The sequence below is a fragment of the Paucibacter sp. TC2R-5 genome, assembly GCF_025717605.1.
In the GTDB taxonomy this organism is placed as follows: domain Bacteria; phylum Pseudomonadota; class Gammaproteobacteria; order Burkholderiales; family Burkholderiaceae_C; genus Paucibacter_A; species Paucibacter_A albus.
Map to the genome: position 1 here is coordinate 115343 of NZ_JAJIRQ010000005.1, position 57671 is coordinate 173013.

Below are 57671 nucleotides of genomic sequence, written 5' to 3' on the forward strand. Positions count from 1 at the left end.
TCGAGCATGCGCTTTGGCAGCAAGGCGGCGGGGTGCTTGAATTGCGCCGGCTTGGCAGTCTCTCCGCCACCAAGGCCAGCGACCCGCGTTGGCAAGAGCTGGTCGGTGAATACCAGCTGATGCCGCAATTCAGCTTGCGGGTGTTTGAAGACGCTGGTCAGCTGAAGGTGCAGGCGACGGGCCAGCCGGCCATTGCGGCCGAGCTGAGCGGCCCGGACCGCATCGAGATCAAGGCGGTGGGGGCGATTGTCGAGTTCAAGCGCGATGGCCAGGGGCAGCTGCGCAGTGCCGTGCTCTTGCAGGGCGGGCAAAAGATCGAAGGTCTGCGCAAATGAACTCAGCGTAGCCAAGCCACGATCTGCGGCGCTTGCAGCGCCCCCGACAGGCGCTGCAACTCCTTGCCCTGCTGCAACTGCAACAAGGTCGGGATGCTGCGGATGCCGAAGCGCTGTGACAGCTGCGGGCTTTCGTCACTGTTCACCTTGACCAGCAAGACCTGACCCTTGAGTTGCTGGGCGGCGATGGCGAACTGCGGCGCCATCTGGCGGCATGGGCCGCACCAGGGCGCCCAGAAGTCGACCAGGACGGGCAACTCGCTGCCAGCCACCACCGCGTCGAAGTTGGCATCGTTGAGCTCGACCACCTCGCCGCTGAGCAGCGCTTGGCCGCATTTGCCGCAGACCGGGTCTTGGGTCGCGCGCTCATTCGGCACGCGGTTCTTGGTCAGGCAGTGGGGGCAGGTGATCAGCATGGCAAAAAGCTCCTTATGGTCGTGACTTGAGGCCAAGGCTGCAATTCTTCAAGGTGCAGCCGCCAGCGTCGCCTGCAGTTGCGCACCCACCTCCTGCATGAAGGCGCGCACCCGCGCGGTCTGGCGCAGGTCCGGATGTGTCAAAAGCCAGACCGGCGTGCTGACGTCGCTGAGCACCTCGGATACCGGCACTAAGTCGGGTTCATGGCCTTCGATCAAGGTGGGCAGCAGCGCCAAGGCCAAGCCGGTGCGCGCCATTGCCACCGCCGGGTGCAGCAGATCCAGGCGCACGGCGATGCTGGTTTGCGGCACATGGTCGAGCATCCAGCGGTCAAAAAAACGCGAACGGCGTTCGCGGTCGAACCCTATCCAGGGATAGTTGGCGCAGAGTTCACGCACCGGCAGGATGTGTTGCGGCAGGCCCGCCTGGCCGCGTTTGGCATAGACGCGCATGCGCACATCGCCCAGGCGCCGCCCGACCAGATGCTCGGGCACGACCCGGTTCATGCGCAGCGCCACATCGGCGTCGCGTTTGGACATATCGACCAGGCTGGAGTTCTCGTTCACCTCGACCTCGATGCCCGGATGGCTGCGCCGGAACGCCGCCAGCGCCTCGGGCAGCAGGTAAAGCATCGCCACAAAAGCGGTGCTCAGGCGCAGCGTGCCTTGCAGCTCGAGGTCGCGGCCGACGATGCGGCGCTGCATCTCGGCAATCGCCGGCCGCATCTCGCGCGCCTGCGCTGCCATCAACTCGCCCGCCTCGGTCGGCCGATAGCCGCTGCGCAGACGCTCGAACAGGCGCGCGCCCAGTCTGTCCTCCAGGGCGTCCAGGCGCCGCAGCACGGTGGTATGGCGCACCCCCATCAGCTTGGCGGCGCCGTTCAGCGAGCCGGCCTCGGCAATCGCCAGCGCGTAGCGCAAATCATCCCAATTCAGCCCGACTTCCAGTTGCCCCATTGTGCATATTTGCAAACTTCAAGTGCAGTTTGCGTAGTTGTTTGTGCGTTGGCGCAAACATAACATCTGTTCCATCGAAAGCCAAGCCTCAATCCGCAAACAAACCCAGCGAGCAAGCCAGCATGAACAACAGCCTCAACTACGCCCTATATCGCGACGCCGCCCAAGTGCTGCCCGGGCCGGCTCCTAGCCCGTCTTTCTTCAGCTCCCCGCGCCTTTGGCTGGATCGCTTGTTTGACAACTGGGCTGCGCGCGTCGAGGCACGCTGGCAGAGCACAGATGTGCGCAGCCGCTATTACTGACAACCCAAGCTAGAACCATAAGCAGGAGAACACCACCATGCCTTATCTGCACCTCAGCCTATGCCCCGCGCCCGGCGCTGACCCCAGCCTGCGCGACTTGGCCGCCACCTTGACCGACTTGACCGCCGAGCATCTGGCCAAAGACCCTGCTTTGACCGCTGTGCGTATCGAACTGGTGCCGGCCACGCATTGGTTCATTGGCGCGCGGTCGCTGGCCGCCGACACGCAGGCCAGCTATCAGCTGCAGATTCAGGTCACGGCCGGCACCAATACCGCCGCCCAGATCAGTGCCTACCTGGCCGCCGTCCATGCGGCGATGGGCGTCGCGCTGGGGCGCCTGCATCCGACCAGCTATTGCGTGGTGCAACAAGTGCCCGCCGATGCCTGGGGTTACGGTGGGCAGAGCCAAGCCGCACGACGGCTCAGCATCGAGCCGGCCCAGCTCTGAGCGCGGCCGATCATGCGTCCCTGATGCTTTCCTGATGCCCACAATGCTAAGGTGGGCGCATGGATCACAAGAGCGCGGCGCGAGTCGCTTTCAAACGTACTTGGCTTGAGCCGCTGCCGGCCGTTCTGAGCTGGGCCGTGGCTTGGTGGCTGCTGTTTTGGCTGGATGGGCGGGTCAATCTGGCCAATCAGGCGCTGTTGCTGGTCTTGGCGGCGGCGGTAGCCAGCTTGTGGCTGCCACTGGTGGCGGCACTGCTGCTGAGCCTGGTGTCGGTGTTGCTGTTTAACTGGCATTTCGTCAGCCCGCGCGGCAGCCTCAGCGTCGAGGGCAATCAGCACCTGCTGCTGCTGGGCGCGATGCTGGGGCTCAGCTGCATCACCGCCTTGTTAATCGCCAGCCAACGCCGCCAGGCGGGGCTGGCGCGGCGCCAAGCAGGCCAAGCCGAGCAACTGCGCAGCTTCAACGACAGCCTGCGCGAGGCTCGCGACTGGGCGAGCTTGGGCGCTTTGCTGCAGGCCGAGTTGCAGGCGCAGCTGGGCAGGCCGACGCATTTGATGCTCTTGCGTCAAGAGCAGGCGCTGCCGCAGCAAAATTTGCCCGAATCGGTGCAATGGTTGGCGGCCTCTGGCCCGAGCAGCGCTGCCGACCCGAGCGCTGAATTGAGCGCCGATCAGCGCGCCGGCCTTTGGCAATGCCTGCGCCAAGCCCAAGCGTTCGGGCCCGGCACCGCTCGGTTTGAAGGTCAGCCGGATTGGTATTTGCCGATTCGCGGGCGCGGCGCCGCCCTCGGTGCTGCGCTCTTGCGACCCAGCCGCGCGCAAGCGCTGGACGCGGGTTTGTTGACCCATTTGCAACTGCTATGCACGCAGATGGGCTTGGCTTTGGAGCGACTGACGACCGAGCATTTGGCGCAGATGGCGCGTGATGAGGCCGCGAGCCAAGCCAACCGCAACGCCTTGCTGGCGGCGATCTCGCATGACTTTCGCACGCCCTTGGCTTGCATCATGGGCGCGGCCTCCTCGCTGCAGGATCAGGACGCGCGCCTGAGCCCGGCGCAACGCACGCGGCTGCTGGCCACGATCCTGGATGAGACGGAAGCATTGGCCGATATGACGGCCAACAGCCTGCAGCTGGCTCGCCTTGACGCACCCGGCATGTTGCTGCGCCTGGACTGGGAGTCGGCCGAGGAGATCGTCGGCGCGGTGCTGCGCCGCGCCCGCCAGCGGCGTGCCACCTTAGTTTCGAATAGTGACGGTGAGACAGCGCTTGAGCTGCAAGCGCGGCTTGAGCCGGCGCTGCCACTGCTGCGCTGCGACGCGCTGCTGTTGACCCAACTGCTGGGCAATCTGGTCGACAACGCGCAGAAATATGCGCCCGCTTCCCATATAGAAATCGCGGCCCGCACGGCGCAGGAGGGTGGCCAACGCTTTGTCGTGCTGGCGGTTCGTGATCGCGGCCCCGGGGTGCCGCTGGCTTGGCGCGAGCGCATTTTTGAGGCCTTTCAGCGCGGTGCCGAGCAGCAGCATGCGGCCGGCCCCGACGCCAAGGCCAGGCGCGGCGCCGGCGTCGGCTTGGCCGCCTGCCGAGCAATCGCCCAGGCGCATGGTGGCCAGATGCGCTACCGCTCGCGTGGTCATGGTGGCGCCAGTTTCGAGTGTTGGCTGCCTCTCGTCGCATCACCCCAGGCCGAGGAAATTCCCGCATGAGCTTGCTGAGAATCTTGTTGCTGGAGGATGACCGCGAGTTGCGCGCGACCTTGGCCAATGCCCTGCGGGTAGAGGGTTATGAGTTGCTCTGCGCTGCCAGCCTGGCCGAGGCGCGGGCCTTGCTGATCCACGCCGAAGCGCCCGATCTGGTACTGCTGGATCTGGGTTTGCCCGACGGTGACGGCGCCGAACTGCTGGCGCAGCTGAGGCAGGGCAAGAACACGCCGGTGCTGATCATCTCGGCGCGCGAACAAGATGCGCACAAGGTGAGCCTGCTCGATGCCGGCGCCGATGACTATCTGGTTAAACCCTTCAGCATCAGCGAGCTATTGGCGCGCATGCGGGTGGCACTGCGCCACCGCGGCGTCCACACGCGGCCGGCGCAGACGCTTTACGAGCAGCAAGGCCTGCGGGTGGATCTGGCCGCGCACAGCGTCAGTTTGAATGGCGCCGAAGTCCACCTGACGCCGACCGAGTTCAAGCTGCTGGGGCGGCTGGTGCGCAATGCCGGCCAGGTGTTGACGCACCGCACCTTGCTGGCCGATGTGTGGGGGCCAGAGTTTGTGGAACACACGCATTACCTGCGGCTCTATATGGGGCAGCTGCGCGCCAAGCTCGAAAACACGCCGGCCGATCCGCAGCGCTTGTTGACGGAGCCGGGGGTCGGCTATCGGCTGGAGAGTGGCAGCTGAGCCTGTGTCCGCGTGTCATGTTGCGGTGCAGCATCCTCGCGTTTGGCGCGTTGCTGTGGGGTTAAGCCCAGCGATGGGGCGAAATGCCCAGGAAAACCCTTGTTTTGACCTGGCACGAGCTTTGCAATCACTGAGCTTGCCGGGGCGACTGGCCTCGGAACAACCTAAGGAGTAAACACCATGACCACCTTGACCACTTTGAAGAATGCGCGCTCGTTCAAGCTACTGGCCGCATTTCTTGCTTCGCTGGCCTTGTCTGCGCATGCTGGTGTGCCCGCGATGCCCGGCACCGCTGCCGAACGCAGCTTGCTGCGCGAAGCGACCGGCTATTACGAGCTTGAGGACGGGCGCACGCTCAAAGTCGATATCGGTGCGCACCGCGTTGCGGTGGCCCTCGACGGGCAGCCGCTTGAACAATGGCGTGCCGAGAATGCGGACATGCTCTTGAGCTCCGACGGCCATCGCCGTGTGCGGCTGTTCCGCGATGCCGCAGGCTCGGTCTACCGGGTCGCCTACGAAATGGATAGCTTGCGCTGAATCGCAAGCGCCGCCCCATACGGCATCAGACCTTGTTGAAGCTTGAGCCGCAAGCGGAGCAAGACTGTTCAGCATCAAGTTCCACTTGCGCTGGGCAAGCCCTGGCGCCATGGTTTTCGCCATGGCGCCAGGGCCTCCCGCTGCACCTTTCGCTTGATTGATCACACCTGCCATTGGTCGGCGCGGGCGCTGCCGCCCATGGTCGGGTCGCTGACCGACGGTGCACCCGTTTCCACCCGACCGGCAAAGCGGCGGCTGAAGTCGGCCTGGTCCTTCACCTTGGCGCTGAAGTCGTACCAGCGGTAGCTTTGTGCCAGCGGCAAGCGCAGATTGGTCTCGCCGCGTGCGAGCACCGTGTACTCGCTGACCGTGGCCGCGCTGTAGCGGTTGGCGGCCAGCTGAAACACGCAAGGCGCGTTGCCACTGTTGAGCAACTTCACGAGCAGGTCGCCGCTGACGCTGTCGCAGCTGATCTGCACTTCCGGGTTGGCTTGGGTCGCCGCCTTCAGGCGCCCGGCATTGCCGGTCAGATGACGGTGAAAACCGTTAGGCCCCAGTATCCACAGGTCATACGCACCGTTGGCATCGGCCGCCCAGCTGCCATTGAGCTGCTTGCCGGCTTCGACGGTGTAGCGGCGTGGGATTTCGGCCAGGCGCAGGCGGTCATAGACATGGAACACGGCGGCCGCTTTGCCGGTGTTCTGGAAGCTGACCTTGACGGCAGAGGACGTGACGAGTGCGGTGGCCGCCAGTTCGTAAGGCAATGCCGCCGAGGGGCGCACACCGCTGTCTTGCACCGGCAAGCTGAGTGTGCTCGGCAAGGTCGGGCGCGGCTTGGTCGGGTTGTTCAAAGCCCGGGTCTTGTCGGCCAGCGCCTTGGTGTCGGGCAACTGCGCCATGAAGGCCGTGCTGTTGTTCGGGTTTGCGAAGTTGAAGGCGCTGGTCAGATCGCCGCACACCGCCCGGCGCCAGGCCGAGATATTCGGTTCCATAACGCCAAAGCGCTGTTCCATGAAGCGCAGCACCGAGGTGTGGTCGAACACCTGCGAGTTGACCCAGCCGCCCTTGCTGAACGGCGACACCACATACATCGGCACCCGTGCGCCCAGGCCGTAAGGCCAGTGCAGCGTGCTGGGAGCTGGGCTGTTAGGGTTCTCGACCTCGTGATATTCGCCGGAGGTGGCCACCGTCGAGGCGCCCGCGTAGACGCGTTTGGCCGGATCGGCGTCCCATTGAACCAGCGAAGGCGCAGCCGGCGGCGGCATATGGTCGAAGAAGCCATCGTTCTCGTCGAAGTTGATGAACAGCACCGTGCTTGCCCAGACCTCCGGATTGGCCGTCAGCGCTTCCAGTACCTTGGCCGTGTATTCAGCCCCTTGGGCCGGGCTGGACGGGCCTGGGTGCTCGGAGCCAGCCTCGGTGGCCACGATCCAGGATACCTGGGGCAACGTGCCATTGACGACGTCCTGGCGCAGCAGGTCCAGGTCGCGTGTCGTGATGCCGCGCGCCTTCAGCTCGGCCGAGGCACCGGGGCGGTTGAACCAGCCGTCGCGGAAGGACTTGAAACCGACCAACGAGTTGTCGGTGAAGTTGTCGTCCATATTTTCGTAGACCTGCCAGGAGATGCCGGCCGCCTGCAGGCGCTCCGGGTAAGTCGTCCAGGTGTAGTCGGGCAGGTTGTCGAACCAGTCATTGCGGTTGCTGACCGCCGGGCCCCCGTTGCGGCCCAGCGGGTCGTTGGTGCCGGTGAAGAGGAAGAGTCGGTTCGGGTTGGTCGAGCCGGCCAGCGAGCAGTGATAGGCGTCGCAGACCGTGAAGGCATTGGCGAGCGCAAACTGGAAGGGGATGTCTTCCTTGGCGAAGTAGCCCATCGAATGGTTGTGCTTGGTCAGGGTCCAGTAGTTCATGCGGCCCTGGTCCCAATGCAGATCACCCCAGCCATGCGGCGTGCCGTCAACCCGCATCAGGTTGAAGTTCAGCTTGGTGTTGAGCCGGAACGGCGCCACGGTCTTGGGTTGTGTGCGGCCCGGCACGGCAGGGTTGCTCACGCTGCTGCTCGGCTCGGTCGGCTGCACCCAGATGTTCTTGCGCACGATGGTGCCAGGGCGGTCAACCACCGGCAGCGGCAGCGGGTCGCCAAAGCCACGCACGCCATGCAGCGTGCCGAAGTAATGATCAAAGGAGCGGTTCTCCTGCGTCAGGATCACCACATGTTTGACGTCCTGGATGGTGCCAGTGACAACCTTGGCTTGCGCGGCCAGCGCGCGTTGGATCACCGCCGGGAAGGCAGTGAGGGCGGCGCCGGTGGCGGCCGATTGGAGGAATCTGCGACGAGAGGCTTGAGTCATGATGGGCTGCCAGTCAATGGTGAAGAGTGAGCTAATGCGTGGTTTCAGCGTGCGCGGCGGCGGGCTACAGCGCCCACGGCAAACAGGCCCGCCAGCATCAGCGCGTAGCTTTGTGGTTCAGGCACGGCTGGCGTGGTCAGGCTGAAGTGCAGGTTGTCGGCGTAGGCGCCGCTGGAGTTGCCGTCTGGCCCCTCCATCGACAGGTCGAAACGGATCGCGCGCGTCTGCTCGGGCACATAGCCGTTGGTGTGGAAGGCAGCGAGCACGGTGTAATAGTCGCGCAGGTCGACGTAGTTTGGGCCCAGTTCGGTGTGATTGATTTCGATGCCGGAGGCGTCCAAAAAAGACACATACAACAAGGTGTTGTCTTCCTGGTTGCCCACGCCACCAAGATAGGCGTCGAGCTTGAACGCTACGCGGCCACCGTCAATGTCGGCGGCCTTGTCGCTCACGTCGACTTGTTGCCAGCCGGCAGAAAGGGCGCTGCTGCTGCCGGCAAAGTGCATTGCGCCATGGGCCGTATCCGGATACAGGAACAAAGGGTCTGCATAGGCCACGGTTTGAAACATCGAGATGTTGTCAATCGCGTTCCAAGCGCTTGTGCCTGATTCGGCATCACTGCTGGCAATCAGGTTGGCTTCATAGGCCGTAGCGTGAGCGCCAACTGGCGCGAACGCTGTCAGCAGAGTCAGGGATGCAAGAAGGGCGCTTAGTTTCATGATGACCTTGGGCTAAAGGGTTGAGCAGGAGGGCGGCGTTTCTTGCTGTATGTTCTTCCCGCCATATGACGCCCGTCATCGCTTGCCAAGATGCTGTTCGGCTCATCCGCTGCGATACGCCTCCATCTCGTTACTTTTTGTCCTGGCGTTCGTGGCGGCCCTTAATTGCCTTTTTGTGCCTTTTCAGCGCCACTCTTGCGCCATTGATGTGCCACTTATGCCTTCCTTATGCAGGAGGTTTCACAGTGGGGCCATCAATCCCGCCACTACCGCTCGAGACCATGTCCTCAGCCCGTTCTGCCTTGCCAGATTTACCCAATTTACCCAGTTCCGGCCATCCGCAGCGCCAGGCGCTGCCGGCGCTAACGCTGGGCGCCATCGGTGTCGTCTATGGCGACATCGGCACCAGCCCGCTCTACACCGTCAAGGAAATCTTCTTGCCCGCCACCGGCGTGGCGCTGAATCCAGCCAATCTGATCGGCGCGGTGTCGGTGATCATCTGGGCGCTGATGCTGGTCGTGACGCTCAAATACGTGATCCTGATCCTGCGCGCCGACAACCGCGGCGAGGGCGGCGGCCTGGCCTTGACGGCGCTGGCCGCCAAGGCGGTGGGCACGGGCAAGCCACGGCTGCACAAGGGCTTGCTCTTGCTGGGCGTGTTCGGCGCCACGCTGTTTTATGGCGACAGCATCATCACCCCGGCCATCACCGTGATGGGGGCTGTTGAGGGCTTGGAGGTCATCACCCCGGCCTTCAAACCCTATGTGCTGCCTATTGCACTGGGCGTGCTGCTGGCGCTGTTCATGGTGCAACGCTGGGGCACCCACGCGATGGGCAAGGTGTTCGGCCCGGTGATCACGCTGTGGTTTGTGTTGCTGGCCGTCATCGGCGTGATCCATATTCAGACCCAACCGCAGGTGCTGGCCGCCTTGAACCCGCTGCATGCCTGGGAATTCTTGATCGCGCGCGGCTGGTATGTGTTTGCCGCCGTGGGAGCCATCGTGCTGGCGCTGACCGGCGCGGAAGCGCTGTATGCCGATATGGGCCATTTCGGCGCCAAGCCGATCCGGCTGGCCTGGACGACGCTGGTGTTCCCGGCTCTGGCGCTGAACTATATGGGGCAAGGCGCGCTGCTGATCGGCGACCCGAGCGCGATCGAAAACCCGTTCTACCGCCTCTTCCCCGAGAGCTTGATGCTGCCGGTGGTGGTGCTGGCCGCGCTGGCCGCGGTGATCGCATCACAGGCGGTGATCTCGGGCGCCTATTCGATGACCAAGCAGGCGATACAGCTGGGCTTCTTACCGCGCATGACGGTGCGCTACACCTCGGCCAGCGAGGTCGGCCAGATCTACATTCCGGTCGTCAACTGGGCCTTGTTGCTTGGCGTGGTGGCTGCCGTGCTGCTGTTCGGCAGCAGTTCGGCCTTGGCCGGCGCCTACGGCATTGCGGTGACGATGACGATGTTGATCACCACCCTGCTGACCTTTTTCGTGGTGCGGCACGGCTGGCGCTTGCCGGCACCGGTGGCCATTTCGGCCACGCTGTTCTTCCTGGCCGTGGATTTGCTGCTGGTAGCCGGCTGCGCGATCAAGTTTGTCGACGGCGGTTGGTTCCCCTTGGCCTTTGCGCTGGGCTTGTTTCTGGTCATGAGCACCTGGTCGCGCGGCCGGGCCTTGCTGATGGGCAGCATCCGGCGCGACGGCTTGGAGCTGCAACCCTTCCTCGAAAACCTGAGCGGCGCTGAGACCCACCGCGTCATGCGCACCGCCGTTTATGCCGTGGCCAACCCCGACACCGTACCGCAGGCCTTGCTGCACAACCTCAAGCACAACCAGGTGCTGCATGAGACGAATGTGATCATGACCGTGGTGTTTCACGACCGGCCCTGGGTGCCCGAGGACGAGCGCATCGTGCTGCAGGAGTTGGCACCGAGTTTTTGGCGCGTGAGCCTGCATTTCGGTTTCATGGATCAGCCCGATGTGCCCAAGGCCCTGGCTCTGTGCGCGGACAAAGGCCTGCACATCTCCGCTTTCGAAACGAGTTACTTCCTCAGCCGCGAAACCGTGGTGCCGACCCCCGGTGAGGGCATGGTGCAATGGCGAGAGCGCCTGTTTGCCGCCATGAGTCGCAACGCCGGCGGCGTGGCCGAGTTCTTCTGCCTGCCGGACAACGCGGTGGTGGAACTGGGCACGCGGGTGCAGATCTGAGATCAAACCGGAGCAATGCAATGACCGAAGAAATCGACCCCCAAAAGCTAGATATCTGGTTTCCGGCCAAACGGTATGGCTGGGGCTGGGGCTTGCCCGTGCGCTGGCAGGGCTGGCTGGTACTCAGCGCTTACGCGATCTTGATGGTGTGGGCTGCATTCCTGCTATCGCCCGAGCAGCAGCCCCTCAGCTATTCGGTCAGCGTTGCGGTCTTGACGGCTTTGCTGCTGTTGATTTGCTGGTGCAAGGGCGAGCGGCCACGCTGGCGCTGGGGAGACGAAAAACCGTCCTGAGGGCAGCATGACGGCCCGCGCGCAACTGGTTCAGAGCACTCGCGTCATGCCCGGCAGCGCCCGCAGCTGCCGACCCAGCCAGAACGATGCGGCGACGGCCAGGCAGCCCACTACGAGGAACTTCAACCCCGGTGCCGCCTGCCAGCTGCGCAGCGCCAGTGACACCGCCACCAGCACCGGCGCATGCAGGATGAAGGCCGCATAGGCCGCCTCGCTCCAGCGCTGCCAGCTTGGGCTGGGCCGATTGAAGCGCAGGCGGAACTGCCACAGCAATAGCGCAATGATGCCCCAGGCGACCAGCGGTTCCCAGAAGGCATAGGCTGCGGCCGGCCAGGACCAGCCACCATTGAAATTGACCGACTTGCCCTCGAACGCGCCGAATAGCGCCGCCACCAAGGGCAAGGCCGGGATTGCCAGCAGCGTGATGAAGAACCAGGGCAGTGCGTGTTGACGCTCGATGCGCTCCAGCCAGCGATGCCGCGCCGCCGCGCAACCGAGCGCGAACAGCATGATGTAGGAGGAAAAATAGCCGAGTTGCAGCGCCCACACATTGCGGCCGGTGGGCACCCACTGCCGTATCAGCATCGCGCCGGCACCGACCAGCAAGGCCGCAGCGAGCCAGTGCGCATGGCCCGGTACGGGCTGTACCGCATTTGCGTGCTTGCCGCCCAATGCGCGCCAGGCCGCATAGGCCAGGGCGAAGAGCAGCAAGGCCCAGGCAAACCACAGCGGCCCGGCGACAAAAGTGAAGCGCTCAAGCCGCCACAGCCAGCCGGACCAGAAGTCATGGCCCTTGCTGATGTCGGCCATGGCGTCGGTCATCGGCCCCAGCAGCAGGCCGAAGACCAGCAAAGGCAGGCCCAGGCGGATGAAGCGTTCCGAGAGATAGCGTTTGGCCCCTTTGCGCTCGAAGCCGGCCGGCGTGAAATAGCCGGCGATCAAGAAGAACATGCCCATGAAAAAGGCCTGGTTGATGCTGCACAACATCGTCAGCGTGATGCTGCTGCTGACATTCGGGTTCTCAGGGAACTCGCGGTAGAACCAGCCGCCACTGCCGCCATAGGTGATGGCGCAGTGATGAAAGATGACCAGGGCCGTCAAGACGACGCGCAGTCGGTCGAGGAAGTAAGTTCGGGGCGTGTTCTTGCTCATAGGGCTTTGCTATTGCTGCTCAGTTGCGCCAGCACTGCGGCGCGGTATTGGCGGCTGCAGGGCGCGCTGGCGCCGCCGCGCAAGGCCAGCTCGGAATTACCCAGCGCCAGCACCTGCGCGGTGGCCACGGCCGCGCTGCGGTGCGTGCGCATAAAGCCCGCGCCCAGATCGACCAGCAGGCCCGCCAAGCTGCGGCGCAGCAGGGGTGTGCGGCCATCGAGCAGGTGCAGCAGCACATAGTTGTCGGCCGCTTCCAGCCACAGGATCTCAGCAACCGCCACCACATGTGTGCGGCCGCGATCCGGGATCAGCAACTGTGCCGGCGGTGCTTGCTCGGCCCGCGTCGGGCTGATGCGCGTGCGCAGCCGATCACGCAAACGATCAAGCGCGCGCGCCAAACGCTCGGCTTCCACCGGTTTGAGCAAATAGTCCACCGCATCGCTGTCAAAGGCCTCGAGCGCGTAGCGGTCAAAGGCTGTGGCGAACACGACGGCCGGTGCCGGGTCGGGCAGCGAGGCCGCCACGTCCAAACCACTGATGCCGGGCATTTGAATGTCGAGGAAAATCACATCGGGCGCGAGGGCAGCCACCTGTGCCAGCGCCTGCTCGCCGTCCTTGGCTATGCCGGCGATCTCGATGCCGGGCATGGCCGAGAGCAGGCGCTGCAGGCGCGCACGGGCCTGCGGCTCGTCGTCAACGATCAGCACACGCATGGCAACACGATCACCGCTTCGACACCGGCACCTTCGCCGCGCGAGCGCAGCGTCAGCGAGGCCTCGCTGCCGAAGCGCGTGGCCAGGCGTTCACGCAAATTGCTCAGGCCGGCGCCGAACACCGGCTGCTGTTGCGGCAGGAGCCGACCCACATCGTCCTGGACCGACAGCCGCATGCAGTGCTTGCCTTCGCGTTGCGCGCGCACCGTGATCTGCGCCTGGCCCAGATGCTTCTCCACCCCATGCCGGAAGGCGTTCTCCAGCAGCGGCTGCAACAACAGGGTCGGCACCTTGAAGGCGCACAGGCTCGCGTCAATCTCGAACCTTGTGCTGACGCGATCGGCAAAGCGCTCATCCATGATGGCCGCATAGCCTTCCAGCAAACGCAGCTCCTCGCCTAACGTGCTCTCTGGCCGGCGTGTCAGGTCGGTGGCGGCCCGCAGCAAGGCGGCCAGTCGGCTCAAGAGCGTGTCGGCTAACTGGGGATTCGAGTGGATGATCTCGCTGATCGTGCTCAAGGCGTTGAACAGAAAGTGTGGCTCTATCTGCTGCGCCAGCTGCAGCAACTGAGCTTGGCGGGCCAGGGCCTGCGAACGCTCGGCACGCAGCTGTGCGTCCACCATCGCCACATAGGAGCGTATGCCAAAAAAGATCGCGATGAACAGCAGGTAGTAGGCGCTGAACTTGAGGCTTTCATACAGAAACAGCTCGCCCCAGGCTTGGTGTTCGTAGCGTTCGCCCAGCAAGGCATAAACGCCGTGCCTGAGCATGAACACCAGCGCCACAAAGACGACGGCCACCAGTGGCAACCAGCGCAGCTGCGAAGCGAACCAGCGCCATGGATGGGCCAGCAGTGCATCGTGGCGCGCTACGAAGCGCGCCTGCAGCAGGATCAGCAGGGTGCTGACGAGGCAAGACGTGCCCTGCCAGACCAGTGGCCGCCAGATGCCGCTATGGCCGTTGCGCCAATAGTCCTGCACCTCCACGCTGGCCATCAGCACCCATAGCAGGGCCCAGGCCAGCGCAAAGGCGAAGCGCGGTACGGGCAGCAGAGCGCGCAGATCGGCGGCGACAGGGTCGGCCGAGTTGGCTGCAGTGCGGGCGGGCTGGAGGACCTTCATCAATGTCGCGCTGGCTCGGCGCTGGCTGTTTGCATGGAGCCCGAAGACTAGCGCAGTGCGGCCGCTTTTTACCGCTGCCCATTGCGATTTGGGGCGAGTGGTGAGCCGGCTGGGGCGAGTGACGCAAAAGACCGGCGCGCGACTGGGGCTCAGGCAATAGCGATGAGTAATCAGTAGAAAAAGGCCCATAAGTTTCTCAACTTATGGGCCTCATATTCTCAGCTTATGCCTTCACCGACAAAAAAAATTGTAGGCGTCAGCATAATCTGACACGGCCGACGACCCACATCAAGTACTTAGCGTCGTTGATGCATCAAAACTTGGCACCCTTTTTCCCAACAATTGGCAGACTCTACGCATGTCGGCTTAGGCATAAGCTGAGACAAGCGAACCCATAACCTGAGAAGTTCTTCCTCGGTGCCTGGAACGTTTGTACTGAAGCGAAGCCGGTCTACCCAAGTCGCCCATCACGACGGTTTGATTCGAGCGGCCGGGCCAATTAAGTGGCATGGATTTTATCCGGAACGGCGACAGGCTGATGGAGCTTCATGAGGCGAGCCTGAGTTTCGGCGATGCGCAACACCGTGCCGGTTGCGTAGAACGCCGCGCCGGCAGTCGTGACCCCTCTGATGGGTCAGGGGCACGATGCCCGAATCAGCGGCCACGTTGGACCTGAATACTTAGCTGCTTGCGCTGAGCGCCCGAACGTGCTAAACCCACAAAACAAGGTAGGCACATGACTAGATCAATCCGCCATCACGTTGATGCCACTCGTAGCCCTGAAGAGGGTACTTTGTCGAGCGAGCTCGAAAAACGCATCTTTGAGTTGCAGTTGAAGTTGCTTGAGCGTCGGCTGGCGCCTTCATGGTTGGTTTCTGCGCTTCACTTTGGCCCCGCCGCCGAAGCTTCGCCGAGAGATTTCGCAGCAGCTACTTTCGCTGACATGACTGACTCATCCGAGGATACGCTGCTGGCAAACCTTGAACAGCTTGTCCCTCCACGAGCTGATTTCGGACCCTTCCGAGGTCGAAGAGAGTAACTGAAGCTTTGTAGCCGCCCTAACAAGCAGCTTGGTGCCCGGAGCGGTCATCGCCAAGGTGGGATTTGGCACTAGTAATGATTAAACGGCCCCACTAGCGGGGACTTAAGGCGCGAGTAGGCTCCGGAAAAAATAGGCATCTGTTCGACTACGGTGCATACTTCTCAATTTCTTTGGCTGCTGCCTCTGGCGTTCCCTCTACTTCAAACGCGGATCCATTCATATAGACAATTTTTGCAGTGCGCCCGACACCGCTTTCTAAAGTCTCAATATAGGCAACAAGATCTGGTCGGATGAAATAGTATTGGTCGTGCACTGCGCTGTTGAAGTACTGTCGTTTCATTTTCAGAAGTTTCATTTCAACCACCTCCGGTGTTAGTGAACTACATTTACTTGGGCTACAGTTTTTTATCAGACGGCATATTCAATCTCAAGTCGCAACACGCATTCAGCCCTCCAACTTGTCTGCAGCGGCGCATCAACTAAGTTGACACAGCCTAGACCAAAAGCAAAACAGCATGGCCCCTTTGTGAGGTGCCTAACGTAGTGCCCTCTCGACGACAACGCACCACGAACAGCTGGTCGGCGGAATCGGCCTCCTAGTAGATTCACTCAAGCGTAAGTGCGCCAAAGCTGGATGCTATCTACTAGGCCGTCATATTCCCCCCCCTATTGATAGGGGTGAGAGGTGAAAAGTACGCCTTCAAGCCCGCGGTATTTGACGGGATCCGATCTCAGCCCCCAAATTGAAGGCCAATTGGTTAGTCCTTGTGAACGGCAGCTTTGGGCATATTCTGCCGCCGAAGCGCGGCTGGACTTCATCTGCCTGCCAATGATGCCAATCGCATCCGCCTATGAGTTGTTCAATGACCGATACGGAATGCAGCGGTCATTGGGCTACCGAAACTGAGCGGCTGCTGCCAGCCGTCCTGCGACGGGCGATCTTTCTCGATGGGCGACAGCAATGGGCACATTGCCGCAGCTCAATTTCGAGATCCCGAAGGAGCGGAGCAGCCGAAAACGGCCAACTTGGCAACTTACCCGTGCCGCAAGTGCAAAGGGTAGGCATCCAGCACTCAATTCACAGAGAGAGTCATTTAAGCTCTCCATCGCCTGCAATGGCTTGCTGATGCGCCTTTGTAAGCACTTACCAACCAATTTTCTACAATGCTCTACAATCGGCTACAAAGAGCTCCGATTCTCATGATTTGGCTCTCAGTGCAGCTCGGACTATTTCCGCGAGCGCTTGTTTATTCGGTCTGCAAGCTTTGACATGATCCAATCGAGTTCGGCTGGCGTTACGTCCCAGCCTTTTCTTGTGATGCTCTCGCGCACACTCAGCAAAAGAGTTTCGACCGACAAGTTTGGTTGTTCTGTTTGTTTTCTACTGCAATACTTGTAAAGTTGATCAACCAAGTCGAGACAGTTATCGAATCGTTCTGCAATTTCCTCATCTGTCAAGCCTGATATGTATTTCCCATCGACCCGCCTGACCAGGATTTTGGCTTGAACGCCGCTGACTGAGCCAGGTGGCTGCTCCCTTGGGAAATCATCGGGAATAAAATTAGATTTAGTGGTCATTTGATATTCTCTCCAAATGGGAAAACAGTAAATTGGCCGGCTTTGTTCTCAGCGTCTAAACCAATATGATTGGCCGCAACGCAAGCTGAATCGAGAGAGCTTCTCCCGTTGGAAATATTCAAACCTGCTCTTGGCTGAGGCAGTCAGCAGCCGTGGCGGGGTTCCGCCCCAAAAGTATTTGGAATACGTCATCGAGTGGAACAAGCATCCCTCGTCGGGTGCCCTCCGTTGTCGTATGCCAACCCACGGGCTCAATGCCGAGCCGTTGAAGAACGGGCAGCAATGACGCTGGCTTCGACTTGAGTTGCTTGGCAAGTGTCGAGAGCGGCATGTAGCGGGAAGAAAAGGCCACCACCGCGCTCATGGGCACAGTTCGGGCTTGCTGTCCGCGCAATTTCACGGCGTTGGACTTAATGAAACCCGCGTCAATCCAGTACGAAACGGAATCGTATTTCCAGCCTGTGATTTGCTGCAGTTGAAGCAGAGTCAAAGCACTATCCAGGGTTACCGACCCCAAAGAGGTGGTGACTTCACTCTTGTCGAATAGCAAGCCGCCAATTCCTGTCGAACCATCTGCCCCTACCGGTTGCACATCGCCCGAGGCGATCCGTCGATAGAGTGCAAGCAAGGCAGAAACGTCACTGCTACGTCGGCCGATGATGTCACGCAGTGCCATGGTGTCCTCACACGGGCGACGATGAATACTGCTTACTAGCTTTGCAATGAGCGAGGAGACGCTGGTGGCACTGAAGGCGCCCGGCCTGAGCACGTTGCCTCGCCAATTCGGCTCCGTTTCAATCGCACCTGCTTTGACCAGAGCGTTCAGAACTGCTTCTGGGACATTCAGCATTTCCAGGACTGCCTGCATGTGCAGCCATTTGGTTCGCTCAGTTTCGATCCGTGCAACTTCGTCGACTGTGAACTGAATGTTTGTATAGAGCGCGCTGATGTAGTCAATTCGCGCCGAAACGTCTCCCCGATGCACTGCGGCCTTCAAGTTGCTCCGCGAGACTTGCAAACGCTGACTCGCCTCGTTGAGCGAGATGAACGTTCTCGACCGTCCCGGCGAAAGCCGCAGCGCCCCGTCTCCTCGCATCTTGCCGTCGAACTGCTCAGCGATTGCATCAGAGACGACATTCCAAATGGAGTCGAAACGCCCGTCATCACAATGCCGCGCAAGTCCACGGTACCAAGGTCCCAATCGGCCGACCAAGGTGGACTGATTCTGTGGCCCTTCTTTGAGCCTCATCTGGACGTGGCCGCGCATGCCTTCTGGCCAATTTGAAAAGATCACTTCCAGCGGTTGAATGCTTTCAATGAATGCTGCTATCGACTTGGGCTTGCCGACTTTCGAAGTCCTCAGCTTTCGATGCGGATCCGCACGGGAGGCAAGCAGCAGAAGGACGCTTGGCAATTGGTCGCACTCGTCAGTCGACGCAAGCCGGGGCATCCCTTGGCGTTCGGTCATGTCATGCTGGATGCTCGCGGAGATCCACAGTTCGAGATCGGTCGGCTTCTGTGCACTCATTTCAGCTAGACGCATGCCGCACTCGCAGCTGTCAAACTGATTGCGTTCTGAGCGCAGTGGCGCCGAGCAGTGAGTGCATTGGTCTACCAGTCGCAGCTGATGCCTGGGGCATGCCGAGACAAAGGAATGGCTCCAGGCGAGACGGCCATAGAGCGACTCCTTGACGCAAGAGGGGCAAATCGCGTCGGTGCGGTTGCGAAGGTACTCCGGGGAATGCAGTCCCACACCGTTTTGACCGGTGGGCATCACGGTCTCAAGCCACGTGGGTTCAAGGCCAAGCGCTTCGCAAAGGTACTTCTTGTTGAGCCACAAACTCTGGCGTGAAACGGAAGTGTCAGCCATCCGAACAAGGTCATGCCAATTGCCAACGCGATTCCGTTCCGCCAGCCGCATCAAGTAGCTGACCACGAACTCGTCTTCCATGGGCGGGAAAAGATCAACCAGTTCACTCACCAAGCAGCCCTCCAAGCATGTGCCATCTCAAAGTCCGCTTTGCGCTCCTGAATGCGTTTCTCGGTGACGGTTGGAGCGCTGATCTTGTAGACATCGAGCTCCGCTCTGTACTGAATGAGTAAGTCATGATCGTCCACGAGCAGCTCTTCAAATGCGGGCTGATATTCAGCGGACAGAGATTGCTTTCGGTCACCTGCACGATTGAGCCTCTTCAAGGCGACATCGATATCTGCCATTGAAATCAGGCCGGGGCTCTTCACAAGAGCCGCCACGAATCGAAAGAACTTCACCAGCACCCCAATCGTGCCGGCCGAGATCGCGTAGAGCTGTCGAACCAAGGTCGCCAAGGGCACCGGAAAGCTGCACCCGTAGTGCTCGAACTTGGTTACATAAGCTTTGCAGACCCCTGCGAACTGGGCTCGATCAGGCGGGAGAGCCCATTGGTAGGGCAGAAAGTAGAACGGTGCTCCCGACCTCAAACATAGTTGCTCGTTGGACTCCAGCAGTCGTACGAGACGAGGTAGCCCAACGAGAATGACGGTGACGTTGGCTTGTGACTCCATCAGGTCTTTGAACCAGTCCGATGCTTGGCGAGGAGGAACCTTGCTACCGACGTCGACAAGATGGCTACATTCCTCAAAGACCACCGCTCGCACACCTGCTAGTTCCAACTGTTCATACATTCGCGTGTTTAGCTCTTCTTGGCGAGAGGCCCGACGAGGGCGAGGAACCTTCAGCGCGCGCAAGACGTGCAAGGGCAAGTCTTTGGGCGAAACACCGGACTTGATCGGCACAAAGAGAACCGGGCAGACAAGGCGCCCATCGACTCGCAGTGGCGGGTACTTTTCTTTCAACATTCGGATGATCTCGGACTTGCCCGCGCGTGATGGCCCCACCAAGACCTCGACAGTCTTTTCAAAGCCGTCCAATGAATCTTTGATAGCGCGGTCAATATGCTGCAAGGCCATGAGCTGAGCGCCATGGTTCACAACCAAGCTTTCTACGTCTTTGCGCAGTTGAGACAGATTTGTAGTCACAGGTAACTCGTTAAATAGGTGTTCTATGGGTGAATGCCACAGCTAAATCCGGGATGCTGTCCTCGGTGATGTGGTGGTCGGGTGTCGGCTGTTCTGGCTCGGCCACTGCCAACGTCTTGGGTAGAGGGTCGTTGCGAGCCTTCGTGCTTGCCTTATGCGCCTTGCTATGTTTCGAGACCTCCTTCGACTTTTCTTTGCGGGATTTCGTCGTCCCGGCCATCGATGCTGTGGCAATGTCCGAGTCAAATTGGTCCGCCGCAGCGTGACCTTGAGTAGAAAGAAGCTTCTGCTCTTTTCTCCGTTGCTTGGCCTCTTTGAACGAGTAGGCAGGTGTCGTCTCACGAACCTCCGCGTTAATGAGCTTGACCTGCGTAACCCCGTCTTTTTTGAGCACCAATATGTACCTGTAGTCGCCCGGGTTCCACAGCACCGGGACTCGTTGGTCAGGGCCGTACTCTTGGATGACCTCCCTCAGTCCATCACCCTTGAAGTCGAATCCTTCCAACGGCACGCCAGTCTTTGCAGACACGCGTGGTGAACGCCTTAGAAATCGAACATTGGCCCATGCCTGCGGACTTGGCGGCAGAGGCAGCGGCTGCTCGGAGCTCAAGTTCTTCCATCTTTGGCACGGGGTGATGCCTTGGTCTTCGCGCAACTCATAGTCGGCGGTGACAAAGCGTTCCAACTCTTGATGGATCCATTTTTCGAACATGAACCGCACAACCCACCGCTCCACTTCTTCCATAGACATGAGCGGATCGGCACAAGCAACGTCAGCCGGCCTGGCGCCGTCCACGCCATTGAATCGTGTGCTCCCGGGCAAAATCTCAAGCGCCTCCTTGATCGACCGATTGAACCTTTCAACGAAGGGCTTGTAATTGGGGCTATGGATGGGGCAGCGTTCCACGTCGATGCAGACACGTGTCAGCATGTCGATTCGTTCGCTCACGTTCTCTGACCCGTTGTCCGTCACGAGCAGCAATGGCGTACCGAATGGGTCGATATCGCTGTTTATTCGCAGCCGCTGAAAATGCTCGGCCTTCGACCGAACTACTCGCTCGACGCAAGTAAGGGTGGTCTCAACATCTGGAGCTCCAACCATCAAGACCCAGCCGACGATTACTGAACTGGAGCAGTCGATGGCAATCATCAACCGCAGATCGGTTGAGATACCCCACGGCGTCTTGCAGGCAAGAGGCAGATGGACTGTGTCCATTTCAATGCGCGACAGGAGTGCGCCGGGGCGAATCCGATTGGCCGCAACCGCCTTAATCGCTTTGGCGAAGCGTGGGTCGAGCCGCTTGTAATCGAGGTCGCTCGAAACACGGGCCAGAAGAATCGAACGAACCGCCTTGATGCCGATCTTGCTTTTGGGGTTCGCAGCGTTGAAGAACCCAACCGGCGCCGTCGTGTTGAGATTGCTTGTGAGGGACTTCAGCGTGAAGCGAGAGAAGTCCTGGTAGTACAGGCGCTTGGCTCTGTTGACGACAAACTCGACAACCGCCTCTGAATACCGAGGTTGCCTGTTTCCCTTCAGATGATCAAGTCGACTCAAACTCTGGCCGTCACGCCGCTTGCCGAGCAATCGATAGACACTTCGAACCGATGGAATCTTGTGCACCCGGTTCTGGTGGACGATGGGGCCCTCGGCTCTGATTTGCTCGACGGCTTGCGAGATTGTTAGCCCCCTGGAGCAGAGATCATTGACTCGCTTGATGAGTTTCTTTCGAATGATTTCCACTGCGGCCGCTACGCTTCCCTCCTCGTTCTGCTTGTTTGGAACGAATCGCGAATCTGCGCCTTCAACCAGCCGAAGGCCTTGATCAATATCGACCGCCAATTCGCTGAAACGCATGAAGCGCACGGACCCGCCGGCTGAGGTGTCACCCACGGGCGAAACCGTAAAGCCCTGTTCCTTGGGCAAGATATCGAGCACGACCAAGCGCTCGTTGGCCCCAACGATGACGTCATGAACGTTTAGGAACATAGTTGTGAAATCCAAGAACGCTTAGATGATCCAAGCTGCCGTGGGCAGCGTAGACAGGCATGCGGCGAGATATTCGTTGGCTGAGGTCCGCCCCAATAACGCCATGAACAAACAGAAGCGGCGCGATATTGATAGGCAGGCTTGCCGCATCCAGTAGTTCACCGAGCCCGATATCGGCTTGCTCTGCAAGTGATGTCAGCCGATCCAGTACTGCGGGGGATGGCAGTTCATCCTGGCGACTCTTTGCCAATCGCAGCAACGGAGCGTTGTTGATGAGTCCGTGGCCAGGGTCCGATGGCAACACGATTCGGGCAAAGCTCATGCCGCGCTCCGACAAGAGCTTGGAAACAAGCTGCAGTTTTGCCGTGTAAGCCTGGTCTCCAGGGAACTTGTCGCTCTTGGCCTCAAGAATCAACACCCGCGCCACGTGGATGACGGCTTGGAAGTCCGGCGTGTACAGCCATTCGCCAGCGACGACACCCAGCTTTTTGCGGAATTCCGCGACCTGCTCCTGAGTGGTCAGCAACTGACCGCCGCGTAAATCCAACTTAAACGGCTGGCAACTCAGAGCAGCGACCATCGGGTCCAAATCAGCCCAGATGGCAACGACTCGCTCGACCGGATCCTCGACCGCAGGGGTGCCGCCAGATTTTTCCGAACGCGTGAATATCGCGCGGCGACCGCTCACTCTTCCGAGCGGTCGAACGCCTTGTTGAACTTGTTTTGACGGTCCACGTTTTGACATGGGCCGAACGATATTCACCAACGAGAAATCCGTCCAATCGCCTGTAAAATTTTCTTACACCCCCAAAAACGCAGGCTCATTTCTTGCTTTGATTCATTCAACTTAGTCTTACTTGCAGCCTAAAATTGACAAAACAGCACAAGTGATGGGAACGTGCTTTTTTGATCTTGGCGTTGGCAGCCTCCCGGCGACGCCAATTTCTGTAAGACTTTCTGACAGCAATGAGTTCTCATGCCCAACTTGGACCCGAAAGTGGGGGTGAACTAGAAGTTCGGCGGAGACCCAAGTCCAGGTTCAGTTCGAAATCCGCGCCGAAATAGCCTCGCCGGCCATCCAAATCAAACTTGCCGAACCAGGCATTTGGACGCCTCAGCAAGTGAGTTGAGGCAAGGTCAATCCAGCACGCAAAGCGCAGGAACGTTCATAGAACGGTAGACGAAATAGCTGAGTGATTGCACACCTCAATTGGCCGCGCAAAGTGTGGACAATCCGGGTAGGGAGATCACGTCGGCATGAATAAAAAACTGCTGTCCGAACGAGACATTTGCACCAAGTTCATCGCACCCGCCGTCGTCTCGGCAGGCTGGGATATCCAGCGCCAGGTGCGTGAGGAGGTGAGTTTCACCAAAGGCCGTGTCATCGTGCGCGGCAAGCTGCACACCCGCGGTAAGTCGCGGCGTGCCGACTTCATCCTTTATCACCAGCCCAATCTGCCGCTGGCCGTGATCGAGGCCAAGGACAACACCCACACCGTGGGCGACGGGATGCAGCAAGCCTTGGACTACGCCGAGGCGTTGGATGTGCCCTTCGTGTTCTCCAGCAACGGCGACGGATTCCTGTTTCATGACCGCACCGGCAACGCGGCCCTCACCGAAACCGAGCTAACGCTGGAGCAGTTCCCCAGCCCCGCCGAACTCTGGCAGCGCTATTGCGCCTGGAAGGGTTTCGACGCGGAGGCCAGCCAAAAGGTCGAAGCCCCGTACTTCGACGACGGCACCGGCCGCATGCCCCGCTACTACCAGATGAACGCCATCAACCGCACGGTGGAGGCGGTCGCACGTGGTCAGAACCGCGTGCTGCTGGTGATGGCCACCGGCACCGGCAAGACCTACACCGCGTTTCAGATCATCTGGCGCTTGTGGAAAAGCAGGCAGAAGAAACGCATCCTGTTCCTGGCCGACCGCAACATCCTGGTCGACCAGACCAAGAATAACGACTTCAAGCCGTTCGGCGCGGCGATGACCAAGATCGCCAAGCGCCAGATCGACACGTCTTACGAGATTTACCTTTCCCTGTACCAAGCAGTGACAGGCGCCGAGGAAGAAAAGAACATCTACAAGCAGTTCTCGCCGGACTTCTTTGACCTGGTTGTCATCGACGAGTGCCACCGAGGCAGCGCCGCCGAAGACTCGGCCTGGCGCGAAATCCTCGCCTATTTCTCCAGCGCCACCCACATCGGCCTGACCGCCACGCCCAAGGAGACCAAGGAGGTTTCCAGCATTCACTACTTCGGTGAGCCGGTCTACAGCTACAGCCTCAAGCAGGGCATCGCCGACGGCTTCCTAGCGCCGTACAAGGTTGTGCGCATCGACTTCGACAAGGACCTGCAAGGCTGGCGCCCACCGGCCGGCATGCTGGACAAGAACGGCCAGCCCATTGAGGACCGCATCTACAACCTCAAGGACATGGACCGGAACTTGGTGCTGGAAGCCCGCACCCAGTTGGTGGCCGAGAAAATCACCGCCTTCCTCAAAGCCACCGACCCCTTCCAAAAGACCATCGTCTTCTGCGACGACATCGACCACGCCGAGCGCATGCGCCAAGCCCTGGTGAACCTGAACCCACAGCGCATTCAGGAGAACCGCAAGTACGTCATGCGCATCACTGGGGACGAGCAGGAAGGCAAGGCCGAACTCGACAATTTCATCAACCCCGAAGAGCGCTACCCCGTCATCGCCACCACCAGCAAGCTGATGACCACAGGCGTAGACGCGCAGACCTGCAAGCTCGTCGTCCTGGACCAGCACATCAAGTCCATGACCGAGTTCAAGCAAATCATCGGGCGCGGCACCCGCATCAACGAGGACTACGGCAAGTTCTGGTTCACCATCATGGACTTCAAGAAGGCCACCGAGTTGTTTGCCGACCCAGCCTTTGATGGCGACCCAGTGCAGGTTTACGAGCCCAAGGGTGACGAACCGCCGGTGCCACCTGACGATGTGCCGGAGCAGCCAGAAGGCGGCGGGCCTGTCGGCAGCGATGGCGACGACGCACCGCCCGATGACGGCGACGACCTGGGCGGCGGCGCGGGCGGCGGTCGTATCAAATACGTGGTCGGCAATGTCTCGGTTTTCGTGGTGGCCGAGCGTGTGCAGTACTACGGCGCCGACGGCAAGCTCATCACCGAGTCCCTGCGCGACTACACCCGCAACTGCGTCACTAAGCAGTTCGGCTCACTCGACGCCTTCCTGCGCCGCTGGTCTGACGCTGAGCAGAAGAAGGTCATCATCGAAGAGCTGGCCAACCAGGGCGTGCTCTGGGAAGCGTTGGCCGAAGAGGTCGAAGCCAAGCAGGGTGGAAAGCCCCTCGACCCCTTCGACTTGATTTGCCACGTCGCCTTTGACCAGCCGCCGTTGTCGCGCAAGGAGCGCGCCGACAACGTCAAGAAGCGCAATTACTTCGCCAAGTATCAGGGGACTGCGCGGCAAGTCCTGGAGGCCTTGTTGGACAAGTACGCTGACACCGGCTTGGAGCCCATCGAAGACATCAAGATCCTGCAGCTTGACCCATTCAGTCGCTTTGGTGCGCCCATCGAACTGGTCAAAGCCTTCGGTGGCAAAGCCGGCTACACCCGGGCCTTAACCGAGCTTGAGTCCCAGCTCTACGAACAACGCCAAGCCTGAACTGAACTCAGATGACCATCGACAAGCGATTTGCCCTTTTGGCAGACAACGGCGACATCCTCTTTCCTTACATCAAGCAAGACCGCAGCGGAAGAGAGGGATTTGCTTTGTCCGCCCCAGGCTTGCGGGATGCGAAAGGTCAAGGTGTCTACACCACTGATCTCAAAGAAGTCGTTCGCCGGCTTGTGTTTGATGGCTGGAAGGTGCGCGCCAAGAGCGAGTCCCAGCCCGGGGAAAAGTCTCGCGATGGCAGTTATGGCTTGGCCATGAGGGTCATCCCAGCCTATTGGCTGGAACCAGCCTTGCACGATTGGGTTAATGGAGCAGAAATGCAGCCACAGGAGGGACTCAAACCTAGCCCCTGGGCAACTAAGTGGCCATTCCCTGCCGATGGAACCTCGTTCGAGGACGAAGAAGACTCCCGAGAAGATTGCGCCGACCCAAAGCCCGATCCACTTCAACTGGCTGCCGCCGAAGCGGCCATTGCAGCCGACCCGAAATGCCGCAACGTCCCTGAAACCACCCGGCAATCCTTGGTCAATGCACGCATCGGCCAGGGTGAATACCGCAACCGGCTGCTGGCGCTATGGGACCGTAAATGCGCAGTGACTGGTTGCGGTTTGACAGACGTTCTGGTCGCCTCGCATGCGAAAGCATGGGCTGATTCCACCAATGAAGAACGCCTGGACCCTTTCAACGGTTTGTTGCTCTCTGCCGCAGTCGACAAGCTTTTTGACCGCGGCCTCATCAGCTTCAACAACGACGGCGGCATGGTGTCCAAGTCCTCGGTTTCTGTTGAAGATATGCGTCGCCTGGGCCTCACGCCTGACGCTCGCTTGAGCAAAGTGCTACCGGCCCACTTACCCTATCTCGCCGCACACCGCATCAAACACGGCTTCAACGCCTGATGCCCGGTTAGAGCTTTCCCCGTAACAACAAGAACAACACTTCCATTTCCCATGTCCATTAGCAGTTCCATCAAATCCATCCAAGACATCATGCGCAAGGATGTCGGCGTCGACGGTGACGCCCAGCGCATCGGCCAGCTCGTCTGGCTGCTCTTCCTGAAAATCTTCGACGACCGAGAGCAGGAATGGGAACTGCTGGATGACAACTACCGCTCGCCGCTGCCTAAGCAATACCGCTGGCGCAACTGGGCGGCCAACCCCGAGGGCATGACCGGTGAGGAGCTGAAGAGCTTTATCGACAACGAGCTTTTCCCCGCGCTGCAAAAGCTGGAGAGCTACAGCACCACGCCCGCCGCCTTCGTGGTGCGCGGCGTGTTCGAGGATGCCTACAACTATATGAAGTCCGGCCAGCTCATCCGGCAGGTCATCAACAAGATTCAAGAAGGCGTCGACTTCAACAAGGCCCAGGAGCGCCACGCTTTCGGTGACATGTACGAGCAGCTGCTGCGCGACCTGCAAAGCGCGGGCAATGCCGGCGAGTTCTACACACCGCGTCCGGTCACCGAATTCATGGTCCGCATGGTCGACCCCAAGCTCGACGAAAAGGTGATGGACCCGGCCTGCGGCACCGGCGGCTTCTTGACCTGCTCCATCGAGCACAAACGCAAGCACTACGTCAAAACGCCCGAGGACGAGCGCACGCTGCAGGCCAGCATCCATGGCGTGGAGAAAAAGCCGCTGCCGCATCTGCTGGCCACCACCAATATGATCTTGCACGGAATCGAGGTGCCCAACCAGATCCGCCACGACAACACCCTGGCCAGGCCCTTGATCGGCTGGGGGCCGAAAGACCGCGTGGACTGCATCGTCGCCAACCCGCCCTTCGGCGGCATGGAAGAAGACGGTATTGAGACCAACTTCCCCGCAGCCTTCCGCACCCGCGAAACGGCGGACCTGTTCCTCGTGCTCATCATGCATCTGCTCAAGGACGGTGGCCGCGCCGCCGTGGTGCTGCCGGACGGCTTCCTGTTCGGCGAGGGCATCAAGAGCCGCATCAAGGAAAAGCTCCTCAACGACTGCAATCTGCACACCGTCGTTCGCCTGCCCAATGGTGTGTTCAACCCCTACACCGGCATCAAGACCAATCTGTTGTTCTTCACCAAGGGCACACCAACGAAAGACATTTGGTTCTACGAGCATCAGTACCCGGCCGGGGTGAAGAACTATTCCAAGACGCGGCCCATGCGAATTGAAGAGTTCGCGACCGAGCAAGCCTGGTGGGGCAGCGAGGCCGATGGATTTGCAGCCCGTGTCGAAGGCGAGTTCGCCTGGAAGGTCAGTGCCGAGGACATCAAGGCTCGCAACTACAACCTCGACTGCAAGAACCCGCACGTGGGTGAGCAGGTGAGCCATGACCCGGCGCAGCTATTGGCGGACTATGCGCGGATGCAGGCCGGCATTCACGGCCTGCGCGAACAGCTGAAGACGGTGTTGTCAGAGGCTTTGGAGCGTGACGCATGACGGCGTTGGTGACGGACAACCTTCCACTCGTGTCTGGCGCGCCCAACGGTGTAGCGAAGCTGCGTGAGCTAATCCTGGAATTGGCCATTCGCGGCAAGCTGGTAGAGCATGAGTCAGAGGATGCCCCTGCTAGCCAGTTGCTTGCCGAGATTGTGGCTATGCGTGCATCGTCAACACGCGCGAAGAAGGCTGCTGTGGTTTCGGATGACTCATTGCCACCGTTTGAGATTCCCCGCAGTTGGGCGTGGGTTCGTTTGGGTGAGCTGCTCAGCAAGATCGGTGCTGGTAGTACGCCGCTGGGCGGCAAGCAGGCTTACGTGGATGTCGGGGTCAAGTTCCTGCGCTCTCAGAATGTGTGGAACAACGGCCTGCGCCTCGACGATGTGGCGCTGATCTCTGCCGAGACTCATGCGCGAATGTCCGGAACGCATGTGCAGCCAGGTGACATCCTGTTCAACATCACAGGGGCCTCGATTGGCCGCTGCTCGCTTGTCCCTGATGACTTCGATACTGGGAACGTCAGCCAGCACGTGACCATCATTCGCCCAGCGATGGGTGATACGCGGCAATACCTGCATACGGCATTGATGTCGAAGCTCGTTCAAGACACAGTGATGTCTGTGCAGGTTGGCGTGTCACGGGAAGGGTTGAGTATTGGAAAACTCGCTCAATTCTTCATACCGCTGCCACCACTTGCAGAGCAACACCGCATCGTCGCCAAGGTCGATGAACTGATGGCCCTGTGCGACCGGTTGGAGGCTGAGCAGGCCGACGCCAAGGCCGCCCACGCGCAGCTGGTGGAGGCCCTGCTCGCCAGCCTCACCCAAGCCCGCGACGCCGCCGACTTCCGCGCCAGTTGGCAACAACTGTCCGAGCATTTCCATACGCTCTTCACCACCGAGGCCAGCATTGACGCACTGAAGCAGACGGTGTTGCAGTTGGGGGTTATGGGCAGGCTTGTTCCGCAAGACTTGAATGATGAGCCGGCAACGCAGTTGCTTGCACGACTCCACAGTAGCAAGAGGGTTCATAGGGCGGAAGGCGAGGAAGCGACACATTCCGACATGGGTTTAGCCTCATCGCTTCCATCAGGATGGTGTTGGGCTAGTTTCGGCGAAATTTGTCAAATCAAGAGCGAGCTAGTTCGCCCGGAGGACTTCCTGGACAGCATTCAAGTTGCGCCTGATTGCATAGAGAAAGGAACGGGGCGGCTTTTGGAGCGTCGCACAGTTCGACAGACTGGAATCCGCGGACCAAACAACCGTTTTGTAGCAGGCCAACTCTTGTACTCCAAGATTCGCCCCTCCTTGTCAAAGGCCGTGTTGGTCGACTTCGACGGGCTCTGTAGTGCAGACATGTACCCAATCAACTCGCACATTGATCCAAGATTCCAGCTGTCAATGATGCTGAGCGAAATGTTCCTTGCCCAAGTGCGTCTTGCTGAGAATCGAGTCAAGATGCCCAAGTTGAACCAGGAAAGCCTCACTTCCTTCGTTGTTCCATTGCCGCCGCTTAAAGAGCAGAGCCGGATCGTGGCCAAAGTCGATGAGCTATTGAGCGTTTGCGACCAGATGAAACTTCGTCTGGCCCAAGCCCGACAGCACCACGAACAGCTGGCCTCGGTGCTGGTCGAACAAGCCGTCGCCTGAGCGATTGACCCTGCCGCGCCGCCAACCCATCCGAGCCATCTGACCATGCCCATCCAACACGCCATCTGGCAAGTCGGCCAGCCCGCCACGCAGTTGAAGCAGAGCAAGCTCGGCAGCGAAGCCTTGCTCGAAGAAATGATCGTGCAGGACCCGCGCATTCTGTCGCCGGCCTGGATGCTGATTGGCCAGCAGGAAATCACCGCGCATGGCGGGCGCATCGACTTGCTGGCCATCGCACCCGATGGCTCGCTGGTGCTGGTGGAGCTCAAGCGCGACCGCACGCCGCGTGAGATCGTGGCGCAGGCGCTGGACTATGCCTCCTGGGTGGCCGAGCTGGGCGCCGACCGCATCACGCAGATTTATGCCCGCTTCAAGCCCGGCCACAGTCTGGAGCAGGACTTCCTGCAGCGCTTCGGCACGGCGCTGGACGAAGACAGCCTGAACCATGCGCACCAAATCATCATCGTCGCCGCCGAGCTGGACCCGTCCACCGAGCGCATCGTGCAGTACCTGAACGACCGCGACATCGCCATCAATGTGCTGTTCTTCCAGGTCTTCGTGCATGGCGACCAGCAATTGCTCAGCCGCGCCTGGCTGATCGACCCCAGCGAAACGCAAGCCAATGTGGCGGTGACCACCGCCAACAGCAAGGGCGCCAAGGAACCCTGGAACGGCGAGTTCTATGTGTCCTTTGGCGATCAGACCAGCCGCAGCTGGGATGACGCCGTGCGCTACGGATTCATCAGCGGGGGCGGAGGGTCTTGGTACAGCAAGACTCTGAAGCTGCTTTCACCCGGCGACCGTGTGTGGGTGAACATCCCCAAGCGCGGCTATGTCGGCGTGGGCGAAGTGTTGGAGGCGGTGCAGCCGGCCAGTGACTTCAGCGTGAACACCGAAAGCGGCGACCGCCTGGCCATGGATGTGTTGAAGCATGGCGAGTTGTACAAAGCAAACTCCGCCGACCCAGAGCTGAGCGAGTACTTCGTGCGCGTGAAATGGCTTCACACCTTGCCCGCCGCCCAGGCCTTCAACGAGTTGGGCTTGTTCGGCAATCAGAACACGGTATGCCAGCCCACCACGCCGAAGTGGCGGCATACGGTGGAGAGGCTGAAAGACGCATTCAAACTCGAAGGCAAAGAGGGGAACAACTGATGGCTCAGCCCTATGCCAAACCTTGGCTTAGTGTGGCTCATCAACTCAAGCAGTTAGTTGACCGCGGCATGGTCGTGACTGATAGCCCCAAAGCTCTGGAATGCCTTGAGCGCATTGGCTACTACAGACTGAGCGGCTACTGGTTTGCGTTCAGAGAGCGCTCAGAAATGTGCTCTGTTTGGGATCCAGGTACCGTGGGAAAGCCGAAACAGGTGAAGACAGGGCGTATCCCTCTTGAACCTTTCAAGGCGGGGGCAAGTTTTCAGAATGCGGTTGACCTTTACGTTTTCGATAAACGTCTCCGGTTGCTGGCCATGGACGCACTAGAACGTATTGAGATCGCGCTGAGGGTAGATATTTCCCACACCTTAGGCGAGATGGATCGTTTTGCTTACCTCAAGCCTGAGTTTTTCCATGCCTCGTTTGCATACGAGTTGGACCAAAAGTCCGGTTTGACAAAGCACCATGACTGGCTAAACAAGCACGCGAACTTGATCAGTCGATCAAAAGAAGAGTTCATGCGCCACACCAAAGACAAATATGGCCTTCCTGTTGCCATTTGGGTGGCTTGTGAGGTGTGGGACTTTGGCACCATGTCCACACTCTATGGCGGCATGAAAGAGTCTGATCAAGACCGCATTGCCCAGAGCTACGGCATTGCAAACGGTCGAACTTTCGCCACGTGGTTGCGGAGCTTGAACTATTTGCGCAATGTTTGCGCACACCACAGTCGGCTTTGGAACCGCAATATCGTGGACCAACCTAAGCTTCCGCCGGTCACTGAAGTACCCTCATTGGCCAACTTCCACGGAGTAGCACATCGACTGGCGCGACCCTTCTTGCTTTTGTGCATGGCGCAACACCTGATGCAGAGGATCAACCCATCATCCACCTGGGGAGCTCGTTTAAAAGCTCTCTTGTTGAACGACTTCCCACAACTCGATCACCTAGGCTTGAACTTGCTCAGCATGGGCGTAGATCCAGATTGGGAGACTAGGGCGTGGTAAAGACTTATTGAAGGCGCAATAAAAAACCCCCAAGCAGCTCAATGCCGTAGCATTTCACTGAAGGGGGCCGTGTTGGGTGTGAATGTAAGTCATGGACGGTAGCTAAGTCAATACATTAACCTTGTCAACCGGTGCGATTCATCACAGAAGTGGGCTTTACAAACTTGCTTCAGGCAACCTGAAAATTGGTGATGTACCGTGAGAAGAAATGCATCCAAGCCCACGGTAGGACGCTCAAATAATATGTGAGCGCTTGCCAACATTTCAGCCCAAGAGCAACCCTCTCAAGCGGCGACCAACAGTTCTGGTTGACGAAGGACGCGCAATCATGAGGAAAGACGCTGTGACCGCTGGGCTGCTGATGACATCAAAGAGGACGAGAACTCCTATTTTGGGAATCCGCCTAAACCTTCCAGCACAACGGACAACTGTCAGATATGTCCGGGAACAGTGAGCTTTGACTCGGCAATAAGACCGAGGCGCCGAAGCTCTCCCAAGATGATTGGGCTCAGTGTAGTCTTGGCTGGGTCCAGCTCCCGGAGGAGCTTGCGTGCGCCATCAGCGTTCAACGTTTCGCCGGGAGCGGCGAGAGCCTCAAGCGCTGCGGCAGCTATACGAGACAAGCCAAGCTCTACGTACGCGGTTCCAGCTTCGGTCGAAACCCCCAGTTCTAGCGCCAGTGCGAACGGGAAAACGTCCTTCACGCGGCTCTCGTTCCCAGTCTCACGCAGCGCCAGCAGCAACACGTCGCGATAAGCCTTACCCAACTGAACGAACTGGAAGCGAACGACATCCTCGATCAGTGAGAACGCCTCATAGATGTGCTGGTTGATTGTCTTAGACTTTTGCGGCTCTTTGCCTTCAGCCAGAGCCGCCTTGGCCTTTCTTTCCTCTGTTCTCGCCCGGCGGGCTGCCCACATCTTCAGCATTACGGGGTAAGGCATCCCCTTCATCCACCAGACTGCCAATGGAGCTGCAAGCATGCCAAACTTCATCGACTGGCCGTTGACCTGTTCTACGATGCGGCCGAACAGCTTTTCGTAGTGATCCTTGGGTGCGTCAGCCGGGTTGACTGGGATTAACGACTCGATGGCACCCTCTCCAATTTTGGCAATTAGGTAGTCATAGAGTCGCCGAAGCCCAAACGGGTCAATAGTCCAGTTCTCCGCAAGGATGTGGTCGGGCAAGTCGATGTTGTTATAAGCGGTGTCTGCGGCGGCGGCAAGCGCGTCTACAACGGCAGAATCCCATGCTGGCATCACGCGCGTAAGGTAAGGTTTGACATCCTTACGCGCTGCGTGGGCGACCAGAAGACCAGCACACGCCCGGATTCGGAGCGTTTCAGGTTTGCTGGCTTGCTCTGGAGGGAGCACACCTTCCAGGAGAGCCTGCGCGACCTGTAAGCCGCTCGTTGTGAGTGTTTCAGCCAAAGCCGGCTCTACCTGAAACGGCACGAACTCATCCATTGGCTTCGTGTCCCAATCCTCGTAGTTGACGAGGAACACGTTGCCTACGATGTCATGGTTCAGGCGACCAGCCCGCCCCGCGAAGTTCCATAGAAGAGCTGGATCCAGTGGCTTACCGGCACCTCTCGTTGGAGTGTCGATAAACACATTTCGTGCAGGCAGATTTACGCCTTGTGCGAGAGTTGTCGTGCAAACCAAATAACTAATGCCGCCTTCGTCTTGCTTGAATGAAGCTTCGATGGCTTCGCGAAGTAGGCTGGGCATACGCCCGTAGTGGTACGCAACTCCTTGTTGCACCATCGAGGCCAGTTGGTACTCAGGATGCACGTGCTCTCGTATGAATTTTGCCAAATCTTCAAGAGATGCGTCTCGGAGTACCCCTTGCTTTGCCTTGAGCATGCCTTCCAAAAGCGCTGCGGTCTTCTCAGCTTCGCGCGGCCCCGTCTCGTACAGCAAAGACCCGTCGTCTCCACCCAACTCTACGGCCACGGTAGCCAGACGGCTGGTCTTGCTTGACAGAGAGCGCTCGACGCGGATTTCTCCTAGTAGCTTGCGTACGCCATTGCGGCCCATCAAGGCCATTTCGAGTTGCAGTGGCTTGCCGCGCACCTTGCTTAAAACGATACGGTTTTGTTGAACGGGCGATAGTCTCGTCGAGAGAGGCACCAAGTCGACCACTCCAAAGGACCTAGCCAAGGCCTGCATACCCACGGCGCCCGGGGCCAGCAAAATGACCTTCGTCTTCGACGAGGCTTGGGCTAGGCGTTCCAGGCAGTCCTGAAGAATCATGCCGCGCGCATCGTCCGCGATGTTCTGGGCCTCATCCACCACAACGACATCGAACAAAAGATCTTCTGATGCCAAAGAGATAAGGGTGCTGAGGCGCTCCTGGGTTAAGACGAAGATTTGCTTTGGCCGCTCCAATTGGTCAAGCGAGGGAATAGAAGAGATTCGGACGTCGGTACGCCCGATGAAACGGGCTTGCAGCTTGCCTTGGACCTCGGACAACAGCGCGCGGGTTGGCGTCACGTAGACCGCCGTGAACGTCGACATGGATTCGGCGAGTCGGCAGAGGTGTTCCAGTACCAAGAAGGATTTGCCGGCAGAAGTCGGTGCTGTGATGACCTGGGCAGCCTTTGCCGACAGGTTCTGCCAAACACGACGCTGGTATGCCGTGAGTGCAATAGTCTCTTCGCCAATCTGCACGCTGCTAGCGCGTTCGGAGACACGGCGGTTGATGAGCCCAAGCAGGGTGTCATCACCTTTGCCGATGTTCTGCTCCGCGAATTTCAAACTGGGAAAGTTACCCAACTCGCTTAAGAGCCCAAGCGCGCGTTCGCGTGCGTGCCCATCGTCGGTGACCAGAAGGGCCTGGATTGCAATCTCTTGAGCTTGGCGATGCAGCCCTTCATCGTCCGTTTGAACGAAGACTTCGGCGCAGTAGAGGAGCTTCGCGAGGTCGTCATTGCTGACTTCTTCAATCTCCGGAGCTTTGACCAAGGTCTTGGCGACGCCGGCAGATTGGAGGCCCAAGAGCAGCGTCCAGTATTTCTCGTTGTCAGTAAACCTCTTCGATAGCTCTAGTGCAAAAGAGCTCATGGCTTGGCCGCCTTGGGGACATAGCCCATCACGTCATAAAACAACTTGCGCAGCTCGTCGACGTCAGGGACGACAACGAAGTAAAGGAGACACTTGTTGGCATCGGCGCCGTGTGCGGTAAGGTGCTTGATAGCTGCTTTTTGGTGGTGGTCAAGGTCCTGCTTATAAACACTGGCCAGCTCCTTCTCATGAAAACCAGGCAGTTGCTGCTTCTCCACAGGAGGGAGGTCCTTGAATAGCTTTTCGTCCGAGTACAGGATTACACCCACATAGCGCTCACGCCTTGGCGCCTCGTCTGGTGAGGCCATGATGTTGAAGTACTGCAGCGCAACTTCCCGACTCTTCGGATCCAGAGTGTCGAAATTGCCCAGATCCCTGACGAGCGAGTACTCGCGCTTGTACTGCTTCTTGTTGGATGTGAACTCGGCGACGGATTTGGCAAAGTCTGCTACTCCGGCATTGGCCGTCTGGCTGAGCTTGGATTCCAGGAAATAGAGCATCAACCAGCCATCCTCAACTGCTGCGTGGATGCCATCAAGGCCATGCACCGGCATGTTGTTGTTGGTCTTGAGGGACATCTTCGCCGCCAGCTGCGCCGCACCTAGCTGCTCGATAGCAATGCAGTAAGCCAGAAGCTCGCCCACTTCACTGGATCGCTGTGGGAATTTCTCGTTGAATTCAAGAAAAGCGTCTCGTGTCGACTCTGCTATCAGGAGTGCCACGCTCAGGTCACCCGGCGGCAACGCGGCCGTCTGCTCGCTGAATTCGAGCCGGCGCTTGCGCGAGAGTGCGTAGTTAGCTGCCCGGCTCCAAAGGTACCGCGATAGGCTGGCCACGTTCGCCAGGTTCTCCTGGAGGCGTACGTGCATCAACGTGGTCGCAGGCTGCGAGGGCTCGGCGGACGCCGCAGTATGGGCGACATATTTTGAGAGATCGACCCGGTCTTTCAGGGCAACTAGGTCAGCTTTGAGTTGTGCCAGTCCTTCGTCGATCTCTCCCATTCTGCCGTCCCTTTCCCTTTTGCATAGGGCTTTTACTCGCCAGCGCTTTGTACTAGGTCTCAGGCAATGCTGCTGATCTATTCAGGCGAAGAACTATCGACCTTGCGACGTTTGACCGAGTTGCCACTTGTCATGCAGTAAGTGGTAAGTAGCTGGCCTCTATCGAACAGCCCGTCAGACGACAAATCGGACCGACCTGGGACGACAGAGTCCTTTGTTCGCGGCCACCGACCAGTCGCCAATAAACAAACATTCAGCGTCAACAGGTCTGCGAGAAGCTGCAAAGTGGCCAGCTGGCCTTTCCATTTCGGGCTCGAAGTGCCAGCTTATGAGGGCTGAACTGCCAACTTATGCTGCTGGCTACAAAAATCAAACGTCGATATTCCCCGCTCTCAAGGCATTTTGCTCAATGAAGTCGCGCCGTGGCTCAACTTCATCGCCCATCAACATCGTGAACACACGGTCGGCTTCGATGGCGTCGTCGATCTGCACGCGCAACAGGCGGCGCACGGTCGGGTCCATGGTCGTTTCCCACAGCTGGCTTGGGTTCATTTCTCCCAGCCCTTTATAACGCTGACGACCGACGGAGTTTTCGGCCTGCGTCATCAGCCAGGACATCGCGGTGCGGAAGTCAGGGATCTTGCTTTCCTTGGCCTTCTCGCCTTCGCCCTTGCGCACCACAGCGTTTTCGCCGATCAGGCCCTTGAAGGTCACGCCGGCGCTGGCCAGCACTGCGTAGTCCGCGCTGTGCACGAAGTCGGCATTGATGACGCTGGAGCGGGTGTTGCCATGCTGCTTGCGGCTGATGCGCAGCAGCAATTTGTCGGTGCGTTCGTCGTACTCGCTGTGCACCTCGGCTTCGTGCAGCGCACCTTGCATGGCCACAGCCGCCGCTTCCGCCGCCTCCTTGTTGTCGAGATTGATGGCCAGGCCGCTGGAGAGCACGCGCAGCGCTTCAAAGTCCATCCAGTTGGACAGGCGGGTGATCACGCTCTCGGCCGTCACGTACTGGCGCGCCAGGGTTTCCAGCGCTTCGCCGCTCAGCACGGCATCGCCAATACCGGTGTGCAGATGGGCGTCCTGCATGGCGATCTTGAGCAGGAAGCCGTCCAACTCATGCGCGTCCTTCAGGTATTGCTCATGCTTGCCGACCTTGACCTTGTAGAGCGGCGGCTGGGCGATATAGATATGGCCACGCTCGCATAACTCCGGCATCTGACGGTAGAAGAAGGTCAGCAAGAGCGTGCGGATGTGGGCGCCGTCAACGTCCGCATCGGTCATGATGATGATGCGGTGGTAGCGCAGCTTGTCGGGGTTGAAGTCGTCGCTGCCGGCGCCGCGGCCGATGCCGGTGCCAAGCGCGGTGATCAGCGTCAGGATTTCATTGCTGGTCAGCAACTTCTCATAACGCGCCTTCTCGACGTTCAGGATCTTGCCGCGCAGCGGCAAAATAGCCTGGAACTTGCGGTCGCGGCCCTGCTTGGCGGAGCCGCCGGCGGAGTCGCCCTCGACGATGTAGATTTCGCACAGCGCGGGGTCTTTTTCCTGGCAGTCGGCGAGCTTGCCCGGTAGGCCCAGGCCATCCAACACACCCTTGCGGCGCGTCATTTCGCGGGCCTTGCGGGCCGCTTCACGGGCGCGCGCCGCGTCCAGAATCTTGCCGCAGATGATCTTGGCGTCGATCGGGTTTTCGAGCAGGTAGTCGGTCAGCAGGCGGCTAACGATGTCTTCCACCGGTGCGCGCACTTCGGATGACACCAGCTTGTCCTTGGTCTGCGAACTGAACTTGGGCTCGGGCACCTTGACCGAGACCACGCAGGCTAGGCCTTCGCGCATATCGTCGCCGGCCACCTCGACCTTGGCCTTTTTGGCGAGGTCGTTGTCGGTGATGTATTTGTTCAAGACCCGCGTCATCGCGGCGCGCAAGCCGGTCAGGTGGGTGCCACCGTCACGTTGCGGGATGTTGTTGGTGAAGCAGAGCACGTTCTCGTTATAGCTCTCGTTCCACTGCATCGAGACCTCGACGCCGACATTGGTGCCCTGGTCGCTGATCTTGTCGCCTTGGGCGTGGAAGATGGTCGGGTGCAGGGTGTTCTTGCCCTTGTTGATGAACTCGACAAAGCCCTTCACGCCGCCGGCGTAGGCGAAGTTGTCTTCCTTGTTATTGCGCTCGTCGACCAGGCGGATCTTCACGCCATTGTTCAGGAACGAGAGTTCACGCAGGCGCTTGGCCAGGATGTCGTAATGGAACTCGTTATTGGTCTGGAAGATCTCGGTGTCGGGCACGAAGTGGACTTCCGTACCGCGCTTGTCGGTCTCGCCGACGATCTTCATCGGGCTGACTTCGAAGCCATCGCGCATCTCCAGCACGCGGTCTTGCGGCACGCCTTGCTTGAAGTCGAGCTGGTGGATCTTGCCGTCGCGGCGCACCGTCAGGCGCAGCGTCTTGGACAGGCCGTTCACGCAGCTGACGCCGACGCCGTGCAGACCGCCCGAGACTTTGTAGCTGTTCTGGTTGAACTTGCCGCCGGCGTGTAGCTCGGTCAGCGCGATTTCGGCGGCACTGCGCTTGGGCTCATGCTTGTCGTCCATCTTGACGTCGGTCGGGATGCCGCGGCCGTTGTCGATGACGGAGATCGAGTTGTCGGTGTGGATGGTGACGATGATGTCGTCGCAATGACCGGCCAGCGATTCGTCGATCGAGTTGTCGACGACTTCAAAGACCAGATGGTGCAGACCGGTGCCGTCGGAGGTGTCGCCGATATACATGCCGGGGCGCTTGCGCACCGCTTCCAGGCCTTCCAGGATCTGGATCGAATCGGCGCCATAGACGCCACCCGAGGCGGCGGCTGCGGTCTGCTTGTCGGTCAGGCCTTCGGCATTGGCGCTTTCAGCGGGCTTGGATTCGGGATTCTGGGCATCTGTCATCTGGAACTCTCTCTAACGTGGGCCAAAACTCAAGCCCTTCAAAAGCGCACAAGCGGGCCTAAGCCCGCTCTGGTTGAAACTCTGCTGTGGCCGGGCTAGATCCGCATTGGCATCACGACATACTTGAAGCCGGTCTGCTCGGGGATGGTGATCAAGGCGCTGGCCGAGCTGTCGTTCAGGTCGATGCTGACCATCTCCTGGCTCATGTTTTGCAACACGTCCATCAGATAGGTGACGTTGAAGCCGGTTTCGATCAGGTCGCCGGCGTAATCGATGTCGATTTCTTCGCGCGCATCTTCTTGTTCGGCGTTGCTGGACACGATGGACAACTGACCCGGCTCGAAGGACAGGCGTACGGCCTTGAACTTCTCGCTGGTCAGGATGGCGGCGCGTTGCAAGCTGGCCAGCAGTTGCAGGCGGCCCAGCGTGACGTTGAATTTGTGGCTCTTCGGGATCACCCGGTTGTAGTCGGGGAACTTGCCCTCGACCAGCTTGGTGACGAACTCCATGCCGGAGAAGCTGAACTTGGCCTGGTTGCCGGCAAAGCGCATTTCGATGGGCTGCTCGTCCGCAGCATCCTTGCCGCCGTCCTTCAGCAAGCGCATCAGCTCCAGCACGGTCTTGCGCGGCAGGATGACTTCCTGCTTGGGGATCTCGGTCTCCAACTCGGCCTGTGCCAGCGCCAGACGGTGACCGTCGGTGGCGACGAGCGTCAGGCTCTTGCCTTCGGCCACGAACAGGATGCCGTTCAGGTAATAGCGTATGTCATGCACCGCCATCGAGAAGTGCACCTGGTTGATCAGGTGCTTGAGAGTCTTTTGCGGCACGGCGAAGGCGGGGCCGAAGTCGGCGGCTTCCTGTACCAGCGGAAAGTCATCGGCCGGCAGCGTCTGCAGCGTGAAGCGGCTTTTGCCGCCTTGCAAGGTCAGCTTGGAACCGCTGGCGCTCAGCGAAACGGTCTGGTCGGCCGGCATAGAGCGCAGGATGTCGATCAACTTGCGGGCGCCGACGGTGGTGCTGAAGTCGCCGGCGTCGCCGCCCAGCTCGGCAGTGGTACGGACCTGGATTTCCAGGTCGCTGGTGGTCAGCTCAAGGCTGCCGCCATGCTTGCGGATCAGCACATTGGCCAGCACGGGCAGTGTGTGGCGCCTCTCCACGATGCCTGCAACCGCCTGTAGGGCGCCGAGCACCTTGTCTTGGGGGGCTTTCAACACAATCATGTCAACCTCTTTCCACTTGTCTGGCTTGTTCTAACCGGGCAAACCGTCCGTCCGGCAGCGCCCCGCATTTTGACCTACTCCAAGGCCGATTCTGGAGCAGCACGTCGTAAATTGATGCTAGATCGACCCCGGGTCAACCCTTCAGCGTCTGCTCCAGTACATGTAGCTGCTGATTCAGCTCGGTATTCTTCTGGCGCTCGCCGCCGATCTTGCGTACCGCATGCAGCACCGTCGTGTGGTCGCGCCCGCCGAATAGCTCGCCGATCTCGGGCAAGCTCTTTTGCGTCAGCTCCTTGGCGATATACATGGCGATCTGGCGCGGCCGGGCAATGCTGGCCGGGCGCTTCTTGCTGTACATATCGGCGATCTTGATCTTGTAGAAATCGGCCACGGTCTTCTGGATGTTCTCGACCGAGATCTGCCGGTTCTGGATCGATAAGAGATCCTTCAGTGCCTCGCGCGCCAACTGGATATTGATTTCTTTGTGGCTGAAGCGGCTGTAGGCCAAGACCTTGCGCAGCGCGCCTTCGAGTTCACGCACATTGGCGCGCACATTCTTGGCGATGAAGAAAGCCACATCCTCGGGCATCGGCGTCTGCTCGGCCTCGGCCTTCTTGATCAGAATCGCGACACGCATTTCCAACTCGGGCGGCTCGATGGCCACCGTCAGGCCGGCATCAAAGCGGCTGGTCAAGCGCTCATCAATATCGGCCAGGCCCTTGGGATAGGTGTCGCTGGTCATGATGATGTGAGCGCGCTTGGCCAGCAAGGCCTCGAATGCGTTGAAGAACTCTTCCTGCGTGCGCTCCTTGCCGGCGAAGAACTGCACATCATCGATCAGCAGCAGGTCCAGCGAGTGGTACTTGGCCTTGAGCTCATCAAAGGTCTTGCGCTGGTAGTTCTTCACCACGTCGGAGATGAACTGCTCGGCGTGCAGATAGAGCACGCGGGCATCCGGCTTGTCTTTCAGCAAGGCATTGCCGACGGCGTGGATCAAATGCGTCTTGCCCAGGCCGACGCCACCATAGATGAACAGCGGGTTGTACATCGCACCAGGCGCGCCGGCCACATGCAGGGCAGCCGTGCGGGCCATCTGATTGGCTCGGCCGGGCACCAGGTTGTCGAAGGTCAGCGCGCTATTGATGCGGTGTCGGCTGGCGCTCGGGGCGAGATTGGCTGGCTTGGGTGTCGGCGACTGCTGGACTTCGATGCTGCTTGATGTTGCCGACGGATTGCCCTGCGCAGCGTGGTTCTGCTGCTGATGATGCGAGGGGTTGACCACCGGGCGCAGGCCGTTATGCAGCACTTGACCGGCAGCCGCTGCCGAGGGCTGGGCAACTTGCTGGAGTGCCTGGCTAGGCTGATTGCCTGTCGCGGTGCCGAGGCGGGGCGCGGCGTCGCGCGTGGCCAAGGCCAAATCCAACCGTGCGGGCTGCCCGGCCAACTCGGACAATACTGACTCGATGCGCCCGGCGTATTGGTTGCGAATCCAATCAAGCTTGAAGCGGTTGGGCACGCGCAAGGACACGAGCAAGCCGCCCGCAGTTCCGCCATCGCTGACCACGGCCGGCGGCAAGGGGCGAATCCAGGTGTTGAATTGCTGCTCGGGCAGCTCAGTGATCAGTCTTTCGCAACACAGTTGCCAAAGACCATCCTGGCCTCCTTCGGCTGGGCTGCTGCTGACGGCGGCTGCAGCGGCGCCGCCTGCCATCGATCCACCTGCGGTCAAACTATTGGGATCAAAATTGTCTGCGCTCATTACACCAAGCATGTCTGCGCTCATTGTGGAAAACTTGTTCTAGAGCGGCCAGATTGTACGGGTTTCGAGTGCGCAACCCGAGAGTTATCCACAGATTTTTTGGCGTCAGCCGGGCTGGCTTGGGGTGCGTGGGGGCGGGCAAGCGCTTGACGGGGGCTTAAAACTTTGGTGTAATCGCGGGTTTTCCGGACGCTGGATAAAGCGGAGTAGGATTGTTTGGTCACGGCGCGCAGAAAATGTGGGCTTTGCCTGGCACCTATCCACGCAGTGCTCGTGAGCTTGGGTGTGACTGAAGCGGAGTGAAGGGTCAAATGACTTTTGGGTCGAATGACTTTTCATGGGCTGTGGCAGCTAAAGCTTGCGGGTGCGTGCGAACGCAGAAGCGGCGACCCGGCGCGGCACACATCAGTGGCCGTCGCAGCGTGGTTTTTGGCCTTGATTCATCCCTGGCTGGCAACCACCCGACGTCCGGGGTGCAAACCGCAAATCGCGCAAACCACGCCAATCGTTTTGCAAGCCGGCGACTGATCGCCAACCACCGCTAAAGCGTCATCCGACGTCCTTAGACTTTCGCTAGTTCCGCCTAGATTACTGCCTAGATATTGCCTAAAGGGGCCACATCATGAAACGCACTTACCAAGCCTCCAAGACCCGCCGCGCCCGTACCCACGGCTTTCTGGTTCGCATGAAGACACGCGGTGGCCGCGCTGTCATCGCTGCGCGCCGCGCCAAGGGCCGCAAGCGTCTGGCTGTCTAAGCCTAGAAAAGCTGAAGTCATGATCGGCCGCATCGTGCGATCGGCCGACTTTGAGCGCGTGCTGGGCAGCTCCAGTCGCGTGCGCAGCAGTCATTTCGCGGTACATCATCTGGCCGCCTGTCCGAGCAAACCCGCCAAGGTCTTATCCACCGCTGCGGGCAAGTTATCAACAGGCGATGCACAGCTCACCCACAAGCCTGTGGATGAAGTACCTCCGGACGCTTGCTGGCTGGGTGCGATCGTGCCCAAGCGCCATGCCAAACGTTCGGTGACTCGCTCGCTGATGAAGCGCCAAATCCGTGCCGCCTTTGCCGAACAACCCACTTTGCCGCCTGGCTTGTGGGTGGTTCGGCTGCGCTCGCCTTTCGATCGCAAGCTGTTCCCCAGCGCAGCCTCGGATGCGCTCCGGGCGGCCGTGCATGCCGAACTGGCGCAGTTGGTCGGCCGCGTGCTGGCCCGCTCCGGCGCCTGAGCGCTAGGCCCCCAGCTATGCTGCCCATCAATCTTTCTTCGATCCCGCAGCGGGCGTTGATTGGCTTGGTGCGCGGCTATCGTTTGCTGCTCAGCCCTTGGCTGGGCGCGTCTTGTCGTTTTGAGCCGACTTGCTCGGTCTATTCGATCCAGGCGCTGCAGCGCCACGGTGCGCTGGCTGGTAGCTACCTGACTTTGCACCGAATTCTGCGTTGCAATCCGTTTTGCGAAGGCGGCCATGACGGCGTGCCTGACAATGCGCCCGGCCTGTTCACCCGCCTTGGCGTGTGCATGCCGGCATCCCCTCCTCGAAACTCCAATTCAGAAGCCTCCTCATGACTGATATACGCCGCACCGTGCTGTGGGTGGTGTTCACCATGTCGCTCGTCCTACTCTGGGACGGCTGGCAAAAACACAATGGGCAGCCGTCCATGTTCAGCCCACCGGCGCCGAAAGTTGCCACCGTGGGTCCGGCAGCACCAAACGGTGCGACCGGCGTACCGGCCGCTGCAGCCGTGGCAGGCGCACAGGCGGGCTTGCCTGCCGCCGCGCCGTCGGCAGCCGCTTTGGCCGGTGAAAAAGTTCATATCAAGACCGATGTCTTGGACGTGACGTTGAACACCCTGGGCGGCGATGTCACCCGGGTTGAGTTGCCGACCTACCTGACCGGCCCCGAACCCGGCCTGTTTGACCCCATCTTGCAAGCGGTGGGTATCAAGGACAAGTCGACCGTGCCGCAAACCCCGGTGGTGCTGCTCGACAGCGAGGGGCATAGCTACAAGGCGCAGACCGGGCTGATCGGCAGCCAAGGCCAAGCCTTGCCGACCCACAACACCTTGATGACGGTGGCGCCAGGCGAGCGCGAGATGAAGGCCGGCGCTAACGAGTTGGTCGTGCGCATGGAGTCCCCCGAGCAGGGCGGCGTCAAGTACATCAAGACCTTCACCTTCAAGCGCGGTGAGCATGTCATCGGTGTGAAGCATGAGGTTGTCAACGTAGGCAGCGCAGCCGTCACGCCGCAGGTTTACGTGCAGCTGGTGCGCAACAATGTCGCCGGCCCAGGTGGCACGGCTTTCACGTCGACCTTTACCGGCCCTGCGCTCTACACCGACAAGACCAAGTTCCAAAAAGTCGAGTTCAAAGACATCGACAAGGGCAAGGTCGACATCCTGAAGAACGCCGATGACGGCTGGGTTTCGATGGTCCAGCATTATTTTGCGAGCGCCTGGTTGCACAACGAGCACACACCGCGCGAGTTCTTTGTCAACAAGGTCAAGGGTGCGGTGCCCGATCAATATGCGGTCGGCATGGTGTTCACCTTGCCGGCGCTGGCGCCAGGCGCCACGGCAACGCATGCCGACCAATTGTTCGTCGGCCCACAGGAAGAGGAAAAACTCTCCGTGCTGGCGCCGGGCTTCGAGCTGGTCAAGGACTACGGCATCTTCGCCATCCTGGCCAAGCCGCTGTTCTGGCTGCTGGAAAAGCTCTACGGTATCCTTGGCAACTGGGGCTGGGCCATCATCGCTTTGGTCGTACTGCTGAAGATTGCCTTTTACTGGCTCAACGCCAGCGCCTACAAGAGTATGGCCAAGATGAAGGCCGTCGGCCCCAAGGTGCAAGCGATGCGCGAGCGCCTGAAGGACAAGCCGGCTGAAATGCAGCAAGAAATGATGCGCATCTACCGCGAAGAAAAGGTCAATCCTATCGGCGGCTGCCTGCCTATCCTTTTGCAGATGCCTTTCTTCATGGGCTTGTACTGGGTGTTGTTGTCCTCGGTCGAGATGCGCGGCGCGCCCTGGATCGGCTGGATTGTTGACCTCTCGGCCAAGGACCCGTATTTCATTCTGCCGCTGTTGATGACGGCGTCCAGTTTGTTCCAGGTCTGGTTGAACCCGACGCCACCCGATCCTATGCAGGCCAAAATGATGTGGTTCATGCCGCTGGCCTTCAGCTTTATGTTCTTCGTCTTCCCGTCCGGCTTGGTGCTGTACTGGTTGACCAACAACATCTTGTCGATCGCTCAGCAGTGGTACATCAACAAGCGGCTGGGCGTGCAGGGCTGATCGCCTGACGCGCAACACCATTTAAAAAGCCCCCAAGGCGCAATGCCTTGGGGGCTCTTTTTTTTGCTCGCGCGACCCTGTGCGCGACCTTGTGCGCGACCCTGCGCTCCACCTTAGGCTCAGCCCTGCGTAGCCTGCCTGCGTAGCGGTGGCGCGACGTCAAAACGCTGGCTTGGTTTTTCTGCCTTTTCGTACAGGCCCTTGACCTTGGGCAGATTGGCCTCGATATCGCGGATGCGGGTCGGCCCGGCCGGGTGGGTGGACAGCCATTGCGGCGGCGCGCCCTTGCTGGCCGCGCCCATCTTCTGCCAGAGCGTGATGCCGGCCGCCGGGTCGTAGCCAGCGCGAGCGGCCAACTCCATGCCGACCAGATCGGCCTCGCTCTCGTCTTCGCGGCTGAAGGTCAGTGTCAGCAATTGCCCGCCCATGCCCAGCACCGCATCGCCGACATTGCCCAGGCCAAGCAGGCTAGACAGCACCGAGGCGCCCAGCCGCGTCGCCTGCGTCTTCGCCATGCGCTCGCGGGCATGCTCCCGCAAGGCATGCGCCACCTCATGGCCCATGATGGTGGCGACCTCGTCATCGGTGAGTTGGAGCTTTTCGAGGATGCCGTAGAAGAAGGCGATCTTGCCGCCCGGCATGCAAAAGGCGTTCAGCTGCGGGTCGGCGATCAAATTGACCTCCCAGCGCCAGTCCTTGGCGCGAGGGTTCCACTCCATGGCCTGCGGAATGATGCGTTTGGCAATTGAGCGCAGACGTATCAGCTGTGGGTGATTGGCCGGGGCCAAGGCGCGTTGTTGGTTGGCCTGCCCCATCATCTGCTGGTACTGCTGGGCGCCGGCTTGCTCGACTTGTTCGGCCGGCACCAGCTTGGTCAATGAACTGGTCTTGCCGACCTCCACCCCATCCCGCGCCCAGGCCGGCAGCAGCGCAGTCGCTCCCAGCAGGCCGGTGAAGAGTCGGCGCGAGCGTTGGTAAGGCTTGCCGGCTGCGCCTGCGCTGTGGCAGGCGCAATGGCCGAAAGCCGGCAAGTCGCACAGCGGGGACGATGAGACAGGGGAGCGGTAATCGAAGTCTTGAGGCATGAGTGGTAGGAAGGGCGAAGGGCTGGCGCGAAATCTATTTGGCGGGAGCTATTCTGAGGCCTGTTTGCAAAGGGCATATTTCGCTTTGGCGGCAGAGACCGACTGTTTCGGTCAACAATACGCCTATGCCGACATCGACTTCCTCCTTCAGCCCCGAATCTCCCGCAGCCACCCCGGCGCTTCAGGCGCTGGGCTTTCGTTCGGCGCTGGGCATGTTTGCCACCGGCGTCACCATCGTCACCGCGCGCGCTCCGGACGGCAGCCTGGTCGGCCTGACCGCCAATTCCTTCAACTCGGTCTCTTTGAGCCCACCCTTGGTCCTCTGGAGCCTGGGCCAGAAGGCCGGCTCGATGCCGGTCTTTAGCCGTGGGTCGCACTATGCGATCAATATCCTGGCAGCCGATCAAAAGGATTTGGCGCAGCGCTTTGCGACCCGAGATATTGACCGCTTTGCCGGTGTCGCCTGGCGCGAGGGGGCGGGCGGCGCGCCGGTGCTGGATGGTGTTGCGGCGGTGTTCGAATGCGCCAACCGCAGCCAGTACGAAGAGGGCGATCACGTCATCTTCGTCGGCGAAGTTGAAAGCTGCAGCTGGCGCGAGGGCGCCCAGCCGCTGATCTTTCACGGTGGTCGTTATTACACCGAACTGCCTATCTGAGCGTATTGCTGGCGCGCTTTACGTTGTACCGACGCCCTCAAGCGCCCTCAAGCGCCATCAGGGCCATGAGCAATCGCTCAAGCGGGTAAACGGCGCGAATCACGACTTCATCGCGCATTTGCGCCGCACGCGCCAGCAAGGCTTGCGCTTGGCTCGCCTCGACGTCGCTCAGTGGCCGCCGCTGTATCAGCCTTTGCAGCAAATCCAGGCCCAGCTCGGCCAGATCGCCCACATCCGCCGCCACCGGGGCCAGCTCGGCCAAGGCCGGCCGGCTTTTGATCAAGGCCCGCAGCGCCGCATCATTGCTCTGCCAGCGGCTCAGGATGGCCTGCAGCTGCGCCAGCGCCGGGCCCTCGCTGGGATTGGCCAGCAAGTGACTGACGGCGGCGTCCATCTCGCGTATGGTCGCGCTCTCGGGTGGCAAGGCATCGGCGAAGCGGTCCAGGCGCTCGAACTGGTGGTAGTCGCCCTTGAGGAACTTGGCATGCTGGCGGGCGTAGTACTGGCCGGCTTCGACCGCTTCGGCCAGTATCTGCAGCGGTGCGATCTGATCGCTGCCGGCAAGTTGGGTCAGCAGCCGCGTCGCCTGCTGATGCTGCTGCAGTCCTACCGAGAGGCTGGCCCAGGCGTCGACCGCGGCCAGTCTGCGGTACATGTCCGCCTCATCGCGCAGGTTTTTGCCCGACCAGAGGCGCTCGGCCACGGCAAACAGGCGCGGCCAGAGCTTCAGGTCCAGGATCTGTGCATTGACGTTCTCGGTCCACAAGGCGGCCTCGGCGCCCCATAGATGCTGGGCCTGTTGTGCGTCCAGGCGACGCGGGGCGATGCCGGCGGGCGCCGCAGCCAAGCGCTCGCCGCGCACCGGGTAGCGCACATTACCGATCAAGACATAACCCGAAAGTTGTGCGCCATCAAGTTCCACGGCGGGCGTGAATTCGCCCATCCAGGTGTCGAGCGTGAAGCTCAGCCCGGGGCCGCTGCGCCAGGCAATGTGCCGGAGCGAGCGACGCGCACGCCCGTCGAAATCGATAAAGCCGCGCCAGCCGCCGCTGCGGTCTTGAATCAGGCTGAAGCTGCCGGCCAAGCCGGGGCCTTTGAGCCTGGACATCTGAAACGACCAGGTCTGGATTTGCTCGCCGACCGCGAGCTGATCGTCGACGTCCAGGGCTGCGGGCAGCGGCTCATTGCGGTAGTGGAAAGCGCTGCCGTGTGGCTGGTCCAGATAAAAGCCTGTAGACAATATGCCGGGGTAGCCCTGCTGCAGCGTCGCTGCCAGCGAGTCTTGGCCGCGCCAGGACTGCACCATGATGGAGCGCGGCAGCGCGGGGTGAAAAATCTCATCCCAGCCGACCATGCGCCGGCCATGCTTGGTCAGGATCTGCTCCAGCTTTTGATTGAAGTGCGCCTGCAAAGCTTGGGGGTCTGGCAAACCATGCTTTGCCATATAGGCGCGGATGCTGGGTGAGGCTAGCCATTGCGCGGGGTCCACTTCGTCGCCACCGATGTGCAGGTATTGATCTGGGAAGATTTGCGCTAACTCGCCGACCAAGCTGTCGAGAAATTCATAGACGGCCGTCTTGCTGGGGTCCAGCGTCGGCGGGTGCACGCCCCATTGGCGTTGCATCTGAAATGGCCCGGCAGCGCTGATCAAATCGGGGTAGGCCACGGCCAAAGCCGAGGCATGGCCTGGGAAGCCGAGCTCGGGCAGCACGCGGATGCCGCGTTCCGCCGCGTAGGCCACCAGCTCGCGCATCTGCGCCGGGCTGTAGAACAAGCCATCGCTGGCCAGCTCTTGCAGCTTCGGAAAGACCTGCGATCCATAACGCCAGCCCTGATCGTCACTCAAATGCCAGTGGAAGACGTTGAGCTTGGCCGCTGCCATGCCGTCGAGCTGACGTCTGATGTCCTCCAGCGGCAAAAAATGCCGCACCGAGTCGAGCAAGAGGCCGCGCCAGCGAAAGCGGGGCGAGTCTTGGATTGTCAACAGCGGCAGCCAGACTTTGCCGCGGCCCTGGCCCACATCCTCAAGGCTTGTGTCGTTGTGCAGCAATTGCAGCAGCGTCTCCATACCGCGCAGGGCGCCGAAGCGACTGGCGGCTTGCAGCGCGATGCCCTCGGCAGTGATGCTGAGTTGGTAGCTCTCATCGTCGTTCGCCGTGGGTGTGCGCGGGCCGCCTTGCTCCACCTGTATGCGGATCAGCTGAGCCGCTGCGTCAGAGCTCGCTTGCAGCGTCCCGCCGGTCTGCAGGGCCAGCCGCCGATACCAGTCCCGCAAGGGCAGTTCCAGATCCGCGCCCTTGACCTCGATCCTGATCTGCCGTGCCAGCGCCAGCCTGCCGGTTTGCACGCTGATTTCTTGAGGCCAAGGCATCAAGTTCAGCGCTGCTGTGACATTGGCATTGCTAGGACTGGTGACAGCGAACAGCATGAGGGCGAAGAGGAATTCGGCGGCTAGAGATAGCGATGCTGGCCAAGGGCTGCGCAGCAATGGCCAGGGCCATCAGGGCGCGGCCTTGAACTGCACCTGCACCGTCAGGCCGCAGCCTTGCGGGCCTTCGCTCAGGGTGACTGCCGCTCCGTGCTGAGCGGCGGCCCGCTCGACAATCGCCAGGCCCAGGCCGCTGCCGGATTGGATTTGATCGGGCAGGCGGAAGAAACGCTCAAACACCTTGCGGCGCAGCTCAATCGGTATGCCCGGCCCCTGATCGCTGACGCTGAGCACAACGCAGCCTTTGGTGCCGGCTTCTTGGGCGGCAATGGCGACCCGCACCAAGCTGCCGGCGGGCGAATACTTGACGGCGTTGTCGACCAGGTTGTCCACCAGCGCGCCTATGCTCTCGCGGTTCAAGAGCAGCTCACAGCGTTCGGGGGATTCCAATTCAAGTTCGATGCCGCGCTGCAGCGCCAACTGGCTGCTGAGCGCCATCCGGTCGCGCACCAGCGCCACCAAATCATGTGGGAGCAGCGCGGTGCTGTCCTGATCGGAGCCGGAGCGTGCCAGGGCGAGCAACTGGTGTACCGTGTGGGTGGCGCGTTTGACGCCTTCATTCAGCCGGGCCACCGACTCATTGCGGCGCTCGCCGGGCGGTGCGTCTTGCAGTGATTCGGCATTCAGCTGCACCACCGCCAGCGGCGTCTTCAGCTCATGCGCGGCGTCGAGCAAAAACTCGCGCTCGCGTTCCAGCCGCTCTTGCAGCCGGCTCATCAAGCCGTTGACCGAGTTGACCACCGGCGCCAGCTCCCGGTAGGGCGACTGTGGCAGGGCAGACAAGTCCTTGGCCGAGCGCTGCGCAATCTGCGCTCCGATGCGTTGCAAGGGCGCAAAGCCGGCGCGTAAAAGCAACCAAGCCACCAACATCATCAGCGGCAGGCTGTAGAACAGCGGGCGGGCGTAATAACTCAAACCATCGGAGCTGAAATGCCAGTCACCCGGCACTTCTTGCCAGCGTCGCACCAGCAAGTCCTGCGCCGGCGCGCGCGCCTCCACATACAACCAGCGCGCGTCACTCTCGAAGTGTTGCTCGTTTGGCGTCAGCCGGTCGCCCATATCGGGCGGCCCCTGGCGAAAGAGCAGTTTGTCACCTTGCCACACCTGCATGGCAATGAAGGGTGCCTCGTAGCCAATGGCCATCCACTCTTGTTCGCGCAAATGTTCCAGCTCGGCCAAGGCGGCGTGCAAGCGCTCGGGCTGGTCGGCCCACAGCGAGGCCTGCATGCGCGCATGCTCGGCCCAAAGCTGATTGGAGGCCTGGCCGTTGCGGGTGTTGACGACGCGCACGTCATGGAATTCGCGCAACATCAAGATGCACCAGATCAGCAAGAGCACCGCGCAAAACGCGCCAAAGGTGCGGCCGAACAAGGAGCTGGTGGCGCCGGGCGCTGTGGCTGCATCGCCTGTGGCACCCAGCTCTGCACCCAAGAGCGACGTCATTTGCGCTCCACCACAAAGCCGACTCCGCGCACGGTGCGCACATAACCCTCGCCAATCTTCTTGCGCAGATTGAACATATGCACATCGAGTGCATGGCTGTCGGCGTTAGGCAAGGCGCGCGCCTCCAGCTCGCGCCGCGTGACGACCCGGTCGGGCAGCTTGAGCAGGGTCAGCAAAATCGTGAACTCGGTCTTGGACAGATTGATGACGGTGTCACCGCGCGTCAGCAGCATGCGGCGTTCATCCAGCGTGAGGTCCTGAACCTGCCACTCTTGCGTCTCGGACTCCTGCGCCAAGCCTGAGCGCCGCGCCACTGCGCGCAGGCGCGCCAGCAGTTCAGGCCCGGCAAAGGGCTTGACCAGATAGTCATCCGCGCCGCTGTCCAGGCCTTGCAGGCGGTCCTCGATACCGTCGCGGGCGGTGATGACGATCAGCGGCAGCTGTTTGTCTTGCTGGCGAATGCTGCGCAGCAGATCCAGGCCATTGCCGTCGGGTAGCCCCAAATCCAACACCACCGCATCAAACACCAGTTGTTCCAGCCAGTAACGCGCCTCGGTGATGCGGCGCACCCATACCACGTCATGGCCGCCGTCTTGAATCAGGGATTGCACCGAGTGGCCCAGTTCCAGGTCGTCTTCTACGAGGCAGATCTTCATGCGCTCCACTGTAGCAAGCGTCGCATTAATGCACTCTTAAGGCATTCTTGAGGAAGGACGGCGCATAAACAGCGATAGTAAAAACCAGTCGAGTACCGGTTGCCCTTCGGTGACATTACTGGTATCAAAGTTACTGCAAAGAAAGAAGGCAGCGAAATGAAAACACGATGGATGGATCCAGCGACCCTGCCGCTGATTGCGGCCCTGCTATTGAGCACGGCTTGCGCGACAGCGCCCAAGCAGGATGCGGCCCCGCCGGCGGCGAGCGGCGAGGCTGCGCAGTTTTTGCCAACGCAGGCTCAGTTCGAACTGCTCTTCCCGCAGCGCATTGCTTTTTATTCCTACGAGGGCTTTGTACAGGCGGTGCGTTCGTTTCCCGAATTTGCCGGCAGCGGCACGGCCGAACAGCGGCGTCAGGAAATGGCCGCCTTTTTGGCCAATATCGCCCATGAGTCGGACGAGCTCAAGGCGGTGCGCGAGTACAACCAAGCCAACTACGACAAGTATTGCAGCCTGGAGGCCGGCCAGACCTGTGCGCCGGGTCAGCAGTATTACGGACGAGGCCCGATCCAGTTGTCCTGGAATTATCAGTATCTGGCCGCCGGTAAAGCGATTGGTCTGGACCTCTGGGCCGACCCCGACCGCGTTGCCCGCGACCCCAAGGTCGCCTGGCAAACCGCGCTCTGGTACTGGATGAACCAGAACGGCCCAGGCACCATGACGCCGCACCAGGCCATGGTGAGCGGCGCCGGTTTCGGCGAAACCATTCGCAGCATCAACGGCGCACTCGAATGCGGCAAGCCAGCCGATTCCTACGCCGGCAAGCAAGTGGCAAGGCGGATTGATTTCTACCAGCGCGCCAGCATGAAGTTCGAGGTGGCGCCGGGCGCAAAGCTCGGCTGTTGAGCGAGGCGCTGGGCGAGTAGGTGACTGAGTAGGTGAGTAGGCGCGCGGCGACCGAACAAGTTGTTGATGTTTGCTTTGGCCGCATTTTTATAAAAGCATGGAGACAAAAATGAATCACAAGCGTTTCAAGGGTCAATCGATTTGCGCGCCATCTCGGCGCAGTGCCACCCAATGGGCCGTTTGCGCCTTGCTGGGCACGGCCAGCGCGGCTTGGGCGCAGGCTCAGAGCGGCGACAAGGTGAGCGACAAAAATGAGCTGCCGCAGGTCACGGTGACGGCCACGCGCAGCGCAACCAATTTGCTCAAAACGCCGGTGGCCGTCACGGCGCTGAGTGGCGATGATTTGGTGCGCGAGAACGTCAAGGAGTTGATGAACCTCAGCGGTACGGTCCCCAATTTGCAGCTGGGTTTGTCCAGCGCTGACTCGGGCGTGCTGGTGTCGATTCGTGGCGTGACCTCGACCAACTTCACCGAAATCGGCGACCCCGCCGTGGGTATCCATATTGACGGCATTTATTCGCCGCGTCCGCAAGGCTCCTTGGCGTTGATGTTCGACCTCGACCAGGTTGAAGTACTGCGCGGTGCGCAAGGCACCTTGTTCGGTCGTAACTCCACGGCCGGTGTGATCAACATCATTCCGGCCCGCCCAGATTTCAAGTCCAACTACGGCTGGACTTCGCTGCAACTGGGTAACTACAACGCCAAGCAAGTGCGCTCTGTCTACAACGTCTCGCTGGCTGATAACTTTGCCCTGCGTGCCGCCGTGATGGTGGACAAGCGTGACGGCTATATCAAGCAGACTCAAGATTTGCGTGACCGTGGCGTGAAGTTGCCCGACGCGGTGGGTGACGGTGGCCACTTCACGCCCGATGGCAAGCCCGACAACGACCAGCGATTGAACCGCAAAGTGTCGGCCGCTGACCAATATGCAAACTCCGACCAATGGGCGGCGCGCGTGACCGGACGTTGGGGCATCACCAAAGATCTGGAATGGCAAGGCGGCTTCGAGCATTACACCAACAAGGGCGCCGGCGACGTCGGTTTGAAGGACTGCAAGATGGCGGCCGGCACCGCCTATGCCTGCGGCCCAGAGGGACAGTGGCACGCCATCATCAACGTGCCCGGCAAGATCGACATGACGATCGACACCTTCCGCAACAGCCTCAGCTGGAAGCTCGATGAGCGCAGCGAGCTGATCTACAAGGGGGCTTACGCGGTGCAGCAGCGCGCCCAGGACCACGACGATGATGGCGGCGAGAGCTGGCGCGACAGCGATGTGGACATCATGCAACCCTGGGGCAACTGGGGGCGCCAACATTCGATCGACAAGGCCAGCTACACGCTGGACTCCAAGTACAAGTCCTGGGTGCATGAGCTGCAGTTCAAGCAAACCACCAGGGATTGGCGTTATGTGGCCGGTGCCTTTTATATGTCCGAGAAGAACGCGATCAATTTCGCGCAAGATAACTTGGTCTCGGCACCGTACGGCATGCCGCAAGGGCAGTTCTATGGGCAGCCCGATCGTCAAATCGAGTCCAAAGCTGTGTTCGCTCAGGGTGATTTGAAGCTGGCCGAAAACCTGACCGGTACCGCCGGTTTCCGCTACAGCCAAGACAAGCGTACCGACAACGGGGGCACCAGTGCCGGCCTATGGGACGCCAGCACGCCTTGGTATTACAACGGCAAGTTCAAGCCCGCCGGCTGGGATGCTGCCAGCGGTGTCTACACGCCGGTCGGCACGCCGCACAACGGGACCGATTTGACCAAGCAAATGGGCCCGTTTGCCGGCCTGGGCGTTTATCCAGAACCGGTCATCAACAGTTACAGCAAGAGCTGGAGCAAACCGACCTACCGCTTGGGCCTGCAGTACGACCTGAATAAGGACCAGATGGTCTTCGGCTCGGCCGCGACCGGCTATCGGCCGGGTGGTTTCGGTGACAAGTTTGATACCTGCGGCGGGGGCACCTGCGTGGACGGCGGTAAGCAGAAATACAGCTTCCTCGACTACGACCCCGAAACCACCACCAACTTTGAGTTGGGCTACAAGGGCAGCCACTGGGACAGGAAGCTGAACTTCAGTGCGGTGTACTTCAACACCCAATACAAGGGCATGCATGTGACCGGCATGAATGCCGTGGGCCAGAAAAAGCTGGAGCCGGGTCGTGTCTGTGCCGATTGGGAGCCCGCTTGTGATGTGGTCAGCGCCTGGAAGACCGAAAACATCGGTGACTCGAACATCCAAGGCCTGGAACTGGAGTTCAAGCTCTTGCCTTGGGCGGGCGGCAATCTGTCGGGCTTCTTGGCCGTGCTGGATACCAAGGTCAAGTCCTACGACACCTACAGCGACGAATGGATGTGTGGCTACCGGGTCGAAAACAAGGCCGAGCCTTGCGCCCCGATTTATCTGGGCGACGATCCGAAAAAACGCGGCCGCGCCATTCGCGACGTGACCGGTAACCAACTGCCTTACGCGCCCAAGTATGCGTTTGCGCTCAACTACGGGCATGACTTCGATGTGGGCGGCGGCATGACCCTGTCACCTTTCGTGGGCATGCGCTGGCAAAGCAAGATGTACTTCACCGTGCGCAACCTGGACAACCCGGTCATTGGCGACTACCAAGACGCCTACACCAACTGGAACGCTTCGCTGAAGCTGGCCGGCGCCTCGGGCAAGTGGGATGTTGAGCTGTGGGGCAACAACCTCAGCAACAACATCGTCAAGAACTGGATGGGCCAGGGTCAAGCGGGCGGCTACACATCCAACAGCTATAACGCGCCACGGATGTATGGTCTGCGGGCGACGCTGAACTACTGACATCGCTTCGCCAGCAAGGGGCGCACGCAGCTCGATACAGCGCGTGCGCCCTGGTCATGATTCCCCGACAGCCGCTAGGCCAAGTGGCGCTCGTGATGTCTTTGGCTTGCGCCAACAACTACTCCCCAAAATCGGCCCCGGCCATGACTTCGAAAACAACAACTCCATCGGCAGCACCCTGGTTGAAGGTGCAAGCCGGCCGCATCAATTCGATCGATGCCTTCAGAGCCTTGACGGTGTTGGTGATGATCACCGTCAACCAATGGCATGGCGTGATCGGGCTGCCGCAGTGGATGGGCCATATGCCGGCCGATGCGGATGCGATGAGTTTTGTCGATGCCGTCTTTCCGGCCTTTTTGTTCATTGTCGGCATGTCGATTCCCTTTGCCTTGCAGCAGCGCTTTGACAAGGGCGACACGGTCTGGCGGGTGCAAGGGCAGGTGGCGCAACGAGCATTGGGCCTGGTGGTGATTGGCCTCTTCATGGTCAATGCCGAGGGCGGTTTTCACGCGGCTTCGATGTTGCTGCCGATTCAGATTTGGGGCTTGCTTTGCTATGTCGCAGCCTTCCTTGTCTGGGGTTCGCTGAGCGGCGGCCCGGCCTTGGGGCTTGCTTGGCGCTGGGCGGGCGTGGGCTTGTTTGTGGCTCTGGCGCTGCTCTACCGGGGCGGGCCGACCGGGCAGGACGGGATGACGCCGCAGTGGTGGGGCATCCTGGGGCTGATCGGTTGGGCTTATCTGATCGGCTGTGCCTGTTTTCAGCTTTGCCGTGGCCGCGTGTTGGGCTTGCTGGCCTGCATCGCTTTTTGTGTCGCTTACTTCGCCCTGCACCGCGCGCCGGCGGTGCAGGGTCAGGTCTTGCTGAGCTTGCTGTTCAGTCAGGACGGTCACTTCAGCCACGCCGCGCTGGTGCTGAGCGGCTGCACGACGGCGATGTTGTACTTTGACCGGAGCAGCAGCGGCCATGGCGACGGGCGTGGCAACAAGGGCCCGGCCATGCGTTTCGCCATGGCCCTGGTCTTTGCTTTGGCGCTGGCGCTGGCCGCCACCTGGCTTCGCCCCGAGTTCAAGATCTCGAAAATTTACGCCACGCCGAGTTGGGCGCTTTACAGCGCCGCGGCAAGCGTGTTGATCTTCTCGGCGCTGTACGGGTGGATCGATGTGCTCGGCCGTACGCTGGCGCCCAGCTTTTTGGAGCCGGTGGCGGCCAATCCGCTGGTGGCTTATTTGCTCCCCTTTGTGATCGGCGCGCTATTGAATCTGGCGCATTGGGAACTCCCGCTGGCCTTGCGCACCGGCGCGGTGGGCATAGCATTTGGCATGGTGTATGCGGTCGCGGTGGCCTTGCTGGTCAAGCAGCTGGCGCTGCGCGGTGTTCGGCTGCGCATCTGACGCATAGCCGCCTGAACCGAGAATATGTCTGTGAAACCTAACGCGAATGTTCATGCTTACGTCGGCAGCTACAGCCCCAATGGCCAAGGGTTGTACAGCTTTTCCCAAGATCCGATTGACGGCGCGCTGTGGCCCTTGGGTCTGCATGCCGGCCCGCCCAACCCGAGCTGGTTATGCCCGGCGGCCGACGGCACGCGGCTGTATGTTGCGAATGAGTTCGACGGCGCAGCCGGCGGCTGCGGCCAGCTGACGGCCTATGCGCGTGAGGGCAAGAGCGGGGCGCTCACCTTGAAGCAAAGCGTCAGTTCGGGCGGCGCCGCGCCGGCGCATCTCAGCCTGTCCTGTGATCAGCGTTTCGTTTTTGCGGCCAATTACGGCGGCGGTTCGGTTGCCGTGTTGCCGGTGGCGGCGGACGGCAGCTTGAACGAGCCCTTGACCGTCAGCCGCCATGCCGAGCTGTTCGGCGCCGCTTCAAGCGCGTCGCAGCCGGCGGCGCTGGCTGCGCCCGGCAGCTTTGCAATCAGCGGCCATGACGGCGGCCCGCATGCGCATATGGCTCAGCTCGACCCCAGTGGGCGCTTTTTGCTGGTCAGTGATCTGGGCCTGGACCTCATGATCAGCTGGCGCTTTGACGCGGCCAGCGGCCAGTTGACGGCGCCCCAAAGCTGGCGCGCGTCCAGCGGCGCCGGCCCGCGCCACTTTGCCTTTCACCCGCAGTGTGCCGAGCTTTGCTATGTCTTGAACGAGGAAGCATCGACGCTGGCTTGCCTGCATTTCGACGCCCAGACGGGCCGGCTGAGCACGCTGGCGGAAGTCAGCAGTTTGCCGGAGGGCTTCAAGGGCAGCAGCTTCGCCTCGGACTTGCGCTTCAGCGCCGATGGGCGCTTCCTCTATTGCTTGAACCGCCTGCATGATTCGATCGCCATTTTTGCGCTCGCGCCGGATGGCTCGCTTGCCCTGAGGGGGCATGAATGGACGCGGGGCTCTTACCCGCGCAGCTTCGCCTTTGATCCTAGCGGGCGCTTTTTATACGTGTGCAATCAGCGCAGCGACCATCTGGCTGTCTTTGCGGTGCAGTCGGGCGATGGCGGGCTGGCTTTCACCGGCCAGTATGTGGCGGTCGGCAGCCCTGCGGCGATCTGCTTTGTGGCGGTTTGATCAGGCCTGCTGCTCGGCCTTTGGCTGCACCACCGGCGCGTGCACCAGCGCAATGCTGAGCCAGACGGCCACGCTGAAGTAAGCCGTCATCCAGACCATCTCGCTTTGCCAGTCTTGCTGGCGGTGCGACACGGTCCAGCGCCCAGCGACGTCAGCGAACCCTTGCGTGACGCTGAGGTAGGCCCGGCCGCTCGCTTCATCGGCCAGCCAGCGCGACCAATACATGGGCACATCGACCATGAACATAAACACCACATAGGCCACGCCGATCAAGCACCAAGCGGCCAGCAGCGGGCGCTGCTTGGTGGTCAAGCGTGGCCAGATCAAAGTCAGGCTGAGCACCAGCAAGGCGG

The 57671-nt window shown here is 60.5% G+C and carries 46 protein-coding genes (2 of these 46 running past the window's edge); 23 read left to right on the forward strand and 23 right to left on the reverse strand.

Features of this window, described 5'->3' with window-relative positions:
- Positions 1–335, forward strand: partial view of a serine hydrolase domain-containing protein gene (locus tag LNV08_RS13190; RefSeq protein WP_263534178.1) — the final stretch only. 1342 nt of this gene lie to the left of the window's left edge; only the last 335 of its 1677 coding nucleotides appear in the window; the start codon falls outside the window, past its left edge; its stop codon occupies positions 333–335.
- Between the two features lie 2 nt (positions 336–337).
- Here the strand turns inward: LNV08_RS13190 and trxC are convergent, their stop codons facing one another.
- Both trxC and LNV08_RS13200 read right to left on the reverse strand, forming a co-directional pair.
- The gene (trxC, locus tag LNV08_RS13195; RefSeq protein WP_263534179.1) at positions 338–751 is read right to left on the reverse strand and encodes a thioredoxin TrxC; all 414 of its coding nucleotides are present in this window, start codon (positions 749–751) and stop codon (positions 338–340) included.
- Positions 752–799: 48 nt separating this feature from the next.
- The gene (locus LNV08_RS13200) at positions 800–1708 is read right to left on the reverse strand and encodes a LysR family transcriptional regulator (RefSeq protein WP_263534180.1); all 909 of its coding nucleotides are present in this window, start codon (positions 1706–1708) and stop codon (positions 800–802) included.
- Positions 1709–1830: 122 nt separating this feature from the next.
- Here LNV08_RS13200 and LNV08_RS13205 point away from each other — a divergent pair, with 122 nt between their 5' ends.
- The 5 genes from LNV08_RS13205 to LNV08_RS13225 all read left to right on the forward strand — a co-directional run bounded on the left by LNV08_RS13205 (position 1831) and on the right by LNV08_RS13225 (position 5393).
- Positions 1831–2010, forward strand: coding sequence for a hypothetical protein (locus LNV08_RS13205; RefSeq protein ID WP_263534181.1), 180 nt, complete (start codon positions 1831–1833; stop codon positions 2008–2010).
- 37 nt (positions 2011–2047) lie between these two features.
- Positions 2048–2458, forward strand: a complete 411-nt coding sequence (locus LNV08_RS13210; protein WP_263534182.1) for a tautomerase family protein — start codon at positions 2048–2050, stop codon at positions 2456–2458.
- 59 nt (positions 2459–2517) lie between these two features.
- Positions 2518–4164, forward strand: a complete 1647-nt coding sequence (locus LNV08_RS13215) for a sensor histidine kinase (RefSeq protein WP_263534183.1) — start codon at positions 2518–2520, stop codon at positions 4162–4164.
- Positions 4161–4856, forward strand: coding sequence for a response regulator (locus LNV08_RS13220; RefSeq protein ID WP_263534184.1), 696 nt, complete (start codon positions 4161–4163; stop codon positions 4854–4856). The genes LNV08_RS13215 and LNV08_RS13220 overlap by 4 nt, the downstream gene beginning before the upstream one ends.
- Before the next feature lie 180 nt (positions 4857–5036).
- Positions 5037–5393: a hypothetical protein gene (locus tag LNV08_RS13225; RefSeq protein ID WP_263534185.1), complete on the forward strand. Its 357-nt coding sequence runs from the start codon at positions 5037–5039 to the stop codon at positions 5391–5393.
- A 161-nt stretch (positions 5394–5554) separates the two neighbouring features.
- On the opposite strand, the gene LNV08_RS13230 is transcribed toward LNV08_RS13225, so the two are convergent.
- The gene (locus LNV08_RS13230) at positions 5555–7741 is read right to left on the reverse strand and encodes a phosphocholine-specific phospholipase C (RefSeq protein WP_263534186.1); all 2187 of its coding nucleotides are present in this window, start codon (positions 7739–7741) and stop codon (positions 5555–5557) included.
- 44 nt (positions 7742–7785) lie between these two features.
- Positions 7786–8460 carry a PEP-CTERM sorting domain-containing protein gene (locus LNV08_RS13235; protein WP_263534187.1) on the reverse strand — a complete coding sequence of 225 codons (675 nt, stop codon included), beginning with the start codon at positions 8458–8460 and terminating at the stop codon, positions 7786–7788.
- Positions 8461–8741: 281 nt separating this feature from the next.
- On the opposite strand from LNV08_RS13235, the gene LNV08_RS13240 reads away from it, so the two are divergent.
- Entirely contained in the window at positions 8742–10667 is a 1926-nt protein-coding gene (locus LNV08_RS13240; RefSeq protein ID WP_263534188.1) for a potassium transporter Kup, read from the forward strand.
- Between the two features lie 20 nt (positions 10668–10687).
- Positions 10688–10960, forward strand: coding sequence for a hypothetical protein (locus LNV08_RS13245; RefSeq protein WP_263534189.1), 273 nt, complete (start codon positions 10688–10690; stop codon positions 10958–10960).
- 30 nt (positions 10961–10990) lie between these two features.
- On the opposite strand, the gene LNV08_RS13250 is transcribed toward LNV08_RS13245, so the two are convergent.
- The 9 genes from LNV08_RS13250 to LNV08_RS13290 form a co-directional block, all read right to left on the reverse strand.
- Positions 10991–12112: an acyltransferase family protein gene (locus LNV08_RS13250; RefSeq protein WP_263534190.1), complete on the reverse strand. Its 1122-nt coding sequence runs from the start codon at positions 12110–12112 to the stop codon at positions 10991–10993.
- A complete protein-coding gene (locus LNV08_RS13255) occupies positions 12109–12825 on the reverse strand; it encodes a LytR/AlgR family response regulator transcription factor (protein WP_263534191.1) in 717 nt (238 codons plus the stop codon). Before LNV08_RS13255 ends, LNV08_RS13250 begins: the two co-directional genes overlap by 4 nt.
- Entirely contained in the window at positions 12813–13946 is a 1134-nt protein-coding gene (locus LNV08_RS13260; RefSeq protein WP_263534192.1) for a sensor histidine kinase, read from the reverse strand. The genes LNV08_RS13255 and LNV08_RS13260 overlap by 13 nt, the downstream gene beginning before the upstream one ends.
- 1187 nt (positions 13947–15133) lie before the next feature.
- Entirely contained in the window at positions 15134–15343 is a 210-nt protein-coding gene (locus LNV08_RS13265; protein ID WP_263534193.1) for a hypothetical protein, read from the reverse strand.
- Between the two features lie 872 nt (positions 15344–16215).
- Positions 16216–16566, reverse strand: a complete 351-nt coding sequence (locus LNV08_RS13270) for a hypothetical protein (protein ID WP_263534194.1) — start codon at positions 16564–16566, stop codon at positions 16216–16218.
- A 118-nt stretch (positions 16567–16684) separates the two neighbouring features.
- Positions 16685–18547, reverse strand: coding sequence for a TniQ family protein (locus LNV08_RS13275; RefSeq protein ID WP_263534195.1), 1863 nt, complete (start codon positions 18545–18547; stop codon positions 16685–16687).
- Positions 18544–19584, reverse strand: a complete 1041-nt coding sequence (locus LNV08_RS13280) for a TniB family NTP-binding protein (protein WP_263534196.1) — start codon at positions 19582–19584, stop codon at positions 18544–18546. The genes LNV08_RS13275 and LNV08_RS13280 overlap by 4 nt, the downstream gene beginning before the upstream one ends.
- Positions 19585–19594: 10 nt before the next feature.
- Positions 19595–21571, reverse strand: a complete 1977-nt coding sequence (locus LNV08_RS13285) for a hypothetical protein (protein WP_263534197.1) — start codon at positions 21569–21571, stop codon at positions 19595–19597.
- Complete coding sequence (locus LNV08_RS13290) at positions 21552–22334, reverse strand: hypothetical protein (protein WP_263534198.1); 783 nt, start codon at positions 22332–22334, stop codon at positions 21552–21554. The genes LNV08_RS13285 and LNV08_RS13290 overlap by 20 nt, the downstream gene beginning before the upstream one ends.
- A 494-nt stretch (positions 22335–22828) precedes the next feature.
- Between LNV08_RS13290 and hsdR the strand changes: the two genes are divergently transcribed.
- The 6 genes from hsdR to LNV08_RS13320 are packed head-to-tail and all read left to right on the forward strand — an operon-like array spanning position 22829 to position 31456.
- Positions 22829–25219 carry an EcoAI/FtnUII family type I restriction enzme subunit R gene (hsdR, locus tag LNV08_RS13295; protein ID WP_263534199.1) on the forward strand — a complete coding sequence of 797 codons (2391 nt, stop codon included), beginning with the start codon at positions 22829–22831 and terminating at the stop codon, positions 25217–25219.
- Between the two features lie 11 nt (positions 25220–25230).
- Complete coding sequence (locus tag LNV08_RS13300) at positions 25231–26127, forward strand: HNH endonuclease (protein ID WP_263534200.1); 897 nt, start codon at positions 25231–25233, stop codon at positions 26125–26127.
- 51 nt (positions 26128–26178) lie between these two features.
- On the forward strand, positions 26179–27648 hold the full coding sequence (locus LNV08_RS13305) for a type I restriction-modification system subunit M (protein WP_263534201.1): 1470 nt from the start codon (positions 26179–26181) through the stop codon (positions 27646–27648).
- A complete protein-coding gene (locus tag LNV08_RS13310) occupies positions 27645–29297 on the forward strand; it encodes a restriction endonuclease subunit S (protein WP_263534202.1) in 1653 nt (550 codons plus the stop codon). The genes LNV08_RS13305 and LNV08_RS13310 overlap by 4 nt, the downstream gene beginning before the upstream one ends.
- Positions 29298–29342: 45 nt before the next feature.
- Entirely contained in the window at positions 29343–30449 is a 1107-nt protein-coding gene (locus tag LNV08_RS13315; protein ID WP_263534203.1) for an endonuclease NucS domain-containing protein, read from the forward strand.
- Positions 30449–31456: an Abi family protein gene (locus LNV08_RS13320; protein ID WP_263534204.1), complete on the forward strand. Its 1008-nt coding sequence runs from the start codon at positions 30449–30451 to the stop codon at positions 31454–31456. Before LNV08_RS13315 ends, LNV08_RS13320 begins: the two co-directional genes overlap by 1 nt.
- Before the next feature lie 431 nt (positions 31457–31887).
- Here LNV08_RS13320 and LNV08_RS13325 read toward each other — a convergent pair whose 3' ends face one another.
- From LNV08_RS13325 to dnaA, 5 genes are all read right to left on the reverse strand, one after another.
- Positions 31888–34521, reverse strand: a complete 2634-nt coding sequence (locus LNV08_RS13325; protein ID WP_263534205.1) for a DEAD/DEAH box helicase — start codon at positions 34519–34521, stop codon at positions 31888–31890.
- Positions 34518–35522: a DUF1837 domain-containing protein gene (locus tag LNV08_RS13330; protein ID WP_263534206.1), complete on the reverse strand. Its 1005-nt coding sequence runs from the start codon at positions 35520–35522 to the stop codon at positions 34518–34520. Before LNV08_RS13330 ends, LNV08_RS13325 begins: the two co-directional genes overlap by 4 nt.
- A gap of 369 nt (positions 35523–35891) precedes the next feature.
- Entirely contained in the window at positions 35892–38450 is a 2559-nt protein-coding gene (gene gyrB / locus LNV08_RS13335; protein WP_263534207.1) for a DNA topoisomerase (ATP-hydrolyzing) subunit B, read from the reverse strand.
- 95 nt (positions 38451–38545) lie between these two features.
- Entirely contained in the window at positions 38546–39670 is a 1125-nt protein-coding gene (dnaN, locus tag LNV08_RS13340) for a DNA polymerase III subunit beta (protein WP_263534208.1), read from the reverse strand.
- Positions 39671–39803: 133 nt separating this feature from the next.
- Positions 39804–41429, reverse strand: coding sequence for a chromosomal replication initiator protein DnaA (gene dnaA, locus LNV08_RS13345; RefSeq protein WP_263534209.1), 1626 nt, complete (start codon positions 41427–41429; stop codon positions 39804–39806).
- A 622-nt stretch (positions 41430–42051) separates the two neighbouring features.
- On the opposite strand from dnaA, the gene rpmH reads away from it, so the two are divergent.
- The 4 genes from rpmH to yidC are packed head-to-tail and all read left to right on the forward strand — an operon-like array spanning position 42052 to position 44720.
- Entirely contained in the window at positions 42052–42186 is a 135-nt protein-coding gene (rpmH, locus tag LNV08_RS13350; RefSeq protein ID WP_054021782.1) for a 50S ribosomal protein L34, read from the forward strand.
- Positions 42187–42205: 19 nt separating this feature from the next.
- A complete protein-coding gene (locus LNV08_RS13355; protein WP_263534210.1) occupies positions 42206–42658 on the forward strand; it encodes a ribonuclease P protein component in 453 nt (150 codons plus the stop codon).
- A 17-nt stretch (positions 42659–42675) separates the two neighbouring features.
- On the forward strand, positions 42676–42996 hold the full coding sequence (gene yidD, locus LNV08_RS13360) for a membrane protein insertion efficiency factor YidD (RefSeq protein ID WP_414858739.1): 321 nt from the start codon (positions 42676–42678) through the stop codon (positions 42994–42996).
- The gene (gene yidC, locus LNV08_RS13365; protein ID WP_263534211.1) at positions 42993–44720 is read left to right on the forward strand and encodes a membrane protein insertase YidC; all 1728 of its coding nucleotides are present in this window, start codon (positions 42993–42995) and stop codon (positions 44718–44720) included. Before yidD ends, yidC begins: the two co-directional genes overlap by 4 nt.
- Positions 44721–44839: 119 nt before the next feature.
- Here yidC and LNV08_RS13370 read toward each other — a convergent pair whose 3' ends face one another.
- Positions 44840–45805 carry a M48 family metallopeptidase gene (locus LNV08_RS13370; RefSeq protein ID WP_263534212.1) on the reverse strand — a complete coding sequence of 322 codons (966 nt, stop codon included), beginning with the start codon at positions 45803–45805 and terminating at the stop codon, positions 44840–44842.
- A 125-nt stretch (positions 45806–45930) separates the two neighbouring features.
- Here LNV08_RS13370 and LNV08_RS13375 point away from each other — a divergent pair, with 125 nt between their 5' ends.
- On the forward strand, positions 45931–46461 hold the full coding sequence (locus tag LNV08_RS13375) for a flavin reductase family protein (RefSeq protein ID WP_263534213.1): 531 nt from the start codon (positions 45931–45933) through the stop codon (positions 46459–46461).
- Positions 46462–46498: 37 nt separating this feature from the next.
- On the opposite strand, the gene LNV08_RS13380 is transcribed toward LNV08_RS13375, so the two are convergent.
- From LNV08_RS13380 to LNV08_RS13390, 3 genes are all read right to left on the reverse strand, one after another.
- Entirely contained in the window at positions 46499–48889 is a 2391-nt protein-coding gene (locus tag LNV08_RS13380; RefSeq protein ID WP_263534214.1) for a beta-N-acetylhexosaminidase, read from the reverse strand.
- A gap of 72 nt (positions 48890–48961) precedes the next feature.
- Positions 48962–50392: a sensor histidine kinase gene (locus tag LNV08_RS13385; RefSeq protein ID WP_263534215.1), complete on the reverse strand. Its 1431-nt coding sequence runs from the start codon at positions 50390–50392 to the stop codon at positions 48962–48964.
- Positions 50389–51048, reverse strand: coding sequence for a response regulator transcription factor (locus LNV08_RS13390; protein WP_263534216.1), 660 nt, complete (start codon positions 51046–51048; stop codon positions 50389–50391). The genes LNV08_RS13385 and LNV08_RS13390 overlap by 4 nt, the downstream gene beginning before the upstream one ends.
- 156 nt (positions 51049–51204) lie before the next feature.
- Here LNV08_RS13390 and LNV08_RS13395 point away from each other — a divergent pair, with 156 nt between their 5' ends.
- The 4 genes from LNV08_RS13395 (at position 51205) to LNV08_RS13410 (ending at position 57318) form a co-directional block, all read left to right on the forward strand.
- Complete coding sequence (locus tag LNV08_RS13395; protein WP_263534217.1) at positions 51205–51954, forward strand: chitinase; 750 nt, start codon at positions 51205–51207, stop codon at positions 51952–51954.
- Positions 51955–52063: 109 nt separating this feature from the next.
- A complete protein-coding gene (locus LNV08_RS13400; protein ID WP_263534218.1) occupies positions 52064–54769 on the forward strand; it encodes a TonB-dependent receptor in 2706 nt (901 codons plus the stop codon).
- Positions 54770–54912: 143 nt separating this feature from the next.
- Positions 54913–56160, forward strand: a complete 1248-nt coding sequence (locus LNV08_RS13405; protein ID WP_263534219.1) for a DUF5009 domain-containing protein — start codon at positions 54913–54915, stop codon at positions 56158–56160.
- A 24-nt stretch (positions 56161–56184) separates the two neighbouring features.
- Positions 56185–57318, forward strand: coding sequence for a lactonase family protein (locus tag LNV08_RS13410; RefSeq protein WP_263534220.1), 1134 nt, complete (start codon positions 56185–56187; stop codon positions 57316–57318).
- Here the strand turns inward: LNV08_RS13410 and LNV08_RS13415 are convergent, their stop codons facing one another.
- On the reverse strand, positions 57319–57671 hold the final stretch of the coding sequence (locus tag LNV08_RS13415) for a hypothetical protein (RefSeq protein WP_263534221.1). It continues 475 nt past the right edge of the window; only the last 353 of its 828 coding nucleotides appear in the window; its start codon lies beyond the right edge, outside the window; it ends in the stop codon at positions 57319–57321.

Bases quoted from the DNA above. Each gene is read 5' to 3' on its own strand.
- trxC (WP_263534179.1), bottom strand. From the start codon at position 751: ATGCTGATCACCTGCCCCCACTGCCTGACCAAGAACCGCGTGCCGAAT.
- LNV08_RS13200 (WP_263534180.1), bottom strand. From the start codon at position 1,708: ATGGGGCAACTGGAAGTCGGGCTGAATTGGGATGATTTGCGCTACGCG.
- LNV08_RS13205 (WP_263534181.1), top strand. From the start codon at position 1,831: ATGAACAACAGCCTCAACTACGCCCTATATCGCGACGCCGCCCAAGTG.
- LNV08_RS13210 (WP_263534182.1), top strand. From the start codon at position 2,048: ATGCCTTATCTGCACCTCAGCCTATGCCCCGCGCCCGGCGCTGACCCC.
- LNV08_RS13215 (WP_263534183.1), top strand. From the start codon at position 2,518: ATGGATCACAAGAGCGCGGCGCGAGTCGCTTTCAAACGTACTTGGCTT.
- LNV08_RS13220 (WP_263534184.1), top strand. From the start codon at position 4,161: ATGAGCTTGCTGAGAATCTTGTTGCTGGAGGATGACCGCGAGTTGCGC.
- LNV08_RS13225 (WP_263534185.1), top strand. From the start codon at position 5,037: ATGACCACCTTGACCACTTTGAAGAATGCGCGCTCGTTCAAGCTACTG.
- LNV08_RS13230 (WP_263534186.1), bottom strand. From the start codon at position 7,741: ATGACTCAAGCCTCTCGTCGCAGATTCCTCCAATCGGCCGCCACCGGC.
- LNV08_RS13235 (WP_263534187.1), bottom strand. From the start codon at position 8,460: ATGAAACTAAGCGCCCTTCTTGCATCCCTGACTCTGCTGACAGCGTTC.
- LNV08_RS13240 (WP_263534188.1), top strand. From the start codon at position 8,742: ATGTCCTCAGCCCGTTCTGCCTTGCCAGATTTACCCAATTTACCCAGT.
- LNV08_RS13245 (WP_263534189.1), top strand. From the start codon at position 10,688: ATGACCGAAGAAATCGACCCCCAAAAGCTAGATATCTGGTTTCCGGCC.
- LNV08_RS13250 (WP_263534190.1), bottom strand. From the start codon at position 12,112: ATGAGCAAGAACACGCCCCGAACTTACTTCCTCGACCGACTGCGCGTC.
- LNV08_RS13255 (WP_263534191.1), bottom strand. From the start codon at position 12,825: ATGCGTGTGCTGATCGTTGACGACGAGCCGCAGGCCCGTGCGCGCCTG.
- LNV08_RS13260 (WP_263534192.1), bottom strand. From the start codon at position 13,946: ATGAAGGTCCTCCAGCCCGCCCGCACTGCAGCCAACTCGGCCGACCCT.
- LNV08_RS13265 (WP_263534193.1), bottom strand. From the start codon at position 15,343: ATGAAACTTCTGAAAATGAAACGACAGTACTTCAACAGCGCAGTGCAC.
- LNV08_RS13270 (WP_263534194.1), bottom strand. From the start codon at position 16,566: ATGACCACTAAATCTAATTTTATTCCCGATGATTTCCCAAGGGAGCAG.
- LNV08_RS13285 (WP_263534197.1), bottom strand. From the start codon at position 21,571: ATGTTCCTAAACGTTCATGACGTCATCGTTGGGGCCAACGAGCGCTTG.
- hsdR (WP_263534199.1), top strand. From the start codon at position 22,829: ATGAATAAAAAACTGCTGTCCGAACGAGACATTTGCACCAAGTTCATC.
- LNV08_RS13300 (WP_263534200.1), top strand. From the start codon at position 25,231: ATGACCATCGACAAGCGATTTGCCCTTTTGGCAGACAACGGCGACATC.
- LNV08_RS13305 (WP_263534201.1), top strand. From the start codon at position 26,179: ATGTCCATTAGCAGTTCCATCAAATCCATCCAAGACATCATGCGCAAG.
- LNV08_RS13310 (WP_263534202.1), top strand. From the start codon at position 27,645: ATGACGGCGTTGGTGACGGACAACCTTCCACTCGTGTCTGGCGCGCCC.
- LNV08_RS13315 (WP_263534203.1), top strand. From the start codon at position 29,343: ATGCCCATCCAACACGCCATCTGGCAAGTCGGCCAGCCCGCCACGCAG.
- LNV08_RS13320 (WP_263534204.1), top strand. From the start codon at position 30,449: ATGGCTCAGCCCTATGCCAAACCTTGGCTTAGTGTGGCTCATCAACTC.
- LNV08_RS13325 (WP_263534205.1), bottom strand. From the start codon at position 34,521: ATGAGCTCTTTTGCACTAGAGCTATCGAAGAGGTTTACTGACAACGAG.
- LNV08_RS13330 (WP_263534206.1), bottom strand. From the start codon at position 35,522: ATGGGAGAGATCGACGAAGGACTGGCACAACTCAAAGCTGACCTAGTT.
- gyrB (WP_263534207.1), bottom strand. From the start codon at position 38,450: ATGACAGATGCCCAGAATCCCGAATCCAAGCCCGCTGAAAGCGCCAAT.
- dnaN (WP_263534208.1), bottom strand. From the start codon at position 39,670: ATGATTGTGTTGAAAGCCCCCCAAGACAAGGTGCTCGGCGCCCTACAG.
- dnaA (WP_263534209.1), bottom strand. From the start codon at position 41,429: ATGAGCGCAGACAATTTTGATCCCAATAGTTTGACCGCAGGTGGATCG.
- rpmH (WP_054021782.1), top strand. From the start codon at position 42,052: ATGAAACGCACTTACCAAGCCTCCAAGACCCGCCGCGCCCGTACCCAC.
- LNV08_RS13355 (WP_263534210.1), top strand. From the start codon at position 42,206: ATGATCGGCCGCATCGTGCGATCGGCCGACTTTGAGCGCGTGCTGGGC.
- yidD (WP_414858739.1), top strand. From the start codon at position 42,676: ATGCTGCCCATCAATCTTTCTTCGATCCCGCAGCGGGCGTTGATTGGC.
- yidC (WP_263534211.1), top strand. From the start codon at position 42,993: ATGACTGATATACGCCGCACCGTGCTGTGGGTGGTGTTCACCATGTCG.
- LNV08_RS13370 (WP_263534212.1), bottom strand. From the start codon at position 45,805: ATGCCTCAAGACTTCGATTACCGCTCCCCTGTCTCATCGTCCCCGCTG.
- LNV08_RS13375 (WP_263534213.1), top strand. From the start codon at position 45,931: ATGCCGACATCGACTTCCTCCTTCAGCCCCGAATCTCCCGCAGCCACC.
- LNV08_RS13380 (WP_263534214.1), bottom strand. From the start codon at position 48,889: ATGCTGTTCGCTGTCACCAGTCCTAGCAATGCCAATGTCACAGCAGCG.
- LNV08_RS13385 (WP_263534215.1), bottom strand. From the start codon at position 50,392: ATGACGTCGCTCTTGGGTGCAGAGCTGGGTGCCACAGGCGATGCAGCC.
- LNV08_RS13390 (WP_263534216.1), bottom strand. From the start codon at position 51,048: ATGAAGATCTGCCTCGTAGAAGACGACCTGGAACTGGGCCACTCGGTG.
- LNV08_RS13395 (WP_263534217.1), top strand. From the start codon at position 51,205: ATGAAAACACGATGGATGGATCCAGCGACCCTGCCGCTGATTGCGGCC.
- LNV08_RS13400 (WP_263534218.1), top strand. From the start codon at position 52,064: ATGAATCACAAGCGTTTCAAGGGTCAATCGATTTGCGCGCCATCTCGG.
- LNV08_RS13405 (WP_263534219.1), top strand. From the start codon at position 54,913: ATGACTTCGAAAACAACAACTCCATCGGCAGCACCCTGGTTGAAGGTG.
- LNV08_RS13410 (WP_263534220.1), top strand. From the start codon at position 56,185: ATGTCTGTGAAACCTAACGCGAATGTTCATGCTTACGTCGGCAGCTAC.